Here is a 56,519-nt window from a genome sequence, read left to right on the forward strand (position 1 = left end):
CATCTGGTTCGGGTCGAAGGAGCAGCGGCCGTACACGCTGGCGATTCAGCGTTCGGGTGCGGTGCCGCAGCCGGTGGAGGGTACGTATGTGCAGCGTGGGTTCCTGCCGCGTTGGCTCGCCACGTTCCTGGGTGTGTTCATGGCGCTGGCGATCACGTTCGTGATGCTGTGGATCGCGTACAAGCCCAAGGTGAGCACGTCCGCCACGGAGAAGCTCCAGGAAGCCGGCATCAGCACACTCCCGCCCAGCCCCTCGGTTTCCGCCGCGCCACCCACGCCTCCCTCGCCCAGCGCCGAGGCCCCGGTCGTGCCCTCGGCGCCCGATACACAGGCCGCGAGCGGTTCCGGAGGGGGCAGCGGAGGTTCGTCCGAGACCAAGCCGAAGGAGTCGGCCAAACCGCAGGAGGAAACGGCGGCGACCGCCGTCGCGCAACTGGCCGCGCAGGACCCCGGACGGCACATCTGCTACCGGGCCTATCTGACGGACAAGGGCTGGACCAAACCGGTGTGCGACGGCGACATGGCCGGAACGGTGGGAGAGGACCGCCCGATCAAGTCCCTCAACCTCGCCACGTCCGACACCGGCGGCACCGCTGCCACCGCCTTCGTCTACTACCCCCAGTCGACCGACGGCAAGGGGCACTACAACGGGCCGTGGAAGGGCGTGGTCGACGGCGCCGACCTCTACATCGGCAGCACCAAGAAGGACGACCCGTACATGCTGGGCTTCGCCATGAACGTCGGCGAGAGCAAGAGCGTCGTCTGCCAGACCGCGCACGTCCACAACGAGGGCTGGCACGGCCTGGGTTGCGACGAGCCCGGCGGGGACAACTACATCTTCGGTGGGACCCTGAGCAACCTGCTCTGGCTCGAGGCCGTCAAGTTCACCGTGTGAAGCGACCCTGCCCGGCCGACAGTCGTCGGCCGGGCAGGGTCGTCCGCGCGAGCGAGCGGGCGAGGAGCTACCAGGTACCCTCGCCCGGCACCAGTCGGCCCGCCTTGCGGTACTCGCGGCGCGCGCCCTCCAGGAGGTCGGCCGTGTCGACCGGCGCACCGCGGCCGGCGGCTCCGTAGGCGGCCGTGACCACGGCGCTGCGGATCGAACCACCGGCCAGCTCGAAGTCCCGGGCGACGGCCCGCGGATCGGTGTCCTCGGCGCACGGCACATGGGTCAGCGCGTGCTGCCACAGGGCCAGCCGCTGTTCGGCGTCCGGGAACGGGAAGTCGATCACGAGGTCGAGACGGCGGGTGAACGCCTCGTCGATGTTGGCGCGCAGATTGGTCGTGAGCAGTGCGATGCCGTCGAAGGACTCCAGCCGCTGGAGCAGATAGGAGCTCTCCATGTTGGCGTACCTGTCGTGGGAGTCCTTGACCTCGGACCGCTTGCCGAACACGGAGTCCGCCTCGTCGAAGAGAAGCACGGCGTCGGTGCGGTCCGCCTCCGTGAAGATGCGTTCCAGGTTCTTCTCCGTCTCGCCGACGTACTTGTCGACGATCGAGGAGAGCTGCACGACGTAGAGGTCGAGGCCGAGTTCGGCGGCGACGACCTCCGCGGACAGGGTCTTGCCGGTGCCGGAATCACCCGCGAAGAGGCCGAGGACGCCCCGGCCACGGCCGCCGCCCGCGCTCAGCCGCCAGTCGCCGAGCACCTGGTCACGGTGGCGGGCGCGCAGCGCCAGCTCGTGCAGTTGCACCAGCGGTTTGTCGGGCAGGACGAGATCCTCCCAGCCGACGTCAGGACGGATCCGGCGGGCGTGCCGCTCCAGCCCGGAGGCGGACTGCTGCCGGGCGGCCAGCCGCAGATGAGCGGGGGTCAGCGCGGTACCTTCGAACACGGCGAGGCGCTGCGCGGCACGGGCGGCGCGCAGGATCCGGTCGCCGCCGAGCCGGTACGGCGCGACCACCGGGGCGAGGTCGAAGCCGGGGGCGGGTTCCGGCACGGGTGCGACATGAGCGGAAGTCTCGGTGTCGACCCCGGTGCCGAGCGCCACCGCCCACGCGTCCACCGCTCCGGAGCGCAGCCGGGGCGCGTCCAGGACGAGCGGATCGCGATGGTCGCACCAGTGCGGATCGTACGGACGCGGATCGGTGAACAGCACGGACACGTCGTCCACCGCCAGCGCCCGCATCAGCGGGGCGGGATCCTCCGGCAGCGGCGACACGACGATCGCGCAGCCACGCAACCGGGCCTCGCGCAGCAGCTCGGCGATCGGCTCCTGCCCGGCGGTCCTTTCCGGAGCGAAGTGGAGCGCCTCCTGCCCCGAAGCGTCGCGCAGCGCGCCCGCGGCACAGGCGAGACCGTCGCCCGCCCGGTGCTCGCGCAGATAGACGGTGAGCGGGGCGGCCGCGAGCCGACCGGCGAGCCTGCGCAGGAAAACCTCGTCGTACTGCTCGCCCCGCGCCGGCGCCCGGAGCCGGTGGACATGGCCGGTCAGTGCCGCGTCCAGGGTCTCGTCGCCCAGCAGGTGCGCGATCAGCCGGTCGGGTACGCGCAACGACCTGCTCAGAAAAGGGCGTTCGGGTTCCTCGACGACGATCAGGCCCAGCGCGGCCAGCGGAGCCGAGGGATGGAACCGGGCCCGTGCCCCGGCTCGGTGTGCCTGAAGTCCGCACAGGTCGAGCGCGAGCCCGGTGGTGGCCCGGCGGCGGCTGACGTCGTCGTTGAGGTAGCCGTACAGCGGCTCGAAGGTGCGGTCGAGGTCCGGGGCCAGCGCGATGAGCAGGATCCGGACGTCCAGCTCGGTCAGCCCGAGCCGCCCGGCCAGCAGATCCAGCCGGTCGCCCCGCTCGGAGACCCAGCTCTCGGGGGCGGGGTCCTGACCGGCCGGCTCCAGCAGATGCCGTACCGCGTCCTCGGACAGATACAGGCCGCGCAGCGGATCGGCCGCGGTGGGATCGGTCGCGCTGCGGTGTTCGACCAGCAGCGCCACCTGCTCGCGGAGCCGGGACACCCGGACCAGGAGCGCGTCGGCCGATCCCTCGAAGGCGGTGGCTGAAGTGTCGTCGGTGGACGACGAGGTGTCGGTGGCGGCCGACGCCGGGACGTGCGGGGTCACTTCGCTCGCTTCTCTCCGTTTCGATCCTCCGCGACCGGGCGGTCCCCGGCCGGGAGCTCCGTACCCGCTGCCGTGTCGGCCGCAGTCGTGGACGCCAAGTGCCGTGCCCGGTGCTGCCGTTCGGGCGAGCCCTCCAGCGTTCCGTCCATCCCGCGTACGCGCACACCGGCGCCCTCCGTGACCGGCGGCCCGGCGTCGTACTCCGGGAACGACGGGAACGGCGCGGTCACCACCAGATCCAGCGACGGCTTCAGCTCACCGCCGAGCGCGGACCAGATCTCCGCGAGGGACCGGGACTCGGTGTGCAGGTTCGCCACCGAGAGCGGCACGGAAAGGCCCAGTGCGGCCAGCGCGTCGGGCAGTGCGTGCGGGGGCAGGATCTCGTGGGGCAGCAGCGTTGCCAACACCGCGGACAGCAGCCGGTGTTCGTCCTGCGGCTGCTTGGTCCAGGCCGTCACGAGATACGACAGCCGGAACCAGCGCGGCGGCTGGCGGCGGCGCAGCACGATCCCGCGTTCGTCCCGCACCGCCATGGCACCGCGCTCACGGCGCCGCACGTCCTCGCGGATGTCGTACAAGTAGGCGTTGATGGCGGGCGCGTTGCGGCGGGCGGCCCACTCGCGGCTCGGCGCGTCGAAGGCGACCTCGATACCGGAACCGGCCAGCGCACCGCTCCTGAGCAGCCCTTTGAGGACTTCGTCCACCTCGTGAATCACCGTCGTGCTCCCGCCGTGCCGTCACATCCTGCCGCGTACCAGCCGTGGTCCGGCTGAGTACCCGCTCTGTACCCGTCTGCTGTGATCCGCCCGATGACCCGCTCGACAGGCCCCGTACGAACGAACGTCCGCCTCAGATGTAGCCTTCCCTGAGCGCATAGGCCACGGCGTGGGCGCGATTGCGCAGATGGAGCCGGGTGGTCAGCCCGTGCATCACGTTCTTGACGGTACGTTCGGAGTAGGAGAGCTTGCTCGCTATCTCCCCGGTGTCCAGCCCCTCGGCGACCAGCCTCAGCACATCGATCTCGCGCGGCACCAGGCCGGAGAGCGGAACTCCGGTCTGGCCGGAAGCGGTGCGCTGGAGCGATCCCACCTGAGTGATGAGGCGTCCCAGCAGATCCGCCGGCAGATCCCCGTCGCCCCGCGCGGCCGCGAGCACGGCCTGCACCAACCGGTGCGCACTGGCCTCGTGGCGCCAGACGATGGCCCCGACACCGCACTCGATGACGTCGAGCAGCTCGGCCTCGCGGATCGCGTTCACCACCAGCACGGCACGCGCCCCGTCGCTGCGCACGAGTCGGCGCAGCCGGGACAGCGTGGCCTCGTCCGGTCCCTCGTTGACCAGGACGGCCACGGTGCCGGGCCCGGCCTCCACGCTGTCGAGGAGGTCGATCACCGGGTGCTGCGCCAACTGGCTGCGCACCCCGGCCCGGGATATCGGGTCGGGTGCCTGGACCACCACCGGTATGCGGTTTCCGGAATCCACCGCGCCGGTGTCGGCGGGCCGCTGTGACACGCCTGCGTCAGTGGTCCGTAATGAACTGCGCAACCGCTTCTCCCAAATCCACGTGCTGGTAGCCCCTGTGTCGCCAGTGGCCGAAGGGCTGGTCCCAGACTTCTGTGCTTGGCGTGCCTCGCGCAATCGTGGAGGACCACGAGACGTACCACGAGATGGATCATGAAACGTCCCCGACAGGAGACATCGATGGGCGAGACCGAGGCGCTGCGTGAACGACGGGAGGCACTCGAGCTGGTGGCCGCCGAGGCGGACCGCGCCCGCGCCGGGTCCGGCCGTCTGGTGCTGCTCAAAGGGGCCACCGGCACGGGGCGCACCGCCCTCCTGGAGGCCGTCACCGAGCGGGCGGCGGCCCGCGGCATGCGGGTGCTGCGGACCCGCTGCTCGCCCGACGGCGAGGCCGCGGAGTTCGCGGCGGTCCTCCAACTTCTGTCATCGGGTGGCGAATTCGACACCGGAACCAAGCTGTTTCCGGACATATTCGACGACAATCCGCAGCACTGGTCGTACGCCGAACACCTGTGGAGGCGGCTGCGCTCCCACGCCGCCGACGCCCCACTGCTGCTGGCCGTGGACGACGTCCACTGCGCCGACGAACCCTCGCGCCGCTGGCTCATCGACGCCGCCCGGCGGATCGACACACTGCCCGTCCTCCTGGTGGCGACCGAGCGCAGCCAGTACGACATCGACCCGCCGTCCGCCGGTCTGGCGCACGCGCTCTCGCCCACCCTGGTGCGCACCCACACGCTCGCCCCGCTGAGCGCGAACGCGGCGGCGCAGCTGGTCCGTTCGGCGGTCGGCGCCGCCACGCCCGCCTGGGTGGACGACTGCGTCCGGGCCGGCGCGGGCAGCCCCCTGCTGCTGCGCGCCCTGCTCGAGGACCTCCGCGCACAGGAACCGGACGGCGCGCCCCCGAGGAGCGTGCCCGACACCTGTGCCGCCCTCTACCCGGGTGCCTATCCGGCCGCCGTCTCCTGGTGGCTGGACAGTGCCGGAGAGGCGACGGCGAGGGTGGCCCGCGCTCTCGCGGCGCTGGACGCGGACGTGTGGGAGGAGGGCCACGCGGAGGAGTTCACCGGACTGCTCGCCGAGACGGCCGACGCGGACCCCGCCCGGGTACCCGGCTGGCTGACCGCCATGACCCGCCTCGGCCTGCTGCGGCCCGATCCCGACGGACGGCCGCGCTTCGCCCACCCGCTGCTGCGGGACGCGGTGCTCAGCGGCTGGCCCACCGCCCGGCGGCAGGCGGCCCACCGTACGGCGGCCGAAGTGATGCTGGGCCGTGGCGACCGCGCCGAAGCGGTGGCCGGACAACTGCTGCGGACCCCGGCCGTGGGCGCGGCCTGGGCCACCGTGGCGCTGCAGGACGCCGCGTCCGTGGCGGTGCGGGACGACAGACCCGACGACGCCGTGTCGTATCTGCGTCGTGCGCTGGACGAACCGCTGACGCCCGCCCGCCGGACCATGGTCCTCACCGAGCTGGGCTCCCTGGAGTTCGCCGCCGCCCGCTCCTCGGCCGGGATACCCCGGCTGACCGAGGCGACCCGGCTGCCGGGCATGCCGCACGACCGGGTACGGGCGGCCGTGGCCCTGGGCACCGTACTGGCCCGGCGCGGCAAGGCGCGCGCCGCGCTGGACGTCCTGCGCGACCTGGACGAGCAACTGACCGACCATCCGGACCTGACACGGCTGCTGCAGACCGCCTCGGCGCTGCTGTCGGACCACGACCAGGGCATCCGTCAGGAGGCGTACCGCTGGCTGCACGGTGCCGCCGAGCGGTCCCCGGACCTGGTCGGAACGGCAGGTCAGGCCCTTCTGGTCCGCTACGACGCCACGGCCGGACTGATCCCCGCCGCCACGGCCATGAAACGGATGCACGCCCTGCTGGACGAACCGGTCGACGCGCTCGCCGAACCCTTCCTGCTGGGTACGGCCGCCGCCGTCGCGCAATGGGCCGACGAACTGACGGAGGCCGAGGGGCTGGTACGCCGGGGACTGGACCGGCAGAGCCCGTCCCTGTTGCACCCCATGCACCTGGCGCTGCTCAACGTACGGGCGGACATCGCCGCCACGCGTGGACAGTACGCCGATCTGCTCGCCGAACCGGCGGCCTGGCAGGTCACCGAATCCACCCGCCGCCGGCCCGACCCGGCCAACGCCCACGGACACGCCGTGATCGCCCTGGTCGAGACGGGCCGCACCGAAGAGGCGGCCCGCCTCGCGGACAGCTTCGCCCTGGGCGACGCGCACGACTCCTGGGAACTCAACCGATTCCTCTACGCGCGGGGCGTGTTGCGGTCCGCGCAGGGGGATCACGCCGGCGCGCTGGACGACTTCCTGGAATGCGGCCGCCGGCAGCTGGCACGGGACGTGGTGAGCCCAGTGGTCACCCCCTGGCGGACCGCGGCGGCCGAGTGCCGCAGCGCGCTGGGCCGTCCGCAGGAGGCCCTCACACTGGCCCGTGAAGAACTGCGGCTCGCCCAGGTGTGGGACACCCCCCGGCTGGTGGGCCGGGCGCTGCGCGGGCTCGCCACCGCGACCGGAGGCCGCCGCGGTCTGGAACTCGCCGAACGTGCCGTGCGCATCCTGCGGGACGCCTCCGCGCAGACCGAGCTGATCCCCGCCCTGATCGGACAGGGGCGTCAGCTCGTCGCGGCGGGGGACCGGAGCCGGGCCCGCGACGCGCTGCGCGAGGCGGCCGAGCACGCCGAACGGCTGGGCGCGGTACGGATGCGGGCGCTGGCCGAGGAGGTGCTCCCCGAAGGCCGCTCCCGCGGCTCGGCGACCGCGCTCACCGGATGGGAGGCGCTGACCGGCAGTGAACGCCGGATCGCCGCCCTCGCGGCCGACGGGCGGACGAACGCCGAGATAGCCGAACTCCTGCACCTCGCCCGGCGCACCGTCGAGACCCATCTGACCAGTGCCTACCGCAAGCTGGGCATCCGCCGCCGGACGGAGCTCACCGCGGTGATCGGCGAGCGGCCGGCGGATCCGGCGGAGCCGGTGGAGGAGCCGGGCGGCTGACACGCCCCCGCATCAGGATGTGAGGCGGCCGTCCGGGTCGTGGAGCTTGGTGTGGTTGGACGGGTCCTGGAGCATACGGCGGGCCACGGGCGCCGGGATCCGCACGACCACCGGAGTGGGGACGGTGAAGTCCCGTACGGCGACGGAGGGGGCGCCGGAGCGGCCCCGGTTGCTCACCCGGGCCACCACCCGCACGTCCAGGGTGAACTGCACCAGCGTCGCCTCGGACTTGGGCTTGTGCAGAGGCATCGAGCCGGACCCGTGGGCGGAGGTGTCGGTGGCGCCGCCGACCTGGTCGACGTTGCCGAGGAGCTGGTTCATCCGGAACTCGTCCGCGTTGAGCACACCGGCGCCGCCCAGCCCCCGTACCGACTTGTTGTGCTCCACCGCCTGCTGGTGGTCCGTACCCGTGGGCCGGGGCGCGTCCAGGGCGCTCTGCGCCACCGTCTCGAAGGTCATCTTGTCGCCGACGCCCAGCACGCGGCCGGCGCGCAGCCGGGCGTGCAGTGAGGTCCGCAGATCCTGCCCCTGCGCCCCGGAGGCGTGCACGACGGGCAGGTCGACCCCCGCCGTGGTGAGCAGTGGCAGGGCGGAGATCAGCCACTCGGTGGACACCGCCTCGCGCTGCGCGTACGCCGCCGCGTCGCCCGTCTTGCGGTAACGCTCCCCGCCGAGCGCGGCCCGTACCGCGTCGTCGATCACCCGGCGGATCTCGGGAGCGCCGCGGAACCCGTTGACCTGCGCCTCCATCGGCAGGCTCACCCCGCGGCCGTGCCAGGGCCCCAGCCGGCTCGCTTCGGCGTCGTCCTGCCGCAGGAACGCCTGTCCCGCCTCCGCGCGCGGCACCGGCCGCAGCCGGGACAGTGCCTCGAGGTCCTTGACCAGGACGCGGTGGACCAGGGACTGGCCGCCGAGGGTGGCGAGGCCCACCCGCCCACGGGACGAGTGCAGTTCGAGGGTCGCCTCGATCGGCACCCGCATTCTGACGGAACGGGCGGAGGCCTCGGCGACGGTCTTCATGCCTAGCTGACCCCGCGCCACGGTGGCCGACTTCGTGACATCGCTTACGCCGATGCCGAGCCCGCCGGAGCCGCCGACGCTCTTGAGCGGACCACCGCCGCCCTCCGGCTTGCCGGCACCGGCCACGACCCCCTCGACGGTCCGCGTGTCGCTCTTGTCGCGGGTGTCCGCCCGCTGTGTGGCGGCCGAGGTGATGTACTCCATGTCGCGGCCGTCCTTCGCCTCGCCCTCGGACGTGCCCTGCCGGGTGCGGCGTACGCGGAACACGGCCCAGTACGGTGTGTTGCGGCCGCGGAAGAGTTCGACGGGCACACCGCCGTCCATGGCCCCGGAGAGCAGTCCGGCCGACCCGTCCCGGTCCAGGACGCGCAGCAGCCGCTGCATGTTGTCGTGTGGATCGGCCAGTTGCTGCTTGGGCAGCAGTTCGTCGGCGAGAGACCGGTCACGCCGCCCGACGTCGGCGCGCAGCCGCTCGAGCAGGGGAACGAAGTCGGGCAGTTCCTCGATCATTCCGAAGCCGAGCGGCAGCTCCTGGGCGAGGGCGGGCGCCGCCGGGGCGGTCGTGCTCGACGACTCCCCGCTCCGGGACGTCTCGGTCTGTTCCTGGGTGGCCTTCCCCTTGCCCTTGGAGTCTTTGCCCCTGGATTCCGGGCCCTTGGGCTCCGCGCCCACGCGTGCGGACTCCTCCTTCGAGGACGTCTGCCCGTCGGCCCCGGGAACGCGCAGGCCCGCCGCCGCCAGCTGCTCCTGGGTGAGCCAGACGGCGGCCGCGGCGGGCAGCGTCCGCTCGCCCTTCGCGACGTACGGGCCGCCTCCCGTGACCTTGACCTCGCTGACCATCCGGACCACCAGATCGCAGTGGACCAGGTAGAGGGGCCGGGTGCGCGGAGTGTGGGCGTTGCGTTCGACGGTGCCGCTCAGCGTCGTCGCCGTCGCCGCGCTCCGGCCCAGGCTCCGCGCGGCCGACACGCCCTCGCCCAGCCGCCAGCCGGCGCCGTTCTCGGATCCGAGGGCGCCGCCCTGCACGGACGTGGAGGTACCGCTGCCCTCCTGCCCGGTCATCTGGTGCCCGCCGAGCAGGAACGTCTCGGTACCCGCCCCGGTGCCCCCGGCCACCACCTCGGGGTTGGTGAGGGCGAACCGGGTACCGATCGCGCCGTTGAGCGCGTGGAGCCTACGGGGGTACTGCAGGTTCTTCACCACCCACCCGGAGGACACCGCCTGGCGCAGCGCCGAGGTGATGGCCTGCGGGCTGAAGCGTTCCTCGATCGCCAGCCGCGGCGCGAGGCCCTCCGTCTGCAGCGCGAGGTCCTCCCGCAGTTCCCGGTTGCGGCCCGCGGCCCGCGACAGGAGCTCGAAGGCGAGGTCCCGGACCGGTCCGCCGCCTCCGACGGTCTCCACCAGCGTCCAGTCCCGGACCGCCCGGCCCGCGATCGAGCGCGGCGCCATGGTCGACAGATCGCCGATGCCCGACGCGTTGAACTGCCGCTGCGGCGGCGCCAGTCCGGCGGTACGCCTGCGGGTCCTGGCCGTCAGCCGGTCCTTCCCGGCGGTGTCCAGGGTGAACGCGGTCGGGGTGAGCAGCCGTACGTCCTGCTCCGCCAGGTCGAGCGCCTCGTTGTCCGCGGTCGAGGCGATGTGCACGGCGTCGGGTGCGTCCCGCCCCGGCATGCCCGGGGTGAGGGCACGTTTGGCGGTCCGCTCCCGTGTCGTCATGGTGACGTCCACGTCCAGGCGCAGCGCGCCGCCGAACGCGCTGGTGTTCTCACCGCCGTTGGTGAGCACGTCGGAGCGTGTCGCCGGACCCGCCTGGTTGCGCCGGGTGCTCTGCCGGGTCCGCTCGCCGCGCACCGTGGCGGACAGGGCACCGGGGATCAGCCGGAACTGGCCGAGAGCCAGTCCGCCGATCGACCGTGAACTGGACCGCCCGCTCTGCGAGTTGCTGGTGACGCCGCTGTGGCTGCGCACCAGCCAGTCCTTCGTCTCCCCCTGGTAGCCCGTCTCGCGCAGGGCGCCGACGACCTTGATCTGCACGTCGTGCGCGTGCCACCGGCCCTTGCGCCGCATCCGGACCCGGATCCCGGAGGAGAGCAGCTGGTCCTTGTTGACCCGCAGGTTGGTCTCCGAGAGTACGGTGATCAGCTCGCGGTAGTTACGCCGCTGCACCTCGCCCTCCTCGCGGCTCACCTCGTTCCCCGCCCCCGCGCCGAACGCGGGAAGATAGCCCGCGAGTCGCTGGTCGGTGGCGAAGAGCCGCTCGATGCCGGAGAGCAGGGGAGCGGTGTCCAGCTGGCTGATCGCCACGCTCGACCCCATGGCCCCGAACGGCAGATGGCGCTCGTTGGCCGGACCGGCCGACGACCCGGCCCCGTCCCGTGAGTCCTCCCCCGGCCGCCGGTCGAGCTTCTTCCCGTTCGCGTCCGTTCCCGGCTCCCTGATCATGGGGCCCGCCGTGACGCCTTCGGGCAGTTCGAGGCCCAGGGACCGGGCCTCGTCGGCGCGCAGACTGACCCACACATCCATGGAGTGCCAGGCCGTGCGGGTCCCGGAGCGCACCTTCATGGCGGGGGAGAGCGGTCCGGTGCCCTCGACGCTGAACCGCACCTTGCCGAGGTAGAGCACCTTGTCGCCTCTGACCTCGGCGCCCTGACGGCTCGACACCGTCTGCTCGGCCACCGTGAACCGCGCTTTGCGCGCGCCGGCCGTGGGCATGACCGTCGCGCGCACCGCGGCGGCGTTGCCCAGCACGCCGAACCCCGCAGCCGGGCCCGCGCCGAAGGTCCCTCCTCGGCCCTTGGCCGCGGTGTGGGACACCGAGTGCTGTGTCTGCTGGTGCGTACGCAGTTGGGTCTTGCCGGTCGTCCAGGCGGGCGACAGGGCGGTGAGGTCGGCGCGCATCCGGTAGGTGCCCGTGGCACTGCCGTCCTTGGAGACGAGATCCTCCCCGATCACCCAGCCGCCCAGCAGCCGGGGCAGGTCCTCCAGGACGGTCGTGGCGGAGGTGGCGTCGTGGAGCCGGGCCCGCCCGGGCGCACCGCGGGAGGTCAGGGAGGGGTGCAGCACGGAGCGCACCGTGTCGAACAGGCCGCCGCCGCCCGGATGGGGGGCCGCGGCGTCGTCCAGGGCGACCGGGGCCAGCGAGTCCGCGAGCCGTACGCTCCGCGCGGTCCCTGCCCTGAGGGTGCGCGGCCGCGCGGGTGCCTCGGCGGTGACCGGCACCAGGTGTTCGGTGGGCACCCTCATCATGAGGGACCCGGCACCGCTGAACGTCTGCGCCCGGCCGCCCCGCCCCTCGTCCTGCGGCTGGACCCGTACGCCGTAGCGCACCTGGCGCCGCATCTCGACGGACCCCTTGTCGCTGCGCAGCACCCGCGGTTCGGACATGGTCTTCTGCACACGGGAGTCGGTGGAGGACTGGAACGGCTGCGCGTTGGCCATGACCGCCCCGCCGAGCCAGACGCCCGGGACGACCGGCGCCAGCCCGAACGCCATGAAGTTGACACCCTTGCTGGACGAACCGCCCGAGGAGTGGCTCACCACGCCCGAGGTGTTGTGCTGGGTGTCCACCTTGGTGTTGGCGCCCTCGGCCATCCGCGCGTCCTGGGCGGCCTGCCGGGGGGCGACCTCGGTGCCGGTGCCGCCGTCGTGATCGTCGGCTCGCGCCTTTCCCTTCCCCTTGCCCATGGCGGCCTCCGACTCGGCCAGCAGCGCGGCCATGGCCTTGGCCTGTTGCACGGCCGCGGCCTGAGCCTTCACGGCCTCGGGGGAGACGAAGGTCTCGGGCAGGTCGGTGCCGTCCCGGGAGATGGTGACGGTGACGTCGTACCAGCCCTTGCCCTCCGGGCCCTCGACGGCGAAGGAGCGGCCCTGGCCGTAGAACGTCTCCGGCCGCCCGGCCAGTTCCTCGCCTATCTCGGCCACCGTCCCGTCGGACCGTCCGACGACCGTCCCGAGGGCGGTGGACACGAACTCGTGCCCGGTGAGCCCGTACGCCGTGGAGAGCCCCGGCGCCCGTAACTCCCGCAGGTACGGCGGCAGTCCGAGCGGCGGATGGGAGGCGCCGGTCCCGCTGCCGGTCGGCCGGGGGACCGGCCGACGCGTGCCCGCCCGACGGGGGCGCGTCGTGGTGGCTGCGCGCGGCCGGGCGCTCTCCGAGCCTTCCTCGGACTCCTCCACCGCCTCTTCGACCGCGGGAAGCACCGCGGGCAGCCGGGTGGCGGCACTGCTCTCGGGCAGTTCCTCAAGAGTGGGCAGTACGGCAGGGGCGGGCCACGGCGCACGTGTGGCGGCCGTCGTGCCCCCGGCGGCCGGGAGCCGTCCACGCAGTGCGCGCGCGGTCGCCGCGTTGCCCGCGTCCCGCTGCAGGGCCAGCAGCGCCTGCGGAGTCATCCCCGGGCCGGTCGTCGGGGACGCCGGGCGCGGCGCCGTGACCTCCGCGCCGTTCCTGGCGGCCGGAGCCGTGTCCCGGCCGACGGCTCCCTGGCCGTGGTCCCCGGCCCTGCCGTTCCCGCCCGATGCCTGCCGCTGCCTACGCACAGTGAGCCATTCCCGTCATGAGGACCGCCGTCCCGCCCCCATCGGATCCGTCCGCTGGGGAGCGTAACCACTGCGCGGGCCCCACAGGGAGCAAGATCATGGACTCGGACATATGGACGCCCGCCGACCACCGAAGGGACCACGGCAGTACACCCGCGCTCCATCTTCCGCGGCCGTGCGCTCACTTCGAACACCGTTGAATGGCATTGCCGCCATGCTCGCTCGGCGCCCACTGTGGCGGTGGTCGAAAGCGAAACACCACACACAGGGGGAATTCCTCATGCGCCGTATTCCGGCCGTCATCACCACGTGCGCCGCGACGCTCGCCTTCCTCGTCCCGGCCGGCCTGGCCGCCGCCGCGCCCGCCGCGCCCGCCTCGCCCGCCGAGCAGTCGTACACCGTCGTGCCCTACGAGAACGTCAAGGTCCGCCAGCTGCCGAAGCAGGACAGCGCCTACCTGGCCACCCTGACCGCCGGTCACTCCTACACCGCGTACTGCTGGACCCACGGGCAGACCATCACGGACCACGGCTACACGAACGACATCTGGATCGGATTCGCCGACGGATTCAGCAGCGCCGTCTATTTCAAGGGCGACCAGTACGCGAATCTGCCGGCCTCCGCCCAGTGCTGAAAGCAGCGGAACGCACCGGAATTCACCGCGATCGTCCCGCCGTGCCAGGGAGTTCATCCATGAGCATCCGACGCAAGTCCGTCGCCGTCCTCGTCGGAGCCGTGCTCGCGTGCGGCCTGCTGAGCGCGGGAACCGCCTCGGCCGCGGCGCCGGCCGGCCTCACGCGGCAGGCCGCCTTCGAGACGTACACCGTCGTGCCCAGCGTCGACGCGCCCATCCGTTCCGGCCCGGGCAACGGTCACCCCGTGATCGGCAGGTTGCGCGCCGGGTACAGCTACGCCGCCTTCTGCTGGCTGTCCGGGGAGACGGTCGTCGACCACGGTTCCACCAGCCACATCTGGATCTATCTCTCCGGTGGCCCCGGCATCGGCAACGGCTGGGTCAGCGTCCTGTACCTCCGGGGTGACGAGCGGGCCGATCTTCCGGCCTCGGCCCAGTGCTGACCCGCGGCTGAGGCGGGCGGACCAGTCAGATGACTGAAGCTTCCTCGGGCCACCCCTTCGCACAATGGACGAGGCCCCGCCCGACCGCCTCACCGAGCGAAGGATCAGCATGCACGTGGACGCCCATGACGACGAGATCTGGGCCGTACTCGAAGGTGAGATCACCTTCTTCGTCGGAGAGCAGCGCTACGACCTGGGCCCGGGCGACATCGCCTTCGGCCCGCGCGGCGTCCCGCGCCGCCATGTCGTGCGCAGCCCGGAATCCCGTCTGCTCGTGACCTCGGTGCCCACCGGGGTCGCGGAATGGTTCGCCCGCAACGGCACCCCGGTGGCCTTCGCCGGTGAACTGCCCCCGTCCCTCGGTCTGGACGCCGCTGTCGGCCTGGTGGGCGCCTACGACCTTCATGTCGTCGGCCCGCCGGCCACGGGCGAGTGACGTGGGCGCGCCGGGCCGAGGCAGGGCGCCCCGGCTGCCGCTGGGGAGTCGAAGGTCAGCTCTGATGCGCCCGCAGCGCGGCGAGGGCCCGGTCCGCGTGGGCGCTCATCCGCAGTTCGCTGCGCACCACCTCCAGGACGGTGCGGTCCTGCGCGATGACGAAGGTGACCCGCTTCGTGGGTGCCAGGGAGAAGCCGCGCTTCACTCCGAACCGTTCGCGAACCGTGCCGTCGACATCGGACAGCAGCGGGTACCCGAGTGTGTGACGCCCGGCGAACTCCTGCTGCTTGTCGACCGCGTCACCACTGATGCCGACCGGCCGCCCGCCGGCGGCGGTGAACTCGGCGGCCAGATCGCGGAAGTGGCACGCCTCGGTGGTGCAGCCGGGGGAGAGGGCGGCGGGGTAGAAGAACAGCACGACCGGACCCTCGCCGAGCAGCTCGGTGAGATTGCGCTCCGTGCCGGTCTCGTCGGGCAGGGCGAAGTCCTCGACCTTGTCGCCCACGTCCACACCACGCGTCATGACTGACCCTTCCCACCATTGGCAACGCTACGTGCCCACAGTACAAGGGGCACCTGCAAGGGGAGTCGCGCGATCGCCGCGGCCTTCTGCGGAGCGGGACGCCGGCGCCAGTCCACGGCCATCTGGACGTTGGCGGGGAACACCCCGACGAAGAAGGCCGCGGTGGCCAGCGCGGCCACCCGGCGGGTACGGGGCACCGCCACCCCGGCGGCCAGCGCCAGTTCGGCCACACCGCTCGCGTACGTCCAGGTCCGGGGTGCCCCCGGCAGCGCCCGCGGAATGGTCGCGTCGAACTGCCGTGGCGACGCGAAGTGACCGACACCCGCGGTGGCCAGCAGGCCGGCGAGCAACAGGGCTGAGCGTTCCGACCGTGGCACGGTTCCTCCTCCAGGGGACTGCCGCGAGATATTACTGGAGGGTAAGTGTGGTGTGGGCGACGGGGTTCACGAAGGGGGAGGGGTCCCTCCTGCCTGCCCCGGGCCGGTGTCAGCGCGCGGCGCGGACGCCGTCCAGGGCCACCGTGAGGACCCGGTCGCGCTGGGTGTCGTCGAGGAAGTTCGTCGAGGTGATCCCGGCGACCATGCGCAGCAGGTCGTCGAAGTCCATGTCCGCGCGCGCCTGGCCGGCCTTCTGCGCGCGCTCGAACAGCGGGCCGCCCGCCTGGTACATCGAGTCCCGGCAGGTCAGGAAGATCTCCGACTCGTTGTCGAGCGCCTCACGGATGGCCCGTTTGGTCACGGTGTAGTCCACGAACCGCCGCAGCCACGAGGTCAGCGCCTCCCAGGGCTCACGATCGGCGACTCCCAGGGCCATCTGGCACAGGGCGTCCACCTCGTCCGCGTACACGCTCTCGAAGAGGTGGCGGCGGGTGGGGAAGTTCCGGTAGAGGGTGCCGATGCCCACGCCCGCGCGCCGGGCGATGTCCTCCAAGGACGCCTCCGCGCCGTGCTCCGCGAAGGCCTCCCGTGCGGCGGCCAGCAGAGCGTCGTAGTTGCGTGCGGCGTCTTTGCGGTGCGGGCGCCGGGACGCCACGATCCCGCTGATGGGGAACGGCTGAGCCGTCACTTGGTGCCTCCCGGCCGAGAAGAAGTTGAAGCGGAGGTATGCCTCCGTTACAGTGGAGGCGTACCTCCACTTTAGCAGTCGGGGGTGCGTTCCCCGTGGTGGCGTGTGTCCGCACGCACCGTCGACGCGCTCGTACCCCCTGTGACCTCGAACGGGCCGTACGCAGCCCGCCTCCGCTCCTTGAGCGGCCGTTCCGCCTGCTCTGTTCGTGTTCCGTTCTCTGATCCGTTCCGTTCCGCTCCGTTCGGAGAGGCTTTTCATGCCCACGAAGTCCACCCGCCTCACCTTCGCGGTCCTCGCGACCGGTGCGGGCGTGTTCTCCATGCTCCAGTCGCTGATCGCACCGGCCCTGCCGACCGTCCAGCACGCCCTGAACACCTCGCAGTCCACCGTGACCTGGGTGATGACGGCCTACCTGCTGTCCGCCTCGGTCTTCACCCCGATCCTCGGCCGGGTCGGCGACCTGATCGGCAAGAAGCGCACCCTCGTCGCCGTCCTCGTGACCGTGACGCTCGGCTGTCTGCTCGCCGCGCTCGCGCCGAACATCGGCGTGCTGATCGTCGCCCGGGTCGTCCAGGGCATAGGCGGCGCGCTGTTCCCGCTCTCCTTCGGCATCATCCGGGACGAGTTCACCGCGGCCGAGGTCGGCCCCAGCATCAGCAACCTGTCCGCCGTGATCGCCGCGGGCGGCGGCGTCGGACTGGTCGCGGCCGGTCCCATCGTGTCCGCGCTCGACTACCGCTGGCTGTTCTGGCTGCCCGTCGGCGTCGTCGCGGTCACCACACTGATCGCCCTGCGCTACGTCCCCGAATCCCCGAGCCGGGCCGAGGGACGCGTCAGCTGGCTCGGTGCCGTCCTGCTGTCGGGCTGGCTGGTCGCGCTGCTGCTCCCGCTCAGCCAGGCGGGCCAGTGGGGCTGGGGATCGGCCCGCGTGATCGGGCTGTTCGTCGCCGCCGTCCTGCTCTTCGCACTGTGGCTGCTGGCCGAGGCGCGCTCCCGCACCCCGCTGATCGACCTGCGCGTTATGCGGCTGCCCGCGGTGTGGACCACCAACACCGCCGCGCTCCTGTTCGGCGCGGGCATGTACGCGATCTGGTCCTTCCTCCCCGGCTTCGTGCAGACTCCGAGCTCCGCCGGATACGGCTTCGGCGCCAGTGTCACCGCGGCCGGACTGCTCATGCTGCCGATGCTGCTCGCCATGTTCTGCTCGGGCGTGCTCAGCGGTCGGCTGGAGCCCGTCCTCGGCGCCAAGAAGCTGCTCACGACCGGTGCCGCGCTCGGTGCGGTCGCCTGCGGCTTCCTCGCCCTGTGGCACGACCAGCAGTGGCAAGTGGCCTTCGCCGCAGGCATCTTCGGCCTTGGCATCGGACTCGCCTTCGCCTCGATGGCCAACCTGATCGTCGGCAGCGTGCCGCCCGAGCAGACCGGCGCCGCGACCGGGATGAACGCCAACATCCGCACCATCGGCGGGTCCATCGGCGCGGCCGTGACCAGCGTTCTGGTGACCGGCCGTCTCCAGCCCTCGGGCCTTCCCTACGGCTCGGGATACACCCACGGCTTCACCCTGCTCGCCCTGCTCTGCCTGGCCGCGGCGCTGGCCGCCCTCCTCGTGCCGGTCCAGCGTGCCGGCCGGCTCTCCGCCTCGGCCCGCGCGGACGCCGACTCCGCGCGTACGGAACCGGAGGCGGCCGTCGCTCCCGGCGCGCGGAGCTGAGCCGGTCCACGCTCGATGCGTGAAGGTGACGGATGAAGTTGATGGGTGAAGATGCTTGTCGGACAGGGGCATGGCTCCGAACGGGCGGCGCGTTCACCCGACTCGGTGAGCGATACCACGGATGCGTACCACCGGCGTACGCACCGCCGTTGCTCCGACATGGACAGCACTCACACGGCCCAACGGCGCCGTCCGAAGCAGGGCCTCGCGGGCCGGCCCTACGCCGAGCTGACGGACGGGCGCCTGGGCCACCCGCCGATCTACGCCCAACTGGTCGCGGAGTGGCGGGCCAAGGGCCGGGTGGTTCCGGAGCACCGCGAGGTGGTCGCGGTGCTGTGGGCCTCCTTCGCCGCCTCCAGCCCCTTCGAGGGGGCGGCGTGGCCGGTCGACTCCAGGGCGGAGAGGCGGGACTCGAAGACCGCCGGACCCGTACCCGCCGAATCCGGGACCGTGTCCGCCGTCCCCGTACCCGCCGTCCCCGTACCCCGTGGCCTGCTGGGCTGGTGAACTCCTGCGCGCGCTGCCGCGGAGTGCCGGTCACCCTCCGGGCGGGGGAGCCAGGACGGCGAGCGTCCCGTTGGCCCGCTGCAACGCCAGTTCCAGGGGGACCGCGGCATGCAGGGCTCCGGTCCCGTCGGGCGGAATGAGCCATTCCAGGAACCGCGCGGCGCGGTACGGCGGTGGTACGGCGACCCACGAGCCCTTGCCCGCGTGGCGGAGCCCGGAGCCGACCCAGCGGCTGGCCGGGTCCGGCGGCAGGAAGAAGCCCACTCTCCGGGACGCGGTGTCCACCAGGGTGGGGCCGGGGGCACGCAGCGGGTCGTTCCACAGGATGTCCAGGGCGAGCAGCCCGAGTTGCTCGGGAACGCTGAGGACGTCCCAGAACCGCCCGGCCTCCATGAGCACCGTCCCCGACCCCTGATCCCACTCGCGCTTGCAGGCCCGGGGGTCCGAGGCGGCTGCCGCGAGCCACTCGACACCTTGCATCCACATCACATCCGGCATGACCAACTCCAGGACATTCGCAGGCCGTCTGACCAGGCGTGGAGCGACGCACTCGGATGCGGAAACCCGCACCTGGGCGCCGACCCGGCGTGTTCATGCTGGTAGATATTTCTAAGTGGCGGAAGGGGTGGCGCGGTCTGGCGTTTTCGCCGAAACGTTCTTCTGGGGACGTCCGTTGCTCGGATTTCCGTCAGGTCCGTGAAGTGTCCGTCAACTTCGTGCAGTCAGGATGCCGAGGACGTTGGCCGCGACGACGGCGCCGATGCCCGTCCATTCCGTCCAGCCCAGGCTCTGACCGAGGACGATCCACCCGACCAGACCGGCCAGGACGGGATTGACGCTCATGAAGAGACCGAAGACCGGAGCCGGGACGCGGCGCAGGGTGAACAGGTCCGCGAGGCAGGGCACCGCGGAGGACAGCACGCCGGCGGCCACGGCGCAGCCGACCGCCGTCGGCGTCGGAGGATGCCGGACCGCGACGGCGACGCCGACCGGCAGGAACAGCACGGCGGAGAGCCCGGCGGCGGCAGCGGACCCCGCCGCCCCGGGGATGCGGCGGCCGACGGTGCGGTTGAGCAGGATGTACGACGCCCAGCAGCCGGCGGCCAGCAGTCCGAGGCCCATTCCGAGGAAGTCGGCGGAGGGGCGCGGGCGCATCAGCGTGATGACACCCGCGGCGGCGATCACCGCACAGCACGCGTCCAGGCGGCGGCGGGAGGCGGCCAGCGCGATGCTGAGCGGGCCCACGAATTCGAGCGTCACCGCCAGCCCCAGGCCGATGCGGTCGATCGCCGTGTAGAGGGACAGGTTCATGGTCCCGAACACCAGCGCCAGCAGTACGACCGGCCACCACTGCCCCCAGGTGAACGTGCGCAGCCGGGGGCGGCCCACTGCCAGCAGGACGACCGCGGCGACGTACTGACGCACCGCGACCACACCGACGGGGCCGAGGACGGGGAAGGCCAGGGAACCGATCGCGGCACCGGTCTGGTTGGACAGGCCACTGGCGACCATCGTGACCACGCCGGCCAGGCGTGTGCCGTCCGCCTTCGGGGCGGTGGGGGCCGGGGGAGTGCGACGCGCGGGTGCTGCCGGGCGTGCGGAGGCTGCGTGCATGTCTCGATGCTGGGAGGCCTGGGCTCTTGCGCAAAATGCATCAGCCGATCCATCTATACGCTTGAGTCATGGATCCTTCAGTCGAGGACGCTTCCGGAACGGGCGCCGCCGTCGAGGACGCTTCCGGCAAGGGCGCCTCCGTCATGAACGTAGAGCTGCGGCAGTTGCGCTGTCTCGTCGCGATCGTCGACGAGGGCACCTTCACCGACGCCGCCATCGCGCTCGGGATCTCCCAGGCCGCCGTGTCCCGCACACTGGCCTCGCTCGAGCGCGTCCTCGGGGTACGGCTGCTGCGGCGCACCTCCCGCGAGGTCGCTCCGACGGCGACGGGACTGCGGGTGCTGGCGCATGCCCGGCGGGTACTCGGCGAGGTGGCCGACCTGGTCCAGGAGGCCACGTCGGGTCGCGCCTCGCTGCGGATCGGGTACGCCTGGTCCGCGCTCGGCCGTCACACCCTGGCCTTTCAGCGCGACTGGGCGCGGGCGCACCCCGAGACGGAGCTGCGGCTCGTGCGAGTCAACTCCGCCACCGCCGGCCTCGCCGAGGGAGCCTGCGACGCGGCCGTGGTGCGCAGGCCCCTGGACGACCGGCGGTTCGACTCCGCGATCGTGGGGCTGGAGCGGCGGCTGTGCGCCCTGGCCGCCGACGATCCGCTGGCCGGACGCCGCTCGGTGCGACTCGCCGACCTCGGCGGGCGCGTCCTGCTGATCGACCGCAGGACCGGCACCACCACGACGGAGCTGTTCCCGCCCGACTCCCGCCCGGTGACCAGGGAGACCCACGATGTCGACGAGTGGCTCACCGCGATCTCCACGGGGCGCTGTGTGGGCATGACGGCCGAGTCCACCGCGCACCAGTACCCGCGCCCCGGTGTCGTCTACCGGCCGGTGCGCGACGCCGAGCCCATCGCGGTGCGGCTCGCCTGGTGGCGGGACGACCCGCACCCCGCCGTCCCCGCCGCCATCGAACTCCTGACAGAGCTCTATCGCCGAGCCGCGTAGTCGACGTCGGGGCGCAACGCGTGCGCCGTGCTGCCCGCCGGTGTCACGCCGAGTCGCACGCGATGATCCGTCCGGGCTCGGGGCCGAGTCCGGCGAGATCGAGGCCGAGCGCGGCGCGGGCGGCGAGGCGGCCGTGCACTTCGGCATCGATGCGGACGGTGGTCGGCGCGGGTGTGACGAGGGCGCCGTATTCCGTGTCGTCGAAGCCGGTCACGGCCAGGTCGCCGGGTGCGGCAAGTCCCAGGTCGTGCAGGGCGCTCAGGGTGCGCAGAGCGATGTCGTCGTCTAAGGCCGCGACCGCCGTCACGGTCCCGTGCGCGGCGAGGAAGGTCCTGACGGCGCTGGTGCCTGCCGTCCTCGGACGGGGTACGACGAAGGAGGTCAGCGGGGCGAGCCCCAGCGTGCTCACGGTCTCCCGGGCGAGGCGCAGCCGCACTTCCAGCAGCGGGGAGTCGTGGTCGGGCAACGCCATCGCGAGGTGCGTGTGCTCGTGGTCGGCGAGATGTCGGATCTGCAGGGCGGCGCTCGCGGCGAACCCCGCCCGCCAGTCGCCCGCCGCCCCGGGCTCGTGGCCGGTGAGATGCGAGGCGAACCGGAGCACGGCCCGGGGAGCGATCGTGTCGAGGACCTGCTGTGTGGAGTGCGGCGCGCCATGGCCGTGCCGGACGAGCAGCACGCGTTCGCTCGTGGTCGGCGAGACGGTCTGGTTCGGATCGTCGTTGAGTACGAAGCTCACGGTCGCCCGCGAGACGCCGCTCGCCGCGGCGACGTCGCTCAGCGTCACGCGCCGTGCACCGGCCGTCATCACGCCTCGATCGGTTCTGTCGCGGCGGTACCGGGACCGTGGACGACCGCCAGTGCAGGTCGTAGGGCCGCACGCCGAACGGTCCCGTGTCGCTGGCGCGACGCGGGACCGTTCGCAGAAGACCAGTCGTCTTTGGCGAGATGACGGGCCGTCAATCTTCAGATGTCAGTTGCGACCACTGGGGTCAGTGTCCGCCTCCGCCGCCGCCGCCGTGGCCTCCGCCGCCGCCGCCGTGGCCTCCGCCACCGCCGCCGTGGCCGCCACCGCCGCCGCCGTGGCCACCGCCACCGCCGCCGTGGCCGCCGCCACCGCCGCCGTGGCCGCCACCGCCGCCGCCGTGGTCTCCGCCACCGCCACCGTGGTCTCCGCCGCCACCGCCGTGGTCGCCGCCGCCGTAGCCGCCGCCGCCTCCGCCATGGCCTCCGCCGTCGTTGCTGCTGAAGGAGTAACCGGAGTGATCCGACTGGGAACTGGCCGCGCTGGCGATGCCGGCTGTGCCGAACGCCAGGGCCAGAGCGGCGAACAGGCTGGCGACCAGCCGGAACGTCCTAGAAGTGATGATCCGCATGGTGCTTTCCCTTCCCGGGAGCGTAGACAGGTCCTGGCCCTGCACGGCCGCGGTGACGTCGGCACCCGTGAGGCGCTGAGACGTTCGCGATGAGGGTCCGGTACATCGGCGTTGAATGTGACGGGAGCTGCCGTCTGCCGACTCACGCGCTGATCGCGCGGCATCGGGCCCACCTGGGCTGCTGAGTGCAGCGAACCCCGCGGCGGGGCGCCCGTCCGTCAGTTAACCGACGACCGGGTTGTCGTCGGTCGGGATGTAGTCGGTCGGGATGCTGAGATTGTTTGTCTTCTCGCCAGGCAAAACGTCTGTTTTCTGTTCAACCCGTATCCAAACTACGCATATGTGGACAATGAAGTCAAGCGCAGCGGATGGGCCCCGGGAGTGCTGGATGCGGGTCATGGTGTCGCAGGCAACTCCCTTTACTTCTTTTTGGCGTTGGGCGACTGACGCCCGCCCAGATCGGGGCTGATCGGGGCGGTCCCGGCCGCCACCTTCGGCCTGCGCGGCGCGCGGCGCGCGCCCGGCCCGACCCGCCCAAGGGAGCGGAGGCGACGTCGAGTTGGCATTCTCCGCGGCGGATCCTCGACGGTCCTGTCCTCGGGCCGCCGACGGGCTCGGCGTCCGTGGAGTGGGCGTCGCGCCCTTGCCCGGCCCGGGAGATGGGGCAGTGGCGTCGCCCTGCGCGGAGATCGACACCTGCCCGGCAGGGCCGCTGTCGGTGCCGAGGGGCCGTGGGGCGATTGGGGCTGGCCGGGGCCCTGTGGCGGCGGATGACCAGACCGCCGGCAGGCCATGTCGGCAACATAGAGAACAAAATTGTTGACAATCTTGTTGGACTGGATTTAGGTTCGACAGGCACTCACTCAGGGAGGGCGCGATGCCGAAGGAAGCCCGTCCAGGCACCGGCGAGCAGGCCAAGCAGCACGCACTGGTGCATCTGCGGCAGGCGATCCTGCACGGCGACATGGCACCGGCCCAGCGGCTGGTGGAGAACGAACTCGCCGAGCAGTTCGGTGTCACGCGGGCCAGCGTCCGGGCGGCGCTGATCGAGCTGGAGTCGGAGGGACTGGTCGAGCGGATCCGCAACCGCGGCTCGCGGGTGCGGGTGGTGACGGTCGAGGAAGCGGTGGCCATCACCGAGTGCCGGATGGTCCTGGAGGGCCTCTGCGCGGCCAAGGCGGCCGTCGAGGCGAGCGAGGACCAGCTGGACCAGTTGACCGATCTGGGCACGGCGATGTCCAAGGCGGTCGCGGGCGGCGAGCCGCTGGTCTACTCCCGGCTCAACCACGAACTGCACGACCGGATCAGGGAGTTCTCCGGCCAGCAGGTCGCCGTGGGGCTGCTGGAGCGGCTCAACGGGCAGCTGGTGCGCCACCGTTTCCAGCTCGCGCTGAGACCGGGGCGCCCCCAGCAGTCACTGAGTGAGCACCTGGCCATGATCGAGTCGATCAGGGCCCGGGACCCGCAGGCGGCCGAAGCGGCCGTCCGTACCCACCTCGCGGGAGTCATCGACGCGCTGCGCCAATGACGTCGTGGAGGTGGGGCATCCGGCCTGTCCACCAAGGAGATGTGAGCAATGACGCACGGCAAGGCGCCCACCACCCCACGATCGACACTTGTCATCACCGCGCATGCCGGGGACTTCGTCTGGCGGGCCGGGGGAGCCATCGCCCTGGCCGCCTCCCGTGGAGAGAAGGTGACCATCGCGTGCCTCACCTACGGGGAGCGCGGTGAGTCCGCCAAGGCCTGGCGCGAGGGCAAGTCGCTGGAGGAGATCAAGGAGATCCGCCGTGCCGAGGCCGAGGCGGCGGCCTCGGCCCTGGGCGCCCGGGTGCGCTTCCTCGACGCCGGCGACTACCCCCTGCTCGTCACTCAGGAGCTGACCGACCAGCTCGTACGCATCTACCGCGACACCCAGCCCGACGTGGTCCTGACCCACCCCCTGGACGATCCCTACAACGGTGACCACCCGGCGGCCGCCCGCATGGCCCTGGACGCACGCGTCCTCGCCCAGGCCATCGGCTATCCCTCCGAGGGCCAGATCATCGGAGCCCCGCCGGTGTTCTTCTTCGAGCCGCACCAGCCGGAGATGTGCGGCTTCCGGCCCGAGGTCCTCCTCGACATCACCCCGGTCTGGGAGACCAAGCGCAAGGCCATGGAGTGCCTCGCCGCCCAGCAGCACCTGTGGGACTACTACACCGACCTGGGCAAACGGCGCGGCGTACAGCTCAAGCGCAACGCGGGCCCCAACCTCGGCCTGCCCCACGCCACCTACGGCGAGGCCTACATGCGTCCCTACCCGCAGGTCACGGAGGAGCTGGCATGAGCGGCCTGATCGTCACCAACCCGCCGCGCGCCCATGCCGAGGACGTCGAGGCACTCGGCGGCTACGGGGTGGCCACCGTCCACGAGGGCATGGGCCGAACCGGCAGTCTCGGTTCCGGGTTCCGGCCCATCCAGCAGGACGTGCGCATCGCGGGCACCGCGGTCACCGCCCTGTGCTGGCCCGGCGACAACCTCATGATCCACGCGGCGGTCGAGCAGTGCCGCGAGGGCGACATCCTCGTCGTGACCACCACCTCGCCCTCCACCGACGGCATGTTCGGCGACCTTTTCGCCACCGCGCTCCAGTACCGCGGGGTGCGCGGCCTGATTATCGACGCCGGCGTGCGCGACACCGCCGACCTGCGTGCCATGGGCTTCCCCGTCTGGTCGAGTGCCGTCTGCGCCCAGGGCACGGTCAAGGCCACGGGCGGCTCGGTGAACGTACCCGTCGTGCTCGGCGGCCAGGTCGTCCGCCCCGGTGACGTCATCGTCGCCGACGACGACGGCGTGGTCTGCGTACCCCGCGAGCGGGCCGGCACGGCTGTCAAGGCGGCCGGGGCGCGCACCGCCAAGGAGGACGCCTCCCGGGCCGCCTTCGCGGAGGGCCAGTTGGGCCTGGACCGCTACGGCCTGCGCGAGACCCTCGTACGGCTAGGGGTGCGGTACCAGGCCTACGACGAGTACGAACGCGACGGTTCCCAGTCATGAGCACCGGCGAGGAGCTGCGCTGCATGCTGATGCGCGGCGGGACCTCGAAGGGCGCCTACTTCCTGGCCGAGGACCTGCCGGCCGACGCCGGGGCGCGCGACGAACTGCTGCTGCGGGTCATGGGCAGCCCCGACGCCCGGCAGATCGACGGACTCGGCGGAGCGCACCCGCTCACCAGCAAGGTCGCGGTGGTCTCCCGCTCCCAGAGCCCCGACGCGGAGGTCGACTACCTCTTCCTCCAGGCGGGAGTGGACCGGGCCGAGGTCTCCGACCGGCAGAACTGCGGCAACCTCCTTGCGGGAGTCGGCCCGTTCGCCGTGGAACGCGGTCTGGTCCCCGCCCGGGACGGCCACACCTCGGTGCGGATCCGGATGGTCAACAGCGGTGACCTGGCCACCGCCACCTTCCCCACGCCGGACCGGCGTGTCTCCTACGCGGGACCGGCCGAGATCTCCGGCGTGCCAGGCACCGCCGCACCCGTGGTGATCGAGTTCGAGCGGGGCAACAACCCCCTGCTGCCCACCGGGCATGCCCGGGACATCGTCGCGGACACGCCGGTGACCTGCGTGGACAACGGCATGCCGACCGTACTGATCGCCGCCGCCTCCCTACAGGTCACCGGCTACGAAAGGCCGCGGGACCTGGAGGAGGACCTGACGCTGCACGACCGGCTCCAGCGGATCCGCCTGGAGGCGGGCCTGCTGATGGGCCTGGGAGATGTCAGCGAGACGACCGTGCCCAAGCTCAGCCTGCTGGCACCGCCCACGAACGGCGGCGCGGTCATGACCCGCACCTTCATCCCCGTCCGCTGCCACACCGCCATCGGCGTCCTCGGTGCCGCCAGTGTCGCCGCCGGGCTGCGCGTCCACGGCGGCGTCGGCGAGGACGTCGCCCGGCTGCCCGAGAACGGCGGACGGCTGCGCATCGAGCATCCCACCGGATTCCTCGACATCGAGAGCGAGATCGACGACGGCACCCCGGGGACCGCCCCCGTGGCCCGCCGAACCGCCGTCGTCCGCACCGCACGCAAGATCTTCGACGGTACGGTCTTCCCCCGGCCGGCCGGAGCCGCACTTCACCCTTAAGAAGGCCCGCATGGCCCCGCCCCTCGGCGATATCGCCCACCTCGGGCACGTCGAACTGCTCACCCCGGACCTGGACGGAAGTCTGCGGTTCTTCACCGACTACCTCGGCCTGACGGTCAACGGCGGCAACGGTGACTCGGTCCATCTGCGGACCTGGGACGACTACGAGCACCACAGCCTCGTCCTCACCGCGCACCGGACCTCAGGTCTGCGCCGCACGGCCCTGCGCGCCGCCAGCGAGGAGGCCCTGCAGCGGAGGGTCAAGGAACTGGAGGCCGCCGGTCACCAGGGCCGCTGGACCGAGGACGAGCCGGGCCTCGGCCGGCTGTACGTCACCACCGACCCCGACGGCCACGAACTGGCCCTGTACTGGGAGTCCGAGTGGTACCAGGCTCCGGACGAGCTGAAGCCGGGGCTGAAGAACCAGCCCCAGGCCAAGCCCGGTCACGGGGTGGGCGTACGCCGCCTGGACCATGTGAACTACCTGGCCGCCGACGTCGCCGCCAACGCCGACTTCCACCAGCACCTGCTGGGCGCCCGGCCGACCGAGCAGATCCAGCTCGACGGCGGCCGGATCGCCGCGAAGTGGCTGACGTTCACGAACAAGTCGTACGACGTCGTCTACACCGAGGACTGGACGGGCTCGCGCGGGCGGCTGCACCACATCGCGTTCGCGACCGACACCCGCGAGGACATCCTGCGCGCCGCCGACCTCGCCCTCGACACCGGTGTGTTCATCGAGACGGGCCCGCACAAGCACGCCATCCAGCAGACGTTCTTCCTCTACGTCTACGAGCCGGGCGGCAACCGCATCGAGTTGTGCAACCCGCTCACCCGTCTCGTACTGGCCCCCGACTGGCCCCTGATCACGTGGACCCAGGCCGAGCGCGCCAAGGGGCAGGCGTGGGGTCTGAAGACCATCGAGTCCTTCCACACCCATGGCACACCGCCGCTGGACCCGGCCGCGGACCACTGAGAACAAGTCAGCGCAACAGGCAGGGCGGCACACGGCTGTGTGCCGCCCATGGCCGTTTCACCTGCTGTTTCTCTCCTGATGTAGCCCTCCCGGAACCGTCGGCTGGATTGTTCCTGAGATTGTTGACAAAAGCGTTGACACTTCAGGAACCGGAACCCTAGCGTCGTGCGCACCATCGGGTCAGGCCGCTCGAGCCGCACCGACCCGCCTCACTCATCCCCTCCAGGGACACTTCTCCCGGACGAGAGGAAACAAAGATGTCTCCCTCCCCAGACCTGCGCGCACGCGGGACCGGACTGGCCACGCTGGTCGTCGGCCTGTGCTGGCTGGTCGTGCTCTTCGACGGCCTCGACATGTTTGTCTACGGCTCCGTGCTGCCCAACATGCTCGCCGAGCACGCCCTGGGGCTCCAGCCGTCCCAGGCCGGCGACCTCGGCAGTTACGCCACCTTCGGGATGCTGATCGGCGCGCTGTCCGCGGGTACGGTCACCGACTGGATCGGCCGCAAGAAGGTGATCATCACCTGCACGGCGGTCTTCTCGCTCGCGTCCGCCCTCTGCGCCGTCGCGCCCAGCCTCGGTGTCTTCGGACTCGGCCGGTTCATCGCTGGTCTCGGACTCGGCGGTCTGCTCCCCACCACGATCACGATGGTCGCCGAGTACGCCCCGCGCGGCCGCCGCGCGCTGATAGTCGGCACGCTGATGACCGCTCACCAGGCCGGCGGCATCCTGGCGGGCTTCGTCGGCCTGTGGACCACCGGCGCCGGCCAGTGGCGCATCGCCTACTGGATCTGCGTGGTCCCGCTGCTCATCGGCGTCCCGCTGATCGCCAAGTACCTCCCCGAGTCCCTGAACTTCCTGATCGCCAAGGGACGCACACGGGAGGCCCGCGAGCTCGCCGAGCGCTACGACGTCGAACTCCCCGCCCCCGCGGCCAAGCGCCCCGCGGCCGGGGACCGCTGGAGCGCCGTCGCCGCCCTGTTCCGCGGCGGCCTGTGGCGCACCACGCTGCTGTTCTGGCTGGCCTCGTTCTGCGGCCTGCTGCTCGTCTACGGCGTCAGCAACTGGTTGCCCACCATGATGCGTGGCACGGGCTACGAGCTCGGCTCCTCGCTGTCCTTCGTCATCGTCATCAACCTCGGCGGCATCGCGGGCATGCTGATCGCCGGCCGCTTCTCCGACCACTTCGGCGGCGCGCGCGTCGCCACCGTCTGGTTCGCGGCCACCGCCCTCGGCGTCTATCTGCTCGGCATCCACATGGCGCTGCCGCTCACCTACGTCGTGGTCTTCCTGACCGGCCTGTTCCTCTTCAGTGCCCAGGCCATGATCTACGCGACGGTCGCCGGCCGCTCCAGCGACGGCAACCGGGCCACCGCCGTGGGCTGGGTCTCCGGCATCGGCCGCTTCGGCGCCGTGTTCGGACCCTGGCTCGGCGGCCAACTCGTCGCAGCCAAGTCCGAGAGCTGGGGCTTCACGGCGTTCGCCGTCGCCGCCGTGCTCGCCACGGTCTTCGTCGCCCTCACCGGCCTGCGCGGCCCCCGGCGGACCCCGCAGCCCGACGCCGCCCAGCAGCTGACCACCACCGGCTGACCGCGACGACATGCCTGAGGCCGGGACCTGGCGGGGCCCGGCCTCAGGCATGTCCGGATCGGATACGACCAGTGGCACCCACAGCCCTCTTCAGCCCATCTGGTCCTGTGCCGAGAGGCCCTTCCCCCTCGCGAGAAAGAGCTGAGGACCTGTTCGTTGTCGACACGCAGATCCACATCTGGAAGGAAGAGACCCCGGACCGCCCCTGGGTCCCGGACGCGCGTGAGCGCATCCGCCTCAACGGCCACCGCGAGGACCCCTTCTCCTACGAGGAGGCCCTCGAGCTGATGGACGAGGCCGGCGTCAACCGAGCCCTGATCCTGCCCCCGTCGTGGGAGGGAAACCGCATCGACTACGCGCTCGAGGGCACCGCCCTGCTGAAGGAGTTCGCGCAGAACCCGTACATCAAGGGCACTCGGCTCACCTTCCACCGCCCCCAGGATTGACCGCCTCCTCGGCGGCCCCGGGCACCTGCTGCGGGGGCTGCTCGACGGGCGGGACGCGATCGTCGTCGACGAGACGATCACACACAGCCGCGTCGTGAAACACCATGTCCAGACCTCCGAACCCGACTCGTACTTCTATGTGCGGGGCGGACTCGGCCAGGGGATCGCGGTGGCACTCGGCGTCAAACTCGCCCCCAGGGAAAGCCCCGTGGTCCTCACCATCGGCGACGGGGCCTTCGCGTACAACCCCGTCATCCCGTCGTACGACGCCGCCAGGACGTACGACCTGCCGCTGCTGATCGTGGTGTTCGACAACCGCGTCTACAAGTCGATGAACCTCAACCACCGCAGGTTCTACCCCGAGGGCGCGGCCGCCGAGACCGGCGAGTGGCTCGGCACCGACCTGCACCGGCTGCCCCGACTCGCCCAGTTCGCCGAGCCGTTCGGCATGCACACCGAGACCGTCGACGCGCCGGACGCGCTCGCCCCCGCCCTGGAGCGCGCGCTCAAGGCCGTGGCGGAGGGCACCACCGCCGTCGTCGACGTTCTCGTCACCCGCTGACCCGGGAGGCCCCCGCCACCATGACCGACACCCCAACGCCCGAGCCGGGCACGGTCCTTGTCCCCGCCGACGACCTGCGCGCCTTCGCCGCCGCCCTCCTGGAGAAGGGCGGACTCGGCGCCGAGCACGCCCGCACCACCGCCGACGTGTTCGTCTGGGCCGCGCTGCGCGGCGTCGACTCCCACGGCACCGCGCGGGCCCCGAGTATCTTGAGCTGCTTGCCAAGGGGGTGGCCAACGCCCAGCCCGCGATGACGTTCGAGTCCGGTACGACGGCGGTCGCCGTCCTCGACACCGATCGCGCGCCCGGCCCGGTGGCCCTCACCGCGGCCGCCGAGGAGGCGATCACCCGTGCCAGGGCGGGGGTGTCGCGGCCGTGGGGGTGCGCCGGACCGTTCACACCGGCGCCATCGGCTACTACGTGTCGAAGATCGCCGAACAGGGCCTGGTCGGGCTCGCCTTCGTCGTCGGAATGCCCAACATGGGCTACACCGGGGTCAAGGGCGCGGCCATGGCCACCAGCCCGCTCGCCATCGCCGTACCCGCCGCGAGCCACGCGCCGCTCCTGCTGGACATGGCCACCGCCACGATCGCCCTGGGGAAGATCCGCCAGGCCAGGGCGAGCGGCACCCCGCTGCCGGAGGGGGCCGCCGCCACCGCGGACGGCACCCCCACCACCGACCCGGAGAAGGCGGTCATGCCGCCGCCGCTGCGCGGCGCCAAGGGGTCCGGCATGTCGCTGGCGTTCGAACTGCTCACCAGCGTGCTCGTCGGAGCGCCGATCTTCGCCGCCTTCCACTCGGACGATCCCCAGGGCCGGGAGCACCGCCAGAACGCCCTGATCATCGCCATCGACCCGGCGGCCTTCGGCGACGCGGACGCCTTCACCGCGGCTGTCGACACCACTCTGCCGCCCTGAGTGTGCGGCGCGCCGAGAAGGGGGTACCCGTGACGGCGAAGGTGTGGCGTGAACTGACGCAGAGTGCTGACAAGTTGGGCATCACGCCACCCGAGGCCCGCGCGCAGGGCTGACAGTCACCTCCATGGAGAGGGGGATGGAGGAGCGGGTGGTCGGGGCGTCCGACGTGCGGCGGGCGCCTCGTCCGTCCCGGGCCCGCCCGCTGAACCGCCTCCGGCCCGCCGCACATGACGGGCGATCACGGCGTAGGTCTCCAGAGCCTTCTCGTCGTCCTTGCCGTCGTACCCGTGATCGACCCCGAGCACGTCGTGATGCTCGACGAGGGCGCCCGCCCGCTGAAGGCGCTCGGCGTAGCGCACGGCTTCCGCCTTGAGAAGGTCGTACTCCGCCGTGACGACCAGAGCCGGGGCGATGCCCTTGAGGTCGGCGGTGTCGGCCGCGCCCGCGGGGGACACCAGCCGGTCGGCGCGCACGCGCGGATCGGGGACGTACGAGCTGTCGAAGATCTCTCCCATCCAGGGGCGCACGATTTCCGGCAACATCCAGATCCCCTGTGAACAGCTGAGTGACGGACCCTCAGCCACGCCATTCCACACGCCTCGTCGGGTGCGGGGACGACGAATCGTGCACCTCGCTCTCCCTCTGGCGGTCGTTGACAAAGCGGAACGTTGATCCGTATCGTAACCGGAACGACGCTCCGTTTGATGCGGAGCCGATGCCGGACGCCCCTGACAGGGCCTGACCGCCTTACCCGCCGTCAGCCGAATGAGACCGGCAGCAGAGGTCATGGAAGGGAAATGCGCATCATGAGTGAATCGACGTACCCGGCCCACACCTTCGGTCCGCCCACCCCGGTGCTCTCGGTCAGTCCCGTAGTGGTGCCGGCCCCCGGCCGGGCCGTGGATCTGGAGGTGCGCGTCTCCGCGCCCGTGACCGGGAGCGACCTGCCGGTCATCCTCCTCTCGCACGGCCAGGGTTACTCGAACCACCTCTCCTCGCTCAACGGCTACGCCCCCCTCGCCAACTTCTGGGCGGCGCACGGCTTCGTCGTGATCCAGCCCACCCACCTGAGTTCGAGGACGCTGAGCCTGGATCCCGCTACCCCCGGGGGGCCTCTGCACTGGCGCTCACGGGCCGAGGACATGACGCGGATCCTCGACGGATTCGATGTGATCGAGGCCGCCGTGCCGCAGCTTCTCGGGCGCCTGGACCACGACAAGGTCGCCGTGGCCGGGCACTCGATGGGCGGGCACACCGCGAGCCTGCTGCTCGGCGCCCGGCTCACCGATCCGGACGACGGAACGGAAGTGAACCTGACCGAGCCCCGGATCAAGGCAGGTGTACTGCTTGCCGCGCCCGGAAGGGGCGGTGATGCAGTCACCGAGTTCGTGGCCGAGAACTACGCGTTCTTCTCGACCACGGACTTCTCCGAGATGACGACACCCACACTCGTGGTCGCAGGCGACAAGGACGCCTCCACCCATCTGACGGTTCGGGGCCCGGACTGGCACGCCGATCCGTACTTTCTCTCCCCGGGCCCCAAGTCCCTGCTCACCCTGTTCGACGCGGAGCACGGGCTCGGCGGGGTTTCCGGATACGACGTCGCCGAGACCACGGACGAGAATCCCGGGCGAGTGTCCGCGGTCCAGCGGCTCACCTGGGCCTACCTCCGCACAGCGCTCCACCCCGGGGATTCCGCTTGGCAGGCGGCGCGTGACGCGCTGACGGCCGACCCCGACCCGCTCGGACGAGTCGAATCCAAGTAAGCCGAACACAAGCAGCCCGAGTCATCCGAGTCATCCGAGCAAAGGGTGCACGGCGGTCCCGGGCGGCCACCGAGGGTCAGCAGTACGGTGGCTGGTTGGTGAGGGAAGCCGCTACTCGCATCCACACTCCGAAGAGCCGGTAGAGGCTGGGCAGAGTGCCCTGCGCCTGGACGGTCCGCGTGTCCGGCGAGGTGACCCCTGGAATTCCCAGGAGGGTGGAGGCCACTGAAGCCGACTGCCAGCGGACGGTGAGCGTGGACGGGCCCGATGGGACCACCGTGGCCGGTCGTTGCGCGGACAGACTGGCGGCGACCGCCTCCTCGATCGCGGCACGTGCTTCCTCGGCAGGTCGCAGATCCGCCGCGAATCTGTCCCGCGCGTTCTTCACGGCCACGGTGGTGACGGAGGCGTCCCATTCGGCCATCTCCGCGCAGGCGCAGTCGTCACCGGTGAGGACCGCCACCGGAACGCCGATGGCCTCCGCGGTGGCGTGGGCCAGGCCGATCTCACCCACCGGCCGGCCGTCCAGCCAGATGTCCTCGATCTCGTGGCCCATGAAGCTGTGGCTCAGCACTCCGAGCGCGCCGGCCCGCGAGTGATAGCCGACGCAGACCATGGCATCGTGCTCGGGCGCGAGACCTTCGAGCATGAGCATGTGCTTGGGCTTGCCGCGGATCAGGCGGGCAGCCGGGTGCAGGGCCTCCGGAAGGATGTTGCGCATCGGTCCGTGAGCATCGTTGACAGTGATGTCGGTGGCGCCGGCCGCGAGGGCACCCCGGATCGCGGCGTTGACGTCCTCCGCCATCATCAGCCGTCCACGCTCGTAGTCCCGGCCGCCGGGCTGCACATCGTCGGCGTCGACGAGCCCCGTGACGCCCTCCATGTCCGCGCTGATGTAGATCCGCACTGCGCACACTCCTCAAGCTTGATCGCTGAGGAGACTACTGCCACTCCTCCTCCGGTTCCGCTGGGCGTGGTTCGAGCGGGGTCCGTGGAGTGACCTGCCTCACATGCTGTCACGGCGATCGATTCCGCGGTGTCTTGAGGCCGAACCCCCGGCAACGAAGGAGACACCATGACGGAGAACACCGAAGTGGTCGTGATCGGCGGCGGATACGCCGGCGTCATGGCGGCCAATCGCCTGACGCAGCGGGACGACGTGACAGTGACTCTGATCAACCCGCGCCCGACCTTCGTCGAGCGGATCCGCCTGCACCAACTGGTGGGCGGGTCCCACGACGCGGTCGTCGACTACCGAAAGGTCCTGAGCGAGCGCGTCCGCATGGTGGTCGACACCGTGACCCGGATCGACGCGGCCGAGCGCGGCGTGACGCTGGCGACCGGCGGCACGGTCGGCTACGACTATCTGGTCTACGCGGTGGGCAGTGGCAGCGCCGACCCGCAGGTGCCCGGGGCGGCCGAGTTCGCCTACCCGATCGCCGGCCTGGAGGAGGCCCAGCGGCTGCGGCCGGTTGTCGACGCCGCGCCCGCAACGGCCGCGGTGACCGTCGTCGGAGCCGGTGCGACCGGCATCGAGACCGCCGCCGAACTGGCGGAGGAGGGCCGCGGAGTGACCCTGGTCTGCGGCGGGGTGCTCGGCCCTTCCCTGCACCCTCGGGGACGGCGCTCGGTCGCCAAGCGGCTGGCCGCGCTCGGTGTGACCGTGCTCGAAGGCCCCGACGCGAAGGTGACGGCGGTGAGCCGTGATGCCGTACGGCTCAGTGGCGGCCGCGAGCTGCCGAGCGAGGTGACCATCTGGACCGCCGGATTCGGTGTGCCGGACCTGGCCGCGCGCAGCGGACTGAGCACCGACGCCTTGGGCCGCCTGCTCACGGACGAGACCTTGACGAGCGTGGACGACGTGCGCATCGTCGCGGCCGGGGACTCGGCGGCACCGTCGGACCTGCCGTGCCGGATGAGCTGCCAGGCCGCGGTTCAGCTGGGCCCGCAGGCCGCCGAGACAGTGCTCAGCCGGCTCGCGGGAGAGCAGCCCGCGGCCATCGACGTCGGGTTCGTCAGTCAGTGCATCAGTCTGGGCCGTCGCGCCGGCGTCTTTCAGCTCACGGGCAGGGATGACACCGCGAAGGGGTTCTACCTCGGTGGCCGCCCGGGCGCGAAGGTCAAGGAGCTCATTTGCAAGGGCATCCCCTGGCAACTGGCGTATGAGGCAAGCAAGCCCGGTGCACGCACCTGGTGGGCCAAGGACGCCAAGCGCCGGCAACTGTTGCAGACCAAGCGCGGCGAGGCGCCGGCCACCGCCGAACGGGCGGCGTAGCCAGGCACTCGTAGGGCGTCGTCTGGGGCACGGGACGCCTGATTACCACTCAACAAATCCACGAGTACGGACGATCACACCTGAGAAGGATCTTGCTGTGGATGCACGCTTGAAGGACTTCGGCGACCGGCGCCGGCCGCGAAGGGGAGGGGCCGAGATATGACTGACCACGTCACCGACACGGCGACCGAGACGTTCGTCGCCCACCGCAACCTGCTCTTCACCGTGGCGTACGAGATGCTCGGATCGGCCGCCGACGCCGAAGACGCCCTCCAGGAGACCTGGCTGCGGTGGGTCAAGGTCGACTTGGGGCAGGTACGCGACCCGCGCGCCTACCTGGTCCGGATCACGACCCGGCAGTCCCTCAACCGGCTGCGCACGATGAGTCGCCGCAAGGAGGTGTACGTCGGCCCCTGGCTGCCCGAGCCGCTGCTCACCGCGCCGGACGTGGCCGAGGACGTCGAACTCGCCGAGAGTGTGTCGATGGCGATGATGCTCGTCCTCGAGACGCTGTCGCCGACCGAGCGCGCGGTCTTCGTGCTGCGCGAGGTCTTCGACGTCAGCTACGACGAGATCGCGGCCGCCGTCGGCAAGACCCCCGCGGCCGTCCGCCAGATCGCACATCGCGCACGCCGGCACGTCGATGCCCGCCGCCCCCGCGAGGTGGTCCCCTCGGGCAAGATCCGGGCGGTTCTGGAGTCGTTCCAGCGCGCTTTCGAATCCAGGGACTTGCAGGGCCTCATGGACGTGCTCGCCCCCGAGGTCGTCCTGGTGAGCGACGGCGGCGGCGTCAAGCAGGCCGCGCTGCGGCCGATCAGCGGTGCCGAGAAGGTGGTCCGCTTCATCGTCGGCGGGACCGGCAAGGCCGAAGGCACGCTCACCAGTGACCCCACCGTGGTCAATGGCAACCCGGCACTCGTCCTACGTCTGGACGGCGAGGTCGACGGCATCATGGCGATCCGTGTCGAGGACGCCCGCATCACCGGCCTCTACTACGTCCGCAACCCGGAGAAGCTGACCCGCGTGGCATCCGAGACCCCGCTCACCCTGCGATGAGGACCGGTGGCGGAACGGCCCCCGGGTATCAAGTGCCGTGTCCGGCGCGGGGTGTGCCGTGCGCCCAGTTCCGCGATGTGGTCGGTGTGAGCCGGGTCAGCCGTTGACCCAGCCCGGGATCGTCGGCAGCACGCTCTCGGCGACGTTGAGCAGTGCCGCGTCGTCGGGCACGACGGAGTCCTGGCGCCAGATGGCGATCTCGTAGGAGCCGCCGCCGTCCTTCGAGTCCTGGGCGACCAGCAGGCTGCGGGCGATGCCGCCAGGGCCGGTGTCCGTCTTGCCGTCGCCGTTGAAGGTGATGGCGATGGTCCGGTCCGAGTAGAGGACCGCCGGGTGTCCCAGGACCGTTCTCTTCTGCGCGGTGCTGAGGAGAACGGCCATCTGAGCGACCGGGAGATGGTCGTAGGACGCCGAGATCTTCACCGAGTAGGTCTTCAGCGTGACAGTGGCCTCGGGGGTGGCGATCTCGGTGCCGCCTGCGAGCTTGACCGAGCTCTCGTTGCCTCCGGCCGTCTCCGCCTGCTCTGCCGGGGTTCCGAGGAGCGCCGGCAGGTCCGAGCGGTTCAGCGCCGTGCACAGCTGGGCTCCGGAGACGTGCTTGGACGACCCCGTGGCCTGCGTAGCCTGTGTGGCCTGTGTGGCCTTCGAGGACGAGCAGGTGGCGGGGTCCCTGTCACCGGAGTTCCGCTCGGAGACCCCCTGCAGTACCAACAGTCCGGCCCCCAGCCCGCCGACCACCACCACCGCCGCGATGGCCTGGGCCCAGGCGTTCGGGCCCTGCTTGGCTTCGGTGAAATCCTCGGTCATGTCCCCCACCTTGTCGGTCCGCGCCCGACGCGCGCTGGGGGAGCTTAACCGGTGATCGCGACGCTGGTCCCGAACATTTGTCCGCCGCGCATGCCGGGCCCGACCGGGGCCGGGCCGTGCCCGACAAAGCGCCCGTGCGACTGCAGCCACGGACATCGAGCCGGTCCGTGAAGGTCCTTGCCGTGGAGCGACGGGAAACGCGTGCGGTGACTCACGCGGCGATGACGGCGGCACCCACGCGGCCCCCGTCGACGTCCACCACCGATCCGTGCACGAAGGAGGCCTCGTCACCGGCCAGCCAGACGGCGGCGCGCGCGATGGCGTCCGGGCTGCCGACTTCGCCGGCCGGTGTCCCCTTCATCATGATCTCGCCGGGGTGCGCTTCGCTCCCTTCCGCGGTGCGGGGGAGGATCACACCCGGCGAGATGGCGTTCACCCGGACTCCCTGCGGTCCGAACTCCGCGGCCCATGCCCGGGTGAGGGTCTCCATGGCCCCCTTGGTGGAGCTGTAGAGCGCGCCGACCGGAATACCCAGGCGCGCGACCCATGACCCGAGGTTGATGATGCAGCCCCCTCCGGCCTCCGCCATGGCCGGTGCGACGGCGGCGGTCAGGAAGAACGGTGCCTTGACGTTCACCGCGTAGACCCGGTCGAACGTCTCCTCGTCCGTGGCGGTGGTCACGCCGCCCGGGTAGATACCGGCGTTGTTGACCAGGATGTCGATGCGTCCGCCGAGGGACCCGCGCGCCCGCTCGGCAAGGTCCCGGGAGGCGCCGGCACTGCCGTCCAGATCCGCCACGAGGAAATCGGCCCGTCCGCCGGCGGCGCGGATACCTTCGACGACCCGGGCCGCCCGCTCCCGATCGCGCCCCGACACGATGACATGGGCCCCCTCCGCGGCGAAGGCCTCGGCGATCGCCTGCCCGATATTGCTCGTCGACCCCGTGACGAGCGCGGTCTTGTTGTGCAGTCGTTCACCCATGATGTGGTCCCTCGTCCCGCTCTCCGCGGCCGGGCAGACCGCCCGGCTCCGTACGGCGGTCCACCGGTGGGCTGAACCGCGCGACCCACTGTGCATCGGCAAAAATGGACCAGCAAGTCCAGTCCGGGGCGCGCGAGGACGTAAAATGGACTCATCGGTCCAGTGAGCCGGCAATGAGTAAATCCAGCGAGTCGGTTCAGTACGCCGGTCCAGAGAGGGAGGGAGCGCACCATGTCGCACGCGCCGACCACGAAAGGCCGGGCCACGCGGGCCCGCATCATCGAGGGTGCCGCCGAGGTGCTCCGCGAAAGGGGCGTCGCCTTCACCACCCTCGACGACATCCGCGCCAGGACCGGCACGAGCAAGAGCCAGCTCTTCCACTACTTCCCCGAGGGCAAGGACGAACTACTGCTGGCAGTGGCGCAGTTCGAGGCGGACCGCGTCCTGGAGGACCAGCAGCCGCATCTGGGGAGCCTGGACTCCTGGGAGTCCTGGTACCGGTGGCGGGACGCGGTCGTGGAGCGCTATGAACGCCAGGGTGATCAGTGCCCGTTGGGATCTTTGTTCCTCCAGGTCGGCCGATCCCGGCCGGGCGCACGGGCCATCGTGGCCGAGCTGATGCGTCAGTGGCAGGAGCAACTCGCCCAGGGCATGCGCGCACTCCGGGCGCGTGGCCTGGTGTCGCCCACCCTCGACGTCGACACGACGGCCGCCGCACTGCTGGCCGGAGTCCAGGGAGGTGTGTCGGTGATGATGTCCACGGGTGACTCGACCCACCTGAAGGCCGCGCTCGACACCGGTATCGAGTACCTGCGCGTGACAGCGGACCGTACCGGCCCACGCTGACCGCGACGCTCCCCGTGCCCGCGATCGGTGATCACGCGGGCGTGCCACTCGATGGCTGGACGCCCGCTCCCGTGCCCCCCGTCAGGACGTTCCGCGCGGGACGACCAGGCCGCAGTCGTACGCCAGGATCACGGCCTGGACGCGGTCGCGCAGCTGGTACTTCTCCAGGATGTGGGCGATGTGCGTCTTGACCGTGGTCTCGCCCACGCCGAGTTCGAGCGCGATCTCCGCGTTGGACAGACCACGGGTGAGGGCGCGCAGCACGTCGAGTTCGCGCCCGGTGAGGGCGTCGAGCTTCGTCGGAACGGTCGGCGTCGCGGGCGCGGCGAGGTGGGCGAAGCGGTCCAGCAGCCGGTGAGTGACGCGCGGAGAGAGCACCGCCTCACCGCCGGCCACCGTACGGATGGCGCCCACCAGGGAGTCGGCGGGACCGTCCTTGACCAGGAAACCGCTGGCCCCGGCGCGCAGGGCGTCCACGACGTGCGCGTCCAGGTCGAAGGTGGTGAGGATGACGATCCGGCTGGGCGAACCCGCCCCCACGATCCGGCGGGTGGCCTCTACACCGTCCATGTGCGGCATCCGGATGTCCATCAGGACGACGTCCGGGGTGAGGGCCTCGGCGCTCTCGACGGCGGCGACGCCGTCCGACGCCTCGCCGACGACGACGATGTCCGGTTCGGCCTCGAGGATGAGCCGGAATCCCGTCCGGATCATGGGCTGGTCATCGACCAGCAGGACGCGGATGGCTTGCATGCGGGGAGTGCCCTTCGTGCTGGGGGTCGGGTTCGGGGGAGGGGAGCGGGACGACCGCGTGGACGCAGTATCCGCCGCCCGGACGGTTGCCGGTGTGCAGGGAGCCGCCCACGGCGCCGATCCGTTCCCGCATACCGACCAGACCGTGACCGGAACCCCTCGCCGGTATGGGCGGCCGCGATGTCCCGGCGCCCTGCCGCGGCCCGTCGTCGCAGACCCGCACGGTGAGTCGGTGCCGCTCCGGCTCCCAGGAGACGGTCAGCGCGGTGTGCGTGTGACCGGCGTGCTTCAGGGTGTTGGTGAGGGCTTCCTGTACGACGCGGTAGACGGCGAGTTGTGAACCCGCCGGGAGCTCGGCGGGGGTTCCCCTGATGTCGAACTCGACCTGGAGACCGGCGGCGCGCACCGACTCCACGAGCGTCGGCAGGGCGTCGATGGTGGGCTGGGGCGGCTCCTTGTTCGGGTCACTCTCCGCTTCTTCGTCGGTCCGCAGCACGTCAAGGAGCCTGCGCAGCTCGGTGACGGTGGCCCGTCCCGTCTCCTCGATGGTGCCGTGCAGTTCGTGGGCCTTGGCGCTGTCGCGGTCCTGGACCCGGTCGGCGGCGATGGTCTGCACCACCATGAGACTGACGTTGTGGGCGACGATGTCGTGCAACTCGCGGGCGATCCGGGCCCGTTCCTCCATCACGGCGGCGCGCGCGTTGGCGACCTGTTCGCGTTCGATCGCCGCGGCCCGTTCCAGCGCCTGGTTCCGGATGGCGGCGCGCGCCCTGGAGAGGCGGCCCAGCGCCCACGCGGCGACCAGCAGCACCGTCTCGATCAGCAGGGTGGTGACACGGTACCCGGCCGGCGCGAGCAGCGACTCGGTGACGGCCGCGGCCGGGATGAGCACCGCCACGACCAGGGTCGCCGTACGGGGTGTGGACCGCAGGGCGGTGAGGAACACGCCCGTGGCCACGCCCACGTAGGTCGGTCCGATGGAGGTGCCCTCGGGTCCGGAGAGCTGCGGGATGTAATGCAGACCCTGGAGCGTGGCGGCCGCCGCCGACATCACCAGCAGCGCGGGCAGCGGAGACCGGCGGTGGACGGCGAGCGGCAGCGCGGACATCAGCACGAGCACCAGGAACCAGGCGTCGGGCGAGCGCAGTTCGGGCCCGCCGGGCGGGATCGCCAGCGGCGTGGCCGCGCATCCGGCGATGAGCAGCAGGGCCAGACCCGCGTCGGTGACGGCCGGGGGCTCACGGCGCCCGGCGAACGAGTCCATCAGGTCCATGCGCCCCACGGTAGACGGCTCACCCGGAGCCCTTGTCTGCCCTGAGGGTGAGAGCGCGAGGCCGGTCTCCTCCGCGGCGGCATCCTCCGCAAGGAGGAGGCGCCCGCGCGACCGGCGGCGCGAGGAGACCCTGCCGTCCTCCGTACGGCGGAGGGCAACGGGGATCTCGCCCGACCGGCGGAGACCACGGTTCGACGGTGCGGCCGAGGCCGCGGCCCGTTGCCGCCGCTGGACTGGGAGCACCACTCACGGAACGCCGTGCGAGAAGCCGGAACGTGAGTAGCCGGAATCTGACCGGCCGGAATTTGAGAAGTCGGAACCTGAGAAGTCGAGGAGTCACAGTGCGGTCTTGGGGCCAACAACCGGACGGGCCGGCCGACGGCCGGTATGCGGTGCAGCTGACGGACGTCACCAAGCGGTACGGCGACGGCCCCGCGGCCGTCCTGGCGCTCGACAAGGTCGACGCGGGCATCGCACCCGGCACGTTCACGGCCGTGATGGGCCCTTCGGGATCCGGCAAGAGCACCTTCCTGCACTGCGCGGCAGGCCTCGACCGGCCCACCTCGGGCGTGGTCCGGCTGGGCGCACAGGACCTGTCGACGCTGAAGGAGCGACGGCTCACGGAGCTGCGGCGCACCCGTATCGGCTTCGTGTTCCAGGCGTTCAACCTGCTTCCCTCGCTGACCGTCGAGCAGAACATCACGCTGCCCCTGAGGCTGGCCGGACGGCAGGCCGACGAGGGCTGGTTCGACCACATCGTGAAGGCCGTCGACCTCGGCGACCGGCTCGCGCGCTTCCCCGCCCAGCTGTCCGGCGGCCAGCAGCAGCGGGTGGCGATCGCACGCGCCCTGGTCACCCGGCCCGAGGTGATCTTCGCCGACGAGCCGACCGGGGCGCTCGACCCGGAGACCGCACGGGACATCCTGGGGCTGCTGCGGCAGGCCGTCACCGATCTGCATCAGACGGTGGTCATGGTCACCCACGATCCGGTGGCCGCCGCACACACCGACCACGCTCTCTTCCTGAGCACGGGGCACCTCGTCGACGCCTTGGCCGAGCCGAGCGCCGACCGCGTCGCGGACGTCATGGCCGGCCTGCGGAGGGCCGCCTGATGCTGCGTCTCGCCCTGCTGACACTCAAGGCCCGCAAGGGCGGTTTCGTCGGCACCTTCGTCGCCCTGCTGCTGGGCGCCGCGGTCCTGAGCGCGTGCGGGATCCTGCTGGAGTCGGGCATACGGGCCGGATCCTCCGCCGAGCGGTACGCGGCTGCCGATGTCCTCGTGGCGGGCCGCCAGGAGGTCGAACTGACCTTCAAGGACCTCGACGGATCGACCGTGAAGGAGTCCCAGCCCCTGCCCGAACGTGTACCGCTGCGGGCCTCGTTGGCCGACCGGATCACCGGCGTGGACGGAGCGAAGGCGGTGATCGCGGACGTGGGCGCCCCGGTGCGGCTGGTGACCGATGCCGGGCAGCCGGTGCCGGGACACCATGGCACGGGGGTGGAGGCACACAACTGGTCGAGCCTGGGCCTCGGCGACTTCCGGCTGACCACCGGTCGCGCGCCCCGCGCCGCCGGAGAGATCGTCCTGGACACCGAGCTCGCCGCGCAGGCGGACGTCCGCCCCGGCGACGACATCCGCCTGATGACCACCTCGGTGCCCCGTACCTTCCAGGTCGCCGGGCTGGTCGCCCTGAAGGGCGGCGGTGCCCCCCGCCGGTCCGTGGCGTTCCTGGCCGACGCGACCCTGCGCCGGTCGGTTCCCGAAGCCTCTGTCCAGGCCTTCGGCGTCCTCGCCGCGCCCGGCGCGTCACCGCACCGACTCGCCGACGCCATCCGGTCCACGCTCCACGACGACACTCTCGCCGTCCACACCGGGGACGGGCGCGGACGGGCCGAGTTCCTCGACGTCACCGTCAGTGGCTCCAACCTCGTCGTCCTGGCGGCCGCGATCGGCGGCAACGTCCTGCTCGTCGCCGTCTTCGTCCTGTACGCCACCACGTCCCTGTCGATCCGGCACCGCCGCCGGGAGATCGCCCTGCTGCGCGCGATCGGCACCACCCCCGGCCAGATCCGGCGCATGGTCGCGGCCGAGGCCGCCGCCACCGGTCTGCTCGCCGGAGTGGTCGGCTGCCCGGCGGGTCTGCTCCTCGTGTACTGGCTGCGCGACCGGTTCGCCGGACACGGCATCGTGCCCTCGGACTTCGGGCTCGCCCTCAGCCCCCTGCCCTTCCTCGCGGCGGTGCTCGTCACCGTCCTGACCGCGCTGGTCGCGGTGTTGTCCGCCGCGCATCGCGCGACCCGGATCCGGCCCACCGAGGCGCTCGGCGAGGCCGCCGTGGAGAGCCCGGGGCTCGGCCGCGGACGCCGGATCACCGGCGGTGTGCTGCTCGTGCTGTCGGCGGGGATCTTCGTCACCGGGCTGGCGCAGGACGCCGACTTCTTCACCCTCGTCGGGCTCGCCAACTCCCTCGTCCTCGTCCTCGTCGTCGCGGTCGCCGTCCTCGGCCCGCTGGTCTCCCGTACCGCCGTACGCCTGCTCGCCCCGCTGCTCAACCGGACCGGTGTCACCGGCTACCTCGCGGCGGCCAACACCCGGGCCAACGTGGCCCGGCTGGCCGGCGCCATCACCCCGCTCGTGCTCGCCGTCTCCTTCTCGTCGACCGTCGTCTTCGCGCAGACCACCGGGCTCAGGGAGTCGGCCGACCAGCTGCGGGCCGGGCTCGTCGCCGACCACGTCCTCACCGCGCCGTCAGGAGTGTCACCCGAACTCGCCCAGAAGGTGAGGGACATGAAGCAGGTGGCGTCGGCCACCGGACTGGTCAGGTCCAAGGTCGTCGCCCTCGGCAAGATGCTGGGCGCCCAGGAGTCCGTCTCGCTCAGCGCGCAGGGCGTGGATCCCCGGGCACTCGGCAGCGCCCTCGATCTGCGGCCGCGGGAAGGGAACATGAAGGCCCTGTCGCGGGACACCGTGGCGATCAGCACCACCACGGCCTCCTGGCTCGGGCTCGGCGTCGGGGACACCGCCCGGCTCCACCTCGGCGACGGCACACCGTTGCGGGCCAAGGTCGTCGCCGTGTACGAACGCGGCTTCGGATTCACCGACGTGACCATGGACCACGACCTGCTGCTCGCCCACACCACCGGCAAGGTCGACGAGTCCGTCCTCGTACGCTCCGCCCCCTCGGCACCCGACCTGACCCCGGCCCTGTCGCACCTGGCCGCGGCCTACCCCGGCACGGTGCTCCGGGACGGCCTGGCCGTCGAGGACCAGCTCGCGGAACAACGCGCGAACGCCTGGGTCAACTACCTCGTCGTCGGCGTGATCATCGCCTACACGGCGATCACCGTCGTCAACACGCTGGCGATGAGCACGGCCGCGCGCCGACGCGAGTTCGCGCTGCTGCGCCTGTCGGGCACGGCCCGCGGGCAGGTCGTGGGGATGATGCGGCGGGAGAGCGTCATCGTCATCGCGGCCGGGGTGGGCATCGGGACCCTGCTCTCCGCGTTCCCGCTGGTCCTTGTGTCGATGGCGGTGAGCGGCACCCCGGTCCCGGCCGTACCCGGCCTCGGCTACCTGGCGATCGCCGGCGCGACGGCGGCCCTCGCGGCCGCGGGCACGATGCTGCCGACGCGGATGCTGCTGAGGATCCGGCCGGTCGAGGCGATCGGTGCGAAGGAATGACCTCGGCGTGAGCGGGCCCGGGGTGCCTCACAAGGCATCCCGGGCCTCGCCCGTGCCGGACCTCGATACGTGCCTCGCGGGGCCCTGGCGGTGATCAGTCCCTCAGGCGGTCTATCTGACGGATCTTGTTGGTGGCGTCCAGGGCGGCGACCTTGTAGGACTCGGCCAGCGTGGGGTAGTTGAACACCGCGTCGACGAGGTAGTCGACCGTGCCGCCACAGCCCATCACGGACTGCCCGATGTGGATCAGCTCGGTGGCCCCGGTACCGAAGCAGTGCACGCCGAGCAGCTTGCGGTCGTCCGGGGACACCAGGAGCTTGAGCATGCCGTGCGAGTCACCGATGATCTGACCCCGGGCCAGTTCGCGGTAGCGGGAGATGCCGACCTCGAAGGGCACGCACTCCTCGGTGAGCTGGTCCTCGGTGCGCCCGATGAAGCTGATCTCCGGGATGGTGTAGATGCCGATCGGCTGGAGGTCGTGCATCGGGTGCACCGGCTCGCCGAAGGCGTGGTAAGCGGCCGTACGGCCCTGCTCCATCGAGGTCGCCGCCAGTGCCGGGAACCCGATCACGTCGCCCACCGCGTAGATGTGCGGCACCTCGGTGCGGTAGTTCTCGTCGACCTTGATGCGGCCGCGCGGGTCGGCGGACAACCCGGCCTTGTCCAGGTCGAGTTCATCGGTGAGGCCCTGCCGCCCCGCGGAGTACATCACGGTGTCCGCGGGGATCTTCTTGCCGCTCTCCAGGACGGTGAGCGTGCCCCGGGGATGATGCTCGACCGAGGCGACCGTCTCCCCGAAGCGGAAGGTGACGGCGAGGTCCCGCAGGTGGTACTTGAGCGACTCGATCACCTCGACATCGCAGAAGTCGAGCATCCCGGCCCGCTTCTCGACCACCGTGATCTTGCTGCCGAGGGCCGCGAACATGGAGGCGTACTCCATGCCGATCACCCCGGCCCCGACGATGACCATGGAGCGCGGCACCCGCTCCAGGTTGAGAACGTTGTCCGAGTCCATGATCGTGCGCCCGTCGAACGCGACGCTCGCGGGACGTGCCGGCCGAGTGCCGGTGGCGATCACGATGTGCTCGGCGGTCAGCAGCTTTTCGTTGCCGTTCGCCTCGACCAGGGCGACCGTGTGGTCGTCCACGAAGCGGCCGGTGCCGGCGAACAGGGAGACGTGGTTGCGGGACAGCTGGCTACGGATGACGTCGACCTCGCGGCTGACCACGTGCTGGGTGCGCGCGGTCAGGTCGGCGACGGTGATGTCCTCCTTGAGGCGGTAACTCTGGCCGTACATATCGCGTTGGGTGAGGCCGGTGAGATAGAGGACCGCCTCGCGCAAGGTCTTGGAGGGGATGGTCCCGGTGTGGATGGAGACCCCGCCGACCATGTCGGGGCGGTCGAGGACGGCGACCCGGCGGCCGAGCTTGGCCGCGGCGATGGCGGCCTTCTGACCACCCGGGCCGGATCCGATGACAAGCATGTCGAAGTCGCGCACCCTCCGGAGTCTGTCAGGCCGAAGTCCTCACCCGAAAGGGTGAATGGACAACAGTCGGTCCCACGACGGAAATGAGAGTGGCTCAGCGCACCAGACACGGACGCTTGCTGTCGAACTCCCAGCCGGGGACGAGGTAGCGCATCCCGACGGCGTCGTCACGCGCCCCCAACGCCTTCTCCTGGTAGAGCTCGTGGGCCGCCAGCAGCCGCTCCCTGTCGAGCCGGACACCGAGACCGGGCGCGTCCGGCACGGCGATCTCCCCGTCGACGATGCGCGGCGGTTCGACGGTCAGCCGCTCCAGACCCTCCTGCCAGATCCAGTGCGTGTCCAGGGCGTTGTACGCGCCCGGAGCCGCGGCCCCGCAGTGCGTCACCATCGCCAGCGAGATGTCGAAGTGGTTGTTCGAGTGACAACCCCAGGTCAGCCCCATCGCGTTGCACAACTGCGCCACCCGCACCGAGCCCTGCATGGTCCAGAAGTGCGGGTCGGCCAGCGGGATGGACACCGACTGCAGGGCCAGAGCATGGGTCAGCTGCCGCCAGTCGGTGGCGATCATGTTGGTCGCGGTCGGCAGGCCCGTCGCGCGGCGGAACTCGGCCAGGATCTCCCGACCGGAGTAGCCGCCCTCTGCCCCGCAGGGGTCCTCTGCGTAGGCGAGCGTGCCCACCAGGGGCGTACACAGCTCGATCGCCTCGCGCAGCGACCACGCGCCGTTCGGGTCCAGGGTGATCCGCGCCTCGGGGAAGCGGTCCTTGAGCGCCCGTACGGCCTTGACCTCCTCCGCGCCCGCGAGGACACCGCCCTTCAGCTTGAAGTCCCGGAAGCCGTACAGGTCGTGGGTCGCCTCGGCCTGCCGGACGATCGCCTCCGGCGACAGGGCCTCCTCGTGCCGGATCCGGTACCAGTCCTCGGCCGCGTCCGGCTCGCGGACGTACTCCAGTTCCGTGCGGCCCGGGTCACCGACGTAGAACAGATAGCCGAGGACCCGTACGGAGTCGCGCTGCTGTCCGTCGCCCAGGAGCGCCGCGACAGGTACGTCGAGATGCTGGCCCAGCAGGTCGAGCAGCGCCGACTCGACCGCGGTGACGGCGTGGACGGTGGTCCGCAGGTCGAAGGTCTGGGCGCCGCGACCACCGGCGTCGCGGTCGGCGAAACGGTCACCGATCTCGCGCAGCACGCGTTTGTAGTCACCGACCTTCGCTCCGACGACCAGGGACTCGGCATCCCGCAGCGTCCGCGTGATCTTCTCCCCGCCGGGGACCTCACCGAGACCCGTACGCCCCTCGGAGTCCGTCAGGACGACGACATTGCGGGTGAAGTAGGGACCGTGCGCGCCGGAGAGGTTCAGCTCCATGGAGTCCCGGCCGGCGACCGGGTAGACGGAGAAGGCGGTGACGGTCGGCTGGCTCTTGCTCATGCGTCTCAAAGTCCTTGGGTACGGGGGTGACAGGGGGCTGTGGTCAGAGGCTGAGGACGTCGAGGGCCCACTCGACCGCCAGGACACCGCCCAGACCGAGGACGGCCAGCACGGTGGTGTACGTGGTGCGGACCTTGATCGCCTCGACGACCGAGAGGTCGAAGTACTCCTTGAAAAGCCAGAATCCGGGGTCGTTGACGTGGGAGAAGGCGATCGAACCGCAGCAGACGGCGAGCACCATCATCTCGGGGTGTACCCCGCCGCCCGCCAGGAGTGGCAGCACCACGCCGGAGGCCGTGACGACGGCGACCGTCGCCGAGCCCAGTGCCACCCGGAGGATGACCGCGATGAGCCACGCGAGGACGATCGGCGAGAGGGACCAGCCGTGCGTCTGGTCCTTGATGTAGTCGGATATCCCGCCCTCGACGAGGACGTTCTTGAAGGCGCCGCCGGCACCGATCACCAGCAGGATCATGGCCATCGCCTGGGCGGCGGAGTTGCAGGAGGCGCTGACCTCCGCGAGGCTCCGGCCGATGCGCGGGCCGAACGCCCAGACCGCCAGCAGCAGCGTCAGCAGCAGTGCGATCGGCGCGGATCCGATGAAGGCGACGAAGTGCAGGAACGGGCTGGAACCGGACGTGGCCATGTCGGTCACGGCGGCACCGGCGATCAGCACCACGGGGAACAGGGCCACGCCCAGTGACCAGGCGAGTCCGGGCATCTCCTCGTCCTCGAAGACCCGCTCGCCGGCCAGGCCCGCGGGGATCGAGGGATTCATCGCCCTGATGAACGGCAGCCGTGGCCACACCAGGGCGATGAGCGCGCCGACCGGGACGGCGATGAACAGGCCGTAGAACAGCGTCAGACCGACGGACGCGTGGAAGGTCGCGGCCACCGCGGTGGGACCGGGGTGGGGCGGCAGGAAGCTGTGCATGGTCGACAGAGCGATCGACATCGGCAGCCCGACCCACAGCAGCTTCGCGCCGGTCACCCGTACCAGGGTGAACGCGATGGGCACGATGATGATGAACGCGACCTCGTAGAACATCGTCACGCCGATGAGCATCGACGTCACCACCATGGCGACCTGGACGCCACGTGGGCCGAAGGCGTCGAGGAGCTTGCCTGCGATGCGCTGGGCGGCGCCCGAATCCCCCATGACACGGCCGACCATCGCGCCCAGCCCGATGGTGAGCATCGTGTCGCCGATCTGACCGCCGATGCCTTCGGAGAGGACGTCCGGGATCTTCTCCAGCGGAATCCCACGGACCAGACCGACGCCGACCGCGACCAGCAGCAGGGCGGCGAAGCCGTTCAGTTTGAGCTTGGTCATGAGCAGCAGCAGGACCAGAACGCTGATTCCGACTACGAGGAGCGGCACGTCTCAGTTCCCCTTTGAACTGGTTGGACCGGGTGATGGACGACGGGTGGCAGAGGGCAGATGACGGATTGCGGATGACAGATGACGGATGACAGACGACGGATGACAGGTGACGGATAACAGATGACAGACGACGTCATCTGTCAGTCAGACCGCCGTACGGCACCGACCACCTTCAGACCGTCGTCGAGCACCTTCGCCAGCTCTCCGAGCTCCTCCGGACCCGGGTCCGTGAGCGGCGCGCGGACCGGCCCGACCGGCAGGCCGCGCAGCCGGGCGGCTGCCTTGACCAGCGACACCGCGTAGCCGGGGACCCGGTCGCGCAGTTCGACGAGCGGGACGTAGAAGTCGCGCAGCAGCTTGGTCACTCCCGCGTCGTCGCCGTCCCGCAGGGCGGCGAAGAAGGCGTTCGCGATCTCGGGCGCGAAGGCGTGGACCGCCGAGGAGTAGGCGGGGACGCCCACGGTGGCGTAGGCGCGGGCCTGGATCTCGGCGGTGGAGGCGCCGTTGAAGAAGAGGAAGCCGTCGGGCGCCGCGAGCGTGAGGCGCTGGAGGCGGTCGAGGTCGCTGTGTCCGTCCTTGAGGCCGATGACCGTGGGGATCTCCGCGATCCGGCGCAGGCTGTCGGCGGTGAACGCGACCTGACCGCGCTGGTAGGCGATCAGTGGCAGGGAGGTGCCGGAGGCGATCTGCCGCAGTTGTTCCACCAGTCCGTCCTGCGGGGCGGCGACCAGGTAGTGAGGGAGTACCAGCGCGGCGTCCGCGCCCGCCTCCTCCGCGATCCGGGCGAAGCGCAGGGCCTGCGCCCAGCCGTAACCGATGCCCGCGACGACGGGTAGCCGTCCGTCGGCGATCTCGACCGTGGCGCCGACGACCGCGCGGTACTCGTCCTCGTCCAGTGAGAAGAACTCTCCGGTACCGCAGGCGGGGAACACCGCGCCCGGCGCGCTGTCCAGCTGGGCGGACACGTAGGTCCGGTATGCCGCCAGATCCAGCCCACCGTCCTCCCGGAAGCTCGTGAGCGGGAAGGAGAGCACCCCGCCCGCCATGCCGTCCCGCAGTCGCTCGGCCACGTCCTCGGCCGCCGCACTGAACCGTGTCATGAACTTTGTCCTCATATGCAGATGACGTCTATGTATGAAGATGGAGGCTAGGTTCGTGAACGCGCGGGGTCAATGGGTGCGGCAGGGCGGATTTACGATGGGCTCCATGCCGGAGAGCAGTGGTGTCCGAGAAGTGAAGTCGGCGGCCCGCACGGTCGCGCTGCTGGAACTGCTCGCCGGGCGGGGCGACCGGCCGGCCCGGCTGGACGAACTCGCCGGGCAACTGGGGGTGCCGCGCAGCAGCATGTACCAGTTGCTGCAGACCCTCGTCGACCGCGGCTGGGTGCGCGCCGACACCACCGGTTCGCTGTACGGCATAGGGATCCGTGCCCTGCTCACGGGCACCAGCTATCTCGACAGCGACCGGCACGTACGGGTGGTCCGCCCCTACCTCGACGAAGCCTCGGACGCGCTCGGGGAGACCATCCACCTGGCCCGCCTCGACGGCGCCGACGTCGTCTATCTCGCGACCCGCGAGTCGCACGAGTACGCGCGTACCCTCAGCCGGGTCGGCCGCCGGGTCCCGGCCCACGCCGGTGCCCTCGGCAAGGCCCTGCTCGCCGAGCGTCCGGACAGCGAACTGTCACTTCCGGCGCGGCCGTTGACCGCTCTCACGGAGAACACGCACACCGAGCCGGCCACCCTGCTCGCGGACCTCGCGGAGGTACGGGAGCGCGGCTACTCCATCGACCGCGAGGAGACGGTGCCCGGCATCGCGGGCTTCGGCTTCGCCCTGCGTTACGACACGCCGGCCGTCGACGCGATCAGCTGCTCGGTTCCGGTGGCCCGGCTCACCGGCGAGCACGAGGCCCGTATCGTCGCCGTCATGCGGGAGATGCGGATGAAGATCGAGTCCCTGCCGTCGCCCGCCTCGGGTGCTCCCGACTGGCGTTGACGGGTCGCGCGTCGACGGCCGCGTTCAACGACGGGCGGCCAGGGTTTCCTCCACCCACTGCCTCAGCGCCGACGCGGGTGCCGCTCCCGTCTTGCGTGCGATCACCTCTCCCTTGTCGAGCAGCAGGAGCGTCGGTACGGCCTGTACCTGGAACCGCTGCGCGAGCCGCGGGTTCTGGTCGATGTCGACCTTGACCAGCTTGACCCGCCCGGCGAGTTCGTGGGCGACCTGCTCCAGCGCAGGGCTGACCATCCGGCAGGGCCCGCACCAGGTGGCCCACAGGTCGACGACGACGTACGGCTTCGCCTCTTCGGCGACCTCCGCGAAGTCGGCGTCGCCGGCGTCGGCGATCCACGCGAGCGGGGACGCGCAGTTCCCGCAGCGCGGCGTGCCCCCGGCCGCCGCCGGCACCCGGTTCTTGCGACCGCAGTGGTCGCAGACGACCGTCTTGCTCGTGCCCGTACTCGTGGTCACCGCACTCACGCGGCTTTCCGCACGTCCGGTGCGGCCTGTCCGCCGTAGGTGACGACGAGTTCGCCGTTCTGGGCGTCGACGCGGATCGTCGCGCCGTCCTGCACGTCACCGCGGATCAGCGCCCGGCCGACCATCGTCTCGACCTCGTGCGAGATGTACCGGCGCAGCGGCCGAGCTCCGTACACGGGGTCGAAGCCCTGCTCGGCGATGAGTTCGCGGGCGGTGTCGGTGAGCTCGACGGTGATCTGCCGTTCGGCCAGCCGTCGGCGCAGGTCGTTGAACTGCAGCTCCACGATCCGCTCGATCTGGGTCAGGCCCAGCGGCTTGAACAGCACGATGTCGTCGACGCGGTTGAGGAACTCGGGCCGGAAGTGGCTCTGCAGATCGCTCATCACCAGCGCCCGCGCGGCGGGCTTGATGTCGCCGTCGGCGGACACCCCGTCCAGCAGGTGGGTCGAGCCGATGTTGGAGGTCATGATGATCACGGTGTTGCGGAAGTCGACGGTGCGGCCCTGGGAGTCGGTGACGCGGCCGTCGTCGAGCACCTGCAGCAGGATGTTGAAGACGTCGGGGTGGGCCTTCTCGATCTCGTCGAACAGGACCACGGAGTACGGCTTGCGGCGCACCGCCTCGGTGAGCTGGCCGCCCTCCTCGTAGCCGACGTATCCGGGAGGCGCTCCCACCAGTCTGCTGACGGTGTGCCGTTCCTGGTACTCGCTCATGTCCAGGCGGACGATGCTCTCCTCCGAGTCGAAGAGCGCCGCGGCGAGCGCCTTGGCCAGCTCGGTCTTCCCGACGCCGGTGGGGCCGAGGAAGATGAACGAGCCGATCGGCCGACGCGGGTCCCGGATCCCGGAGCGGGCCCTGATGATCGCGTCGGTGACCAGCTTGACCGCCTCGTTCTGGCCGATCACCCGCTCGGTGAGGATCTCGTCGAGGCGCAGCAGCTTCTCGCGCTCGCCCTCCTGGAGGCGGGTGACGGGGATGCCGGTCCAGGCGGCGACGATCTCCGCGATCTCGTCCTCGGTGACGACCTCGCGCAGCAGCCGGTTCTCGCCCTGCTTGGCGGCCAGCGCGTCCTCCTCCGCCGTGAGGCGGCGTTCGAGTTCGGTGAGCTTGCCGTAGCGCAGTTCGGCGGCCCGGTTGAGGTCGTAGCTGCGTTCGGCCTCCTCGGCCTCCTGCCGGACGTGCTCCAGTTCCTGGCGCAGCTCCTGCACCCGGCGGATGGCCTGGCGTTCCGCCTCCCACTGGGCGTGCATGGCGTCGGCCTCGGCGCGCAGGTCGGCCAGTTCGCGGCGCAGCTCGTCGAGTCGCTTCTGGCTGGCGGCGTCGGTCTCCTTGGCGAGTGCCGCGTCCTCGATTTCCAGACGGGTCACCCGGCGGGTGATCTCGTCCAGTTCGGCGGGCATGGAGTCGATCTCGGTACGCAGCCGCGCGCACGCCTCGTCGACCAGGTCGATGGCCTTGTCCGGCAGGAACCGGTCGGAGATGTAGCGGTGGCTGAGGGTCGCCGCCGCGACCAGCGCGGTGTCCTGGATCTTTACACCGTGGAAGACCTCCAGGCGCTCGCGCAGCCCGCGCAGGATGGAGATGGTGTCCTCGACGCTCGGCTCGTCCACCTGCACCTGCTGGAAGCGGCGTTCGAGGGCCGCGTCGGACTCGACGTACTTGCGGTACTCGTCGAGGGTGGTGGCGCCGATCATGTGCAGCTCGCCGCGCGCCAGCATGGGCTTGAGCATGTTCCCGGCGTCCATGGCGCCCTCGGCGCCGCCGCCCGCGCCGACGACCGTGTGCAGTTCGTCGACGAAGAGCAGGATGCGCCCCTCGCCCGCCTTGACCTCGCTCAGTACGGCCTGCAGTCGTTCCTCGAACTCGCCGCGGTACTTGGCGCCCGCCACCAGCGAACTCATGTCGAGGGAGAAGATCGTCCGGTCGCGCAGCCCGTCGGGCACGTCGCCCCGGACGATGCGCTGGGCGAGCCCCTCCACGATGGCGGTCTTGCCGACCCCCGGGTCACCGATGAGGACGGGATTGTTCTTCGTCTTGCGGCTCAGGATCTGGATGACCCGACGGATCTCCGCGTCCCGGCCGATCACCGGGTCCATCCTGCCGCTGCGAGCCTCGGCGACCAGATCACGGCCGTACTTCTCCAGTGCCTCGTACGCCGCTTCGGGCGTCGCCGAGGTGACGCGCTGGTTGCCGCGGATCCGGGTGAGCGCGGACAGGAACCCGTCCTTGCTGACGCCGTACTGCTTGAGCAGCCGGCCGGAAGCCGTGCGGGAGCCCTCGTCGGCGAGCGCCAGCACCAGATGCTCGACGGACACGTACTCGTCCTTGAGCCGCTTGGCCTCCTGCTCGGCCGAGTCCAGTACCTTCGCCAGCCGCTGGGTGACGTAGACCTGCCCGGGGGTGGCACCGGGGCCCGTCACCTTCGGCCTGCGGGCCAACTCCTCGTTCAGCGCGGTGCGCAGGGCCCTGGTGTCGGCGCCCGACCGGTCGATCAGCCGCGGTATCAGGCCGTCGGGCTGGTCGAGCAGGGCGAGGAGCAGATGCTCGCCGTCGACCTCGGTCTGGTTCAGCCGGCCGGCGATGGTCTGCGCTTCCTGGAGCGCCTCCTGGGACTTCTGGGTGAGCCGGTTCATATCCACGATTCATCACTCCTGGAGCCGGCGTTGCTGCGCCTCAGGGCGTCCTCCAACTCACTGATCCGGTCGAGCAGATCGAGCACCAGACCCAGGGAGGCGTAGTTGAGGGGGAGCGCGGCCCGTAGTCGTTGGATGCGGGCGAGGGTGGCGGGAGCGGACGGCTCGAACCACAGTCGCCCGGTGGCGTCCCGGGTGGCGTCGACGAGGCCGAGGGTGACGAACCGGCGTACGAGGTCCGGATGGAGACCGGAACGGGTGGCGACGGCGTCGAGACCGAGCCGGTGGGCCGGTCCGAGCGGGGCGGCGCGGACCACGATGTTCAGGGCCGGCCGGGGTACCGGGGTGGCGGTACGGCGGTGCGCACCGCCGGGACGGGGGGCTGTGGTCATCGGGGCCTCCTCGGGTCGAAGGCGGACGCGGCGGCCAGTTCCTCGAAGAGCTCACGCTCACGGGCGGTCGGTTCGGGCGGCACCATGATGCGGACCTCCGCGTACAGGTTGCCGTCCGCGCCGCGCGGGTTGGGCATGCCCTCGCCGCGCAGCCGCAGCCGGCGGCCGCTGGAGGATCCCGCGGGGACGGTGACCTTGGCCGTGCCGCCGGGGGTGGACACCGGCACGGTCGCGCCGAGTGCCGCCTCCCACGGTGTCACCGGGAGGACCACGTGGATGTCGCGGCCCTCCAGCCGGAACCGACCGTCGGGTTTGATCCGCACGCGCAGATACAGGTCGCCCGGCGGGGCGTCGGGGCTGCCCCTGCCGCCTTCTCCGGCCAGCCGGATGCGCTGCCCGTCCACCACCCCGCGTGGGATGCTGACGTCGTAGGTGCGCTGCCCGGTGGGGCCGCCCAGGGTGATGCCGCGCTTGCCGCCCCGGTAGGCCTCCTCGACGCCGAGCTGGATCTCGGCCTCCTGGTCGGCGCCCGGCACGGGACCCCAGCCGCCCCGCGCCCCCGCGCCCCCGCCGCGTCCGAAGATCCCGCCGAACAGGTCCTCGAAGTCGACGCCGGAGCCGTCGAAGTCGACACCGTCCGCTGTACGGAAGCGCACCCCGCGTCCGCCGCCTCCACCGGCCCCTCCGACGCCCGCGCTCCAGCCGCCCCGGGCACCCGCTCCCGCGGCCACCCGCTCGTCGTAGTCCTCCGGGATCTGCCGGTAGTTCTCACCGAAGCGGTCGTAGCGCTGCCTGGTCTTGGGGTCGGACAGCACGCTGTACGCGTCGTTGATCTCCTTGAAGCGCTCCTCGGCTCCCGGGTCCTTGTTGACGTCGGGGTGGTGTTTGCGCGCCAGCTTGCGGAAGGCCTGCTGGATCTCCTCCGCGCTCGCGGTGCGCGGCACCCCGAGCGCGTCGTAGTAGTCCCGTGCCATGGGGCGTCACTCCTGCCGCTTGCTGACCACGACGAAGGCGGGGCGCAACTGCTTCCCGTCCGCCCCGTAGCCCGGGCTCACCACCTGGGCCACGGTGTTCGGCTCGGCGTCGGGGGTGTCGACGACTCCGACGACCTCGTGCCGGGTCGGGTCGAAGGGCACCCCGGTCTCCTCGTAGCGGGGATACCCGAGGCCGCGCAGCACCTCGACCGCCTGGTCGCGTACGGCTTCGACGCCCTTCAGCACGGCGGAGGGGTCGGAGTCGGAGTGGGCCAGCGCCCGTTCCAGGTTGTCGAGGACGGGCAGCCAGGCCCCGGCGGTGCGGGCGCGCTCCTCGGCCCGCACGCGTTCGAGTTCCTTCGCGTGACGCTTGCGGAGGTTGTCCAGGTCGGCGAGCGCGCGGCGCCAGCGGTCGCGCATCTCGTCGAGGGCGGCGGTCTGTTCGTCCGCCTCCGGCGCCTGCGAGGACGAGGGGGGCTCGCCCGGCTGTTCCGGGGGCGTCATCGGCTCCTGCTCGGTGGCCATGACCGCTCCTCAGCTCTTGTCGAATTCCGCGTCGATCACGTCGTCGCCTGCTGCCGCCGAGGCGCTCGCGGTGTCCTCCGTCCCGGTTCCGGTTCCGGCGCCGGCCTGGGCCTGTGCGGCCGCGCCCGCCTGGTACTGGGCGAGCGACGCCAGCACCTGCTGGAGCTCGGAGGTCAGCGGCCTGGCCTTGTCCGGGGACGCCTCCTGCTGGACCGCCTCACGGGCGTCGGCGACGAGCATGTCCGCCCGGGCCCGCTCGTGCGTGGGCACCGCGTCGTCCAGCTCGTTCAGCCGGCGCTCCACCTGGTAGGCCACGGCGTCCAGTTCGTTGCGGGCGTCCACGGCGTCGCGCAGCGCCTGGTCCTCGCCACGGTGCTGCTCGGCCTCCTGGACCATCCGCTCGACCTCGCCCTGGTCGAGGTTGGAGCCCTCGCTGATCGTGATGGTCTGTTCCTTGCTGGTGTCCTTGTCCCGTGCGGTGACGTTCAGGATGCCGTTGGCGTCGATGTCGAAGATGACCTCGACCTGCGGCTCGCCGCGCGGGGCGGGGCGGATGTCCTTCAGCTGGAAGCGGCCGAGGATCCGGTTGTCGGCGGCCATCTCGCGCTCGCCCTGTAGCACGACGACGTCCACGGCCTCCTGGTTGTCCTCCGCGGTGGAGAAGGTCTCCGAGCGGCGGACCGGGATCGTGGTGTTCCGGTCGATGATCTT

General features: G+C 71.3%; 51 protein-coding genes and 1 pseudogene (1 of these 52 running past the window's edge). 25 read left to right on the forward strand and 27 right to left on the reverse strand.

Translation table 11 applies throughout. The features are described 5' to 3' along the window. Positions 1-895 (forward strand): annotated as a pseudogene (locus ACZ69M_RS23925) (hydrolase); the annotation flags it as partial. 67 nt (positions 896-962) lie between these two features. On the opposite strand, the gene ACZ69M_RS23930 reads toward ACZ69M_RS23925, so the two are convergent. The 3 genes from ACZ69M_RS23930 to ACZ69M_RS23940 all read right to left on the reverse strand — a co-directional run bounded on the left by ACZ69M_RS23930 (position 963) and on the right by ACZ69M_RS23940 (position 4,568). Then, positions 963-3,056, reverse strand: a complete 2,094-nt coding sequence (locus tag ACZ69M_RS23930; protein ID WP_470052656.1) for an ATP-binding protein — start codon at positions 3,054-3,056, stop codon at positions 963-965. Further along, positions 3,053-3,772 carry a Pvc16 family protein gene (locus tag ACZ69M_RS23935; protein ID WP_470052658.1) on the reverse strand — a complete coding sequence of 240 codons (720 nt, stop codon included), beginning with the start codon at positions 3,770-3,772 and terminating at the stop codon, positions 3,053-3,055. The genes ACZ69M_RS23930 and ACZ69M_RS23935 overlap by 4 nt, the downstream gene beginning before the upstream one ends. A gap of 133 nt (positions 3,773-3,905) precedes the next feature. Continuing rightward, positions 3,906-4,568, reverse strand: a complete 663-nt coding sequence (locus tag ACZ69M_RS23940) for a helix-turn-helix transcriptional regulator (RefSeq protein ID WP_470052660.1) — start codon at positions 4,566-4,568, stop codon at positions 3,906-3,908. Between the two features lie 189 nt (positions 4,569-4,757). Here ACZ69M_RS23940 and ACZ69M_RS23945 point away from each other — a divergent pair, with 189 nt between their 5' ends. After that, a complete protein-coding gene (locus tag ACZ69M_RS23945; protein WP_470052662.1) occupies positions 4,758-7,592 on the forward strand; it encodes an AAA family ATPase in 2,835 nt (944 codons plus the stop codon). Between the two features lie 12 nt (positions 7,593-7,604). On the opposite strand, the gene ACZ69M_RS23950 is transcribed toward ACZ69M_RS23945, so the two are convergent. Further along, positions 7,605-13,148 (reverse strand): hypothetical protein, encoded by a 5,544-nt coding sequence (locus ACZ69M_RS23950; RefSeq protein WP_470052664.1) that lies wholly within the window; start codon positions 13,146-13,148, stop codon positions 7,605-7,607. A gap of 280 nt (positions 13,149-13,428) precedes the next feature. Between ACZ69M_RS23950 and ACZ69M_RS23955 the strand changes: the two genes are divergently transcribed. From ACZ69M_RS23955 to ACZ69M_RS23965, 3 genes are all read left to right on the forward strand, one after another. Next, entirely contained in the window at positions 13,429-13,782 is a 354-nt protein-coding gene (locus ACZ69M_RS23955) for an SH3 domain-containing protein (RefSeq protein ID WP_470052666.1), read from the forward strand. A gap of 59 nt (positions 13,783-13,841) precedes the next feature. Beyond that, entirely contained in the window at positions 13,842-14,225 is a 384-nt protein-coding gene (locus tag ACZ69M_RS23960) for an SH3 domain-containing protein (RefSeq protein WP_470052668.1), read from the forward strand. Positions 14,226-14,289: 64 nt separating this feature from the next. Then, positions 14,290-14,661: a cupin domain-containing protein gene (locus ACZ69M_RS23965; RefSeq protein ID WP_470052670.1), complete on the forward strand. Its 372-nt coding sequence runs from the start codon at positions 14,290-14,292 to the stop codon at positions 14,659-14,661. Between the two features lie 55 nt (positions 14,662-14,716). On the opposite strand, the gene ACZ69M_RS23970 is transcribed toward ACZ69M_RS23965, so the two are convergent. From ACZ69M_RS23970 to ACZ69M_RS23980, 3 genes are all read right to left on the reverse strand, one after another. Continuing rightward, entirely contained in the window at positions 14,717-15,184 is a 468-nt protein-coding gene (locus ACZ69M_RS23970) for a peroxiredoxin (RefSeq protein WP_470052672.1), read from the reverse strand. Continuing rightward, positions 15,181-15,561, reverse strand: a complete 381-nt coding sequence (locus ACZ69M_RS23975; protein WP_352047162.1) for a DoxX family protein — start codon at positions 15,559-15,561, stop codon at positions 15,181-15,183. The genes ACZ69M_RS23970 and ACZ69M_RS23975 overlap by 4 nt, the downstream gene beginning before the upstream one ends. Positions 15,562-15,670: 109 nt before the next feature. After that, positions 15,671-16,249, reverse strand: coding sequence for a TetR/AcrR family transcriptional regulator (locus ACZ69M_RS23980; RefSeq protein ID WP_470052674.1), 579 nt, complete (start codon positions 16,247-16,249; stop codon positions 15,671-15,673). 259 nt (positions 16,250-16,508) lie between these two features. On the opposite strand from ACZ69M_RS23980, the gene ACZ69M_RS23985 reads away from it, so the two are divergent. Together ACZ69M_RS23985 and ACZ69M_RS23990 are read left to right on the forward strand one after the other, a co-directional pair. Further along, on the forward strand, positions 16,509-17,963 hold the full coding sequence (locus tag ACZ69M_RS23985) for an MFS transporter (RefSeq protein WP_470052676.1): 1,455 nt from the start codon (positions 16,509-16,511) through the stop codon (positions 17,961-17,963). A gap of 159 nt (positions 17,964-18,122) precedes the next feature. Then, the gene (locus ACZ69M_RS23990; RefSeq protein ID WP_470052678.1) at positions 18,123-18,470 is read left to right on the forward strand and encodes a hypothetical protein; all 348 of its coding nucleotides are present in this window, start codon (positions 18,123-18,125) and stop codon (positions 18,468-18,470) included. A 30-nt stretch (positions 18,471-18,500) separates the two neighbouring features. Here the strand turns inward: ACZ69M_RS23990 and ACZ69M_RS23995 are convergent, their stop codons facing one another. Then, the gene (locus ACZ69M_RS23995; RefSeq protein ID WP_403692489.1) at positions 18,501-18,968 is read right to left on the reverse strand and encodes a hypothetical protein; all 468 of its coding nucleotides are present in this window, start codon (positions 18,966-18,968) and stop codon (positions 18,501-18,503) included. Between the two features lie 210 nt (positions 18,969-19,178). Beyond that, positions 19,179-20,084 carry an EamA family transporter gene (locus tag ACZ69M_RS24000; protein WP_470052680.1) on the reverse strand — a complete coding sequence of 302 codons (906 nt, stop codon included), beginning with the start codon at positions 20,082-20,084 and terminating at the stop codon, positions 19,179-19,181. A 143-nt stretch (positions 20,085-20,227) separates the two neighbouring features. On the opposite strand from ACZ69M_RS24000, the gene ACZ69M_RS24005 reads away from it, so the two are divergent. Next, a complete protein-coding gene (locus ACZ69M_RS24005; protein ID WP_470053181.1) occupies positions 20,228-21,085 on the forward strand; it encodes a LysR family transcriptional regulator in 858 nt (285 codons plus the stop codon). 43 nt (positions 21,086-21,128) lie between these two features. On the opposite strand, the gene ACZ69M_RS24010 is transcribed toward ACZ69M_RS24005, so the two are convergent. Then, the gene (locus tag ACZ69M_RS24010) at positions 21,129-21,869 is read right to left on the reverse strand and encodes a substrate-binding domain-containing protein (RefSeq protein WP_470052682.1); all 741 of its coding nucleotides are present in this window, start codon (positions 21,867-21,869) and stop codon (positions 21,129-21,131) included. Positions 21,870-22,055: 186 nt separating this feature from the next. Next, positions 22,056-22,307, reverse strand: a complete 252-nt coding sequence (locus tag ACZ69M_RS24015; RefSeq protein ID WP_470052684.1) for a hypothetical protein — start codon at positions 22,305-22,307, stop codon at positions 22,056-22,058. A gap of 1,028 nt (positions 22,308-23,335) precedes the next feature. Between ACZ69M_RS24015 and ACZ69M_RS24020 the strand changes: the two genes are divergently transcribed. The 10 genes from ACZ69M_RS24020 (at position 23,336) to ACZ69M_RS24065 (ending at position 31,067) form a co-directional block, all read left to right on the forward strand. Beyond that, a complete protein-coding gene (locus tag ACZ69M_RS24020; RefSeq protein WP_351301650.1) occupies positions 23,336-23,986 on the forward strand; it encodes a GntR family transcriptional regulator in 651 nt (216 codons plus the stop codon). A gap of 48 nt (positions 23,987-24,034) precedes the next feature. Then, positions 24,035-24,784 (forward strand): PIG-L deacetylase family protein, encoded by a 750-nt coding sequence (locus tag ACZ69M_RS24025; RefSeq protein ID WP_470052686.1) that lies wholly within the window; start codon positions 24,035-24,037, stop codon positions 24,782-24,784. Then, the gene (locus ACZ69M_RS24030) at positions 24,781-25,491 is read left to right on the forward strand and encodes a 4-carboxy-4-hydroxy-2-oxoadipate aldolase/oxaloacetate decarboxylase (protein ID WP_470052688.1); all 711 of its coding nucleotides are present in this window, start codon (positions 24,781-24,783) and stop codon (positions 25,489-25,491) included. The genes ACZ69M_RS24025 and ACZ69M_RS24030 overlap by 4 nt, the downstream gene beginning before the upstream one ends. Continuing rightward, positions 25,488-26,576 carry a 4-oxalomesaconate tautomerase gene (locus tag ACZ69M_RS24035; protein ID WP_470052690.1) on the forward strand — a complete coding sequence of 363 codons (1,089 nt, stop codon included), beginning with the start codon at positions 25,488-25,490 and terminating at the stop codon, positions 26,574-26,576. Before ACZ69M_RS24030 ends, ACZ69M_RS24035 begins: the two co-directional genes overlap by 4 nt. 10 nt (positions 26,577-26,586) lie before the next feature. Continuing rightward, positions 26,587-27,552: a catechol 2,3-dioxygenase gene (locus ACZ69M_RS24040; RefSeq protein ID WP_470052692.1), complete on the forward strand. Its 966-nt coding sequence runs from the start codon at positions 26,587-26,589 to the stop codon at positions 27,550-27,552. A 257-nt stretch (positions 27,553-27,809) separates the two neighbouring features. Then, complete coding sequence (locus ACZ69M_RS24045) at positions 27,810-29,141, forward strand: MFS transporter (protein ID WP_470052694.1); 1,332 nt, start codon at positions 27,810-27,812, stop codon at positions 29,139-29,141. Between the two features lie 107 nt (positions 29,142-29,248). Then, complete coding sequence (locus tag ACZ69M_RS24050) at positions 29,249-29,587, forward strand: hypothetical protein (RefSeq protein WP_470052696.1); 339 nt, start codon at positions 29,249-29,251, stop codon at positions 29,585-29,587. 94 nt (positions 29,588-29,681) lie between these two features. Beyond that, complete coding sequence (locus ACZ69M_RS24055) at positions 29,682-30,149, forward strand: thiamine pyrophosphate-dependent enzyme (protein WP_470052697.1); 468 nt, start codon at positions 29,682-29,684, stop codon at positions 30,147-30,149. Positions 30,150-30,169: 20 nt separating this feature from the next. After that, the gene (locus ACZ69M_RS24060; RefSeq protein ID WP_470052699.1) at positions 30,170-30,403 is read left to right on the forward strand and encodes an Ldh family oxidoreductase; all 234 of its coding nucleotides are present in this window, start codon (positions 30,170-30,172) and stop codon (positions 30,401-30,403) included. Positions 30,404-30,524: 121 nt separating this feature from the next. Continuing rightward, positions 30,525-31,067: an Ldh family oxidoreductase gene (locus ACZ69M_RS24065; protein ID WP_470052701.1), complete on the forward strand. Its 543-nt coding sequence runs from the start codon at positions 30,525-30,527 to the stop codon at positions 31,065-31,067. Between the two features lie 116 nt (positions 31,068-31,183). Here the strand turns inward: ACZ69M_RS24065 and ACZ69M_RS24070 are convergent, their stop codons facing one another. Next, positions 31,184-31,609, reverse strand: coding sequence for an alpha/beta hydrolase fold domain-containing protein (locus ACZ69M_RS24070; protein WP_470052703.1), 426 nt, complete (start codon positions 31,607-31,609; stop codon positions 31,184-31,186). A gap of 264 nt (positions 31,610-31,873) precedes the next feature. On the opposite strand from ACZ69M_RS24070, the gene ACZ69M_RS24075 reads away from it, so the two are divergent. Further along, the gene (locus ACZ69M_RS24075; RefSeq protein ID WP_470052705.1) at positions 31,874-32,833 is read left to right on the forward strand and encodes an alpha/beta hydrolase family protein; all 960 of its coding nucleotides are present in this window, start codon (positions 31,874-31,876) and stop codon (positions 32,831-32,833) included. A gap of 76 nt (positions 32,834-32,909) precedes the next feature. Here the strand turns inward: ACZ69M_RS24075 and ACZ69M_RS24080 are convergent, their stop codons facing one another. Continuing rightward, positions 32,910-33,740, reverse strand: coding sequence for a M55 family metallopeptidase (locus ACZ69M_RS24080; protein ID WP_470052707.1), 831 nt, complete (start codon positions 33,738-33,740; stop codon positions 32,910-32,912). 168 nt (positions 33,741-33,908) lie between these two features. Here ACZ69M_RS24080 and ACZ69M_RS24085 point away from each other — a divergent pair, with 168 nt between their 5' ends. Together ACZ69M_RS24085 and ACZ69M_RS24090 are read left to right on the forward strand one after the other, a co-directional pair. Then, entirely contained in the window at positions 33,909-35,108 is a 1,200-nt protein-coding gene (locus ACZ69M_RS24085; protein ID WP_470052709.1) for an NAD(P)/FAD-dependent oxidoreductase, read from the forward strand. 159 nt (positions 35,109-35,267) lie between these two features. Beyond that, on the forward strand, positions 35,268-36,164 hold the full coding sequence (locus ACZ69M_RS24090) for an RNA polymerase sigma-70 factor (RefSeq protein WP_470052711.1): 897 nt from the start codon (positions 35,268-35,270) through the stop codon (positions 36,162-36,164). Positions 36,165-36,260: 96 nt separating this feature from the next. On the opposite strand, the gene ACZ69M_RS24095 is transcribed toward ACZ69M_RS24090, so the two are convergent. Next, positions 36,261-36,971: a DUF6215 domain-containing protein gene (locus ACZ69M_RS24095; protein WP_470052713.1), complete on the reverse strand. Its 711-nt coding sequence runs from the start codon at positions 36,969-36,971 to the stop codon at positions 36,261-36,263. A gap of 211 nt (positions 36,972-37,182) precedes the next feature. After that, positions 37,183-37,953, reverse strand: coding sequence for an SDR family NAD(P)-dependent oxidoreductase (locus tag ACZ69M_RS24100; RefSeq protein ID WP_470052715.1), 771 nt, complete (start codon positions 37,951-37,953; stop codon positions 37,183-37,185). Between the two features lie 231 nt (positions 37,954-38,184). On the opposite strand from ACZ69M_RS24100, the gene ACZ69M_RS24105 reads away from it, so the two are divergent. After that, positions 38,185-38,799, forward strand: a complete 615-nt coding sequence (locus tag ACZ69M_RS24105) for a TetR/AcrR family transcriptional regulator (RefSeq protein WP_470052717.1) — start codon at positions 38,185-38,187, stop codon at positions 38,797-38,799. 81 nt (positions 38,800-38,880) lie between these two features. Here ACZ69M_RS24105 and ACZ69M_RS24110 read toward each other — a convergent pair whose 3' ends face one another. Together ACZ69M_RS24110 and ACZ69M_RS24115 are read right to left on the reverse strand one after the other, a co-directional pair. Continuing rightward, the gene (locus tag ACZ69M_RS24110) at positions 38,881-39,552 is read right to left on the reverse strand and encodes a response regulator (protein WP_470052719.1); all 672 of its coding nucleotides are present in this window, start codon (positions 39,550-39,552) and stop codon (positions 38,881-38,883) included. Next, entirely contained in the window at positions 39,521-40,825 is a 1,305-nt protein-coding gene (locus ACZ69M_RS24115) for a sensor histidine kinase (RefSeq protein WP_470052721.1), read from the reverse strand. Before ACZ69M_RS24115 ends, ACZ69M_RS24110 begins: the two co-directional genes overlap by 32 nt. 341 nt (positions 40,826-41,166) lie before the next feature. Here ACZ69M_RS24115 and ACZ69M_RS24120 point away from each other — a divergent pair, with 341 nt between their 5' ends. Next, the gene (locus tag ACZ69M_RS24120; protein WP_470052723.1) at positions 41,167-41,937 is read left to right on the forward strand and encodes an ABC transporter ATP-binding protein; all 771 of its coding nucleotides are present in this window, start codon (positions 41,167-41,169) and stop codon (positions 41,935-41,937) included. Continuing rightward, a complete protein-coding gene (locus ACZ69M_RS24125) occupies positions 41,937-44,507 on the forward strand; it encodes an FtsX-like permease family protein (protein ID WP_470052725.1) in 2,571 nt (856 codons plus the stop codon). Before ACZ69M_RS24120 ends, ACZ69M_RS24125 begins: the two co-directional genes overlap by 1 nt. A gap of 94 nt (positions 44,508-44,601) precedes the next feature. On the opposite strand, the gene sthA is transcribed toward ACZ69M_RS24125, so the two are convergent. The 4 genes from sthA to ACZ69M_RS24145 all read right to left on the reverse strand — a co-directional run bounded on the left by sthA (position 44,602) and on the right by ACZ69M_RS24145 (position 49,906). After that, positions 44,602-46,005, reverse strand: a complete 1,404-nt coding sequence (gene sthA / locus ACZ69M_RS24130) for a Si-specific NAD(P)(+) transhydrogenase (RefSeq protein ID WP_470052727.1) — start codon at positions 46,003-46,005, stop codon at positions 44,602-44,604. An 82-nt stretch (positions 46,006-46,087) separates the two neighbouring features. After that, positions 46,088-47,422, reverse strand: a complete 1,335-nt coding sequence (locus ACZ69M_RS24135; protein WP_351423047.1) for an enolase C-terminal domain-like protein — start codon at positions 47,420-47,422, stop codon at positions 46,088-46,090. Positions 47,423-47,465: 43 nt separating this feature from the next. Further along, on the reverse strand, positions 47,466-48,803 hold the full coding sequence (locus ACZ69M_RS24140; RefSeq protein ID WP_470052729.1) for a GntT/GntP/DsdX family permease: 1,338 nt from the start codon (positions 48,801-48,803) through the stop codon (positions 47,466-47,468). A 143-nt stretch (positions 48,804-48,946) separates the two neighbouring features. After that, entirely contained in the window at positions 48,947-49,906 is a 960-nt protein-coding gene (locus ACZ69M_RS24145) for a 5-dehydro-4-deoxyglucarate dehydratase (RefSeq protein WP_470052731.1), read from the reverse strand. A 106-nt stretch (positions 49,907-50,012) separates the two neighbouring features. Here ACZ69M_RS24145 and ACZ69M_RS24150 point away from each other — a divergent pair, with 106 nt between their 5' ends. Next, positions 50,013-50,801, forward strand: a complete 789-nt coding sequence (locus ACZ69M_RS24150) for an IclR family transcriptional regulator (protein ID WP_470052732.1) — start codon at positions 50,013-50,015, stop codon at positions 50,799-50,801. 24 nt (positions 50,802-50,825) lie between these two features. On the opposite strand, the gene trxA is transcribed toward ACZ69M_RS24150, so the two are convergent. The 6 genes in view from trxA to dnaK are tightly spaced (at most 9 nt apart) and all read right to left on the reverse strand, a layout consistent with a single transcriptional unit that may run on beyond the window. Further along, complete coding sequence (gene trxA, locus ACZ69M_RS24155) at positions 50,826-51,284, reverse strand: thioredoxin (protein WP_470052734.1); 459 nt, start codon at positions 51,282-51,284, stop codon at positions 50,826-50,828. Continuing rightward, a complete protein-coding gene (gene clpB / locus ACZ69M_RS24160; protein WP_470052736.1) occupies positions 51,281-53,923 on the reverse strand; it encodes an ATP-dependent chaperone ClpB in 2,643 nt (880 codons plus the stop codon). Before clpB ends, trxA begins: the two co-directional genes overlap by 4 nt. Continuing rightward, positions 53,914-54,309, reverse strand: coding sequence for a chaperone modulator CbpM (locus ACZ69M_RS24165; RefSeq protein WP_101406834.1), 396 nt, complete (start codon positions 54,307-54,309; stop codon positions 53,914-53,916). Before ACZ69M_RS24165 ends, clpB begins: the two co-directional genes overlap by 10 nt. Then, complete coding sequence (locus ACZ69M_RS24170; protein ID WP_470052738.1) at positions 54,306-55,283, reverse strand: DnaJ C-terminal domain-containing protein; 978 nt, start codon at positions 55,281-55,283, stop codon at positions 54,306-54,308. The genes ACZ69M_RS24165 and ACZ69M_RS24170 overlap by 4 nt, the downstream gene beginning before the upstream one ends. 6 nt (positions 55,284-55,289) lie before the next feature. Further along, a complete protein-coding gene (locus tag ACZ69M_RS24175) occupies positions 55,290-55,808 on the reverse strand; it encodes a nucleotide exchange factor GrpE (RefSeq protein WP_470052740.1) in 519 nt (172 codons plus the stop codon). 9 nt (positions 55,809-55,817) lie between these two features. Then, on the reverse strand, positions 55,818-56,519 hold the final stretch of the coding sequence (gene dnaK / locus ACZ69M_RS24180; RefSeq protein ID WP_470052742.1) for a molecular chaperone DnaK. It continues 1,209 nt past the right edge of the window; only the last 702 of its 1,911 coding nucleotides appear in the window; its start codon lies beyond the right edge, outside the window; the stop codon is at positions 55,818-55,820.

Source organism: Streptomyces sp. NPDC107454 (genome assembly GCF_055582885.1).

What these genes read in the sequence shown, in the direction of transcription:
- ACZ69M_RS23955 (WP_470052666.1), top strand. Translation starts at nt 13,429, where the DNA reads ATGCGCCGTATTCCGGCCGTCATCACCACGTGCGCCGCGACGCTCGCC.
- ACZ69M_RS24145 (WP_470052731.1), bottom strand. Translation starts at nt 49,906, where the DNA reads ATGACACGGTTCAGTGCGGCGGCCGAGGACGTGGCCGAGCGACTGCGG.
- ACZ69M_RS24110 (WP_470052719.1), bottom strand. Translation starts at nt 39,552, where the DNA reads ATGCAAGCCATCCGCGTCCTGCTGGTCGATGACCAGCCCATGATCCGG.
- ACZ69M_RS24135 (WP_351423047.1), bottom strand. Translation starts at nt 47,422, where the DNA reads ATGAGCAAGAGCCAGCCGACCGTCACCGCCTTCTCCGTCTACCCGGTC.
- ACZ69M_RS24165 (WP_101406834.1), bottom strand. Translation starts at nt 54,309, where the DNA reads ATGACCACAGCCCCCCGTCCCGGCGGTGCGCACCGCCGTACCGCCACC.
- ACZ69M_RS23985 (WP_470052676.1), top strand. Translation starts at nt 16,509, where the DNA reads ATGCCCACGAAGTCCACCCGCCTCACCTTCGCGGTCCTCGCGACCGGT.
- ACZ69M_RS24095 (WP_470052713.1), bottom strand. Translation starts at nt 36,971, where the DNA reads ATGACCGAGGATTTCACCGAAGCCAAGCAGGGCCCGAACGCCTGGGCC.
- ACZ69M_RS24100 (WP_470052715.1), bottom strand. Translation starts at nt 37,953, where the DNA reads ATGGGTGAACGACTGCACAACAAGACCGCGCTCGTCACGGGGTCGACG.
- ACZ69M_RS24105 (WP_470052717.1), top strand. Translation starts at nt 38,185, where the DNA reads ATGTCGCACGCGCCGACCACGAAAGGCCGGGCCACGCGGGCCCGCATC.
- ACZ69M_RS24005 (WP_470053181.1), top strand. Translation starts at nt 20,228, where the DNA reads ATGAACGTAGAGCTGCGGCAGTTGCGCTGTCTCGTCGCGATCGTCGAC.
- ACZ69M_RS23960 (WP_470052668.1), top strand. Translation starts at nt 13,842, where the DNA reads ATGAGCATCCGACGCAAGTCCGTCGCCGTCCTCGTCGGAGCCGTGCTC.
- ACZ69M_RS23970 (WP_470052672.1), bottom strand. Translation starts at nt 15,184, where the DNA reads ATGACGCGTGGTGTGGACGTGGGCGACAAGGTCGAGGACTTCGCCCTG.
- ACZ69M_RS24030 (WP_470052688.1), top strand. Translation starts at nt 24,781, where the DNA reads ATGAGCGGCCTGATCGTCACCAACCCGCCGCGCGCCCATGCCGAGGAC.
- ACZ69M_RS24150 (WP_470052732.1), top strand. Translation starts at nt 50,013, where the DNA reads ATGCCGGAGAGCAGTGGTGTCCGAGAAGTGAAGTCGGCGGCCCGCACG.
- ACZ69M_RS24085 (WP_470052709.1), top strand. Translation starts at nt 33,909, where the DNA reads ATGACGGAGAACACCGAAGTGGTCGTGATCGGCGGCGGATACGCCGGC.
- ACZ69M_RS23990 (WP_470052678.1), top strand. Translation starts at nt 18,123, where the DNA reads ATGGACAGCACTCACACGGCCCAACGGCGCCGTCCGAAGCAGGGCCTC.
- ACZ69M_RS24040 (WP_470052692.1), top strand. Translation starts at nt 26,587, where the DNA reads ATGGCCCCGCCCCTCGGCGATATCGCCCACCTCGGGCACGTCGAACTG.
- ACZ69M_RS24020 (WP_351301650.1), top strand. Translation starts at nt 23,336, where the DNA reads ATGCCGAAGGAAGCCCGTCCAGGCACCGGCGAGCAGGCCAAGCAGCAC.
- ACZ69M_RS24025 (WP_470052686.1), top strand. Translation starts at nt 24,035, where the DNA reads ATGACGCACGGCAAGGCGCCCACCACCCCACGATCGACACTTGTCATC.
- ACZ69M_RS24090 (WP_470052711.1), top strand. Translation starts at nt 35,268, where the DNA reads ATGACTGACCACGTCACCGACACGGCGACCGAGACGTTCGTCGCCCAC.
- ACZ69M_RS24175 (WP_470052740.1), bottom strand. Translation starts at nt 55,808, where the DNA reads ATGGCCACCGAGCAGGAGCCGATGACGCCCCCGGAACAGCCGGGCGAG.
- ACZ69M_RS23945 (WP_470052662.1), top strand. Translation starts at nt 4,758, where the DNA reads ATGGGCGAGACCGAGGCGCTGCGTGAACGACGGGAGGCACTCGAGCTG.
- ACZ69M_RS23995 (WP_403692489.1), bottom strand. Translation starts at nt 18,968, where the DNA reads ATGCCGGATGTGATGTGGATGCAAGGTGTCGAGTGGCTCGCGGCAGCC.
- ACZ69M_RS24045 (WP_470052694.1), top strand. Translation starts at nt 27,810, where the DNA reads ATGTCTCCCTCCCCAGACCTGCGCGCACGCGGGACCGGACTGGCCACG.
- ACZ69M_RS24115 (WP_470052721.1), bottom strand. Translation starts at nt 40,825, where the DNA reads ATGGACCTGATGGACTCGTTCGCCGGGCGCCGTGAGCCCCCGGCCGTC.
- ACZ69M_RS24170 (WP_470052738.1), bottom strand. Translation starts at nt 55,283, where the DNA reads ATGGCACGGGACTACTACGACGCGCTCGGGGTGCCGCGCACCGCGAGC.
- ACZ69M_RS24015 (WP_470052684.1), bottom strand. Translation starts at nt 22,307, where the DNA reads ATGGCGGAGGCGGCGGCGGCTACGGCGGCGGCGACCACGGCGGTGGCG.
- ACZ69M_RS24070 (WP_470052703.1), bottom strand. Translation starts at nt 31,609, where the DNA reads ATGTTGCCGGAAATCGTGCGCCCCTGGATGGGAGAGATCTTCGACAGC.
- ACZ69M_RS24060 (WP_470052699.1), top strand. Translation starts at nt 30,170, where the DNA reads ATGACCGACACCCCAACGCCCGAGCCGGGCACGGTCCTTGTCCCCGCC.
- ACZ69M_RS24125 (WP_470052725.1), top strand. Translation starts at nt 41,937, where the DNA reads ATGCTGCGTCTCGCCCTGCTGACACTCAAGGCCCGCAAGGGCGGTTTC.
- ACZ69M_RS24035 (WP_470052690.1), top strand. Translation starts at nt 25,488, where the DNA reads ATGAGCACCGGCGAGGAGCTGCGCTGCATGCTGATGCGCGGCGGGACC.
- ACZ69M_RS24000 (WP_470052680.1), bottom strand. Translation starts at nt 20,084, where the DNA reads ATGCACGCAGCCTCCGCACGCCCGGCAGCACCCGCGCGTCGCACTCCC.
- ACZ69M_RS24075 (WP_470052705.1), top strand. Translation starts at nt 31,874, where the DNA reads ATGAGTGAATCGACGTACCCGGCCCACACCTTCGGTCCGCCCACCCCG.
- ACZ69M_RS23965 (WP_470052670.1), top strand. Translation starts at nt 14,290, where the DNA reads ATGGACGAGGCCCCGCCCGACCGCCTCACCGAGCGAAGGATCAGCATG.